The organism is Streptomyces sp. NBC_00316, assembly GCF_036158715.1.
In the GTDB taxonomy this organism is placed as follows: domain Bacteria; phylum Actinomycetota; class Actinomycetes; order Streptomycetales; family Streptomycetaceae; genus Streptomyces.
The window spans coordinates 3218773-3273374 of the sequence record NZ_CP108023.1; the positions used below are offsets into that span (position 1 = coordinate 3218773).

Annotated in this window: 58 protein-coding genes and 1 riboswitch (2 of these 59 only partly in view); of the genes, 27 read left to right on the forward strand and 31 right to left on the reverse strand. The window is 70.5% G+C overall.

What is annotated here, in order from left to right; genetic code table 11:
* Both OG878_RS14075 and OG878_RS14080 read right to left on the reverse strand, forming a co-directional pair.
* On the reverse strand, positions 1-419 hold the beginning of the coding sequence (locus OG878_RS14075; RefSeq protein WP_328887121.1) for a VMAP-C domain-containing protein. 1603 nt of this gene lie to the left of the window's left edge; only the first 419 of its 2022 coding nucleotides appear in the window; the start codon lies at positions 417-419; its stop codon lies beyond the left edge, outside the window.
* A gap of 56 nt (positions 420-475) precedes the next feature.
* Positions 476-1090 carry a CU044_2847 family protein gene (locus tag OG878_RS14080; RefSeq protein ID WP_328887122.1) on the reverse strand — a complete coding sequence of 205 codons (615 nt, stop codon included), beginning with the start codon at positions 1088-1090 and terminating at the stop codon, positions 476-478.
* 186 nt (positions 1091-1276) lie between these two features.
* Between OG878_RS14080 and OG878_RS14085 the strand changes: the two genes are divergently transcribed.
* Positions 1277-1462, forward strand: a complete 186-nt coding sequence (locus OG878_RS14085) for a DUF6104 family protein (protein WP_007266501.1) — start codon at positions 1277-1279, stop codon at positions 1460-1462.
* A gap of 9 nt (positions 1463-1471) precedes the next feature.
* On the opposite strand, the gene OG878_RS14090 is transcribed toward OG878_RS14085, so the two are convergent.
* On the reverse strand, positions 1472-2326 hold the full coding sequence (locus tag OG878_RS14090) for a hypothetical protein (RefSeq protein WP_328887123.1): 855 nt from the start codon (positions 2324-2326) through the stop codon (positions 1472-1474).
* Between the two features lie 154 nt (positions 2327-2480).
* On the opposite strand from OG878_RS14090, the gene OG878_RS14095 reads away from it, so the two are divergent.
* Complete coding sequence (locus OG878_RS14095) at positions 2481-3338, forward strand: DUF4097 family beta strand repeat-containing protein (protein WP_328887124.1); 858 nt, start codon at positions 2481-2483, stop codon at positions 3336-3338.
* 1 nt (position 3339) lies between these two features.
* On the forward strand, positions 3340-4356 hold the full coding sequence (locus OG878_RS14100) for a PadR family transcriptional regulator (RefSeq protein ID WP_328887125.1): 1017 nt from the start codon (positions 3340-3342) through the stop codon (positions 4354-4356).
* A gap of 63 nt (positions 4357-4419) precedes the next feature.
* Here the strand turns inward: OG878_RS14100 and OG878_RS14105 are convergent, their stop codons facing one another.
* The 4 genes from OG878_RS14105 to OG878_RS14120 all read right to left on the reverse strand — a co-directional run bounded on the left by OG878_RS14105 (position 4420) and on the right by OG878_RS14120 (position 7834).
* Positions 4420-4992, reverse strand: a complete 573-nt coding sequence (locus OG878_RS14105; RefSeq protein WP_328887126.1) for a Clp protease N-terminal domain-containing protein — start codon at positions 4990-4992, stop codon at positions 4420-4422.
* Complete coding sequence (locus OG878_RS14110; protein WP_030915748.1) at positions 4992-5201, reverse strand: sigma factor-like helix-turn-helix DNA-binding protein; 210 nt, start codon at positions 5199-5201, stop codon at positions 4992-4994. The genes OG878_RS14105 and OG878_RS14110 overlap by 1 nt, the downstream gene beginning before the upstream one ends.
* Before the next feature lie 195 nt (positions 5202-5396).
* Positions 5397-6362 (reverse strand): zinc-binding dehydrogenase, encoded by a 966-nt coding sequence (locus OG878_RS14115; protein ID WP_328887127.1) that lies wholly within the window; start codon positions 6360-6362, stop codon positions 5397-5399.
* A gap of 248 nt (positions 6363-6610) precedes the next feature.
* A complete protein-coding gene (locus OG878_RS14120) occupies positions 6611-7834 on the reverse strand; it encodes an NAD(P)-dependent malic enzyme (RefSeq protein WP_328887128.1) in 1224 nt (407 codons plus the stop codon).
* A gap of 523 nt (positions 7835-8357) precedes the next feature.
* Here OG878_RS14120 and OG878_RS14125 point away from each other — a divergent pair.
* The 3 genes from OG878_RS14125 to OG878_RS14135 are packed head-to-tail and all read left to right on the forward strand — an operon-like array spanning position 8358 to position 11083.
* Positions 8358-9323, forward strand: coding sequence for an ABC transporter substrate-binding protein (locus tag OG878_RS14125; protein ID WP_328887129.1), 966 nt, complete (start codon positions 8358-8360; stop codon positions 9321-9323).
* Positions 9324-9371: 48 nt separating this feature from the next.
* Positions 9372-10319 carry an amino acid ABC transporter permease gene (locus OG878_RS14130; RefSeq protein ID WP_328887130.1) on the forward strand — a complete coding sequence of 316 codons (948 nt, stop codon included), beginning with the start codon at positions 9372-9374 and terminating at the stop codon, positions 10317-10319.
* Positions 10316-11083 carry an amino acid ABC transporter ATP-binding protein gene (locus OG878_RS14135; protein WP_328887131.1) on the forward strand — a complete coding sequence of 256 codons (768 nt, stop codon included), beginning with the start codon at positions 10316-10318 and terminating at the stop codon, positions 11081-11083. The genes OG878_RS14130 and OG878_RS14135 overlap by 4 nt, the downstream gene beginning before the upstream one ends.
* Positions 11084-11152: 69 nt before the next feature.
* On the opposite strand, the gene OG878_RS14140 is transcribed toward OG878_RS14135, so the two are convergent.
* The 3 genes from OG878_RS14140 to OG878_RS14150 all read right to left on the reverse strand — a co-directional run bounded on the left by OG878_RS14140 (position 11153) and on the right by OG878_RS14150 (position 13338).
* Positions 11153-11938: a hypothetical protein gene (locus OG878_RS14140; protein WP_328887132.1), complete on the reverse strand. Its 786-nt coding sequence runs from the start codon at positions 11936-11938 to the stop codon at positions 11153-11155.
* Entirely contained in the window at positions 11935-12423 is a 489-nt protein-coding gene (locus OG878_RS14145; RefSeq protein WP_328887133.1) for a SigE family RNA polymerase sigma factor, read from the reverse strand. The genes OG878_RS14140 and OG878_RS14145 overlap by 4 nt, the downstream gene beginning before the upstream one ends.
* Positions 12424-12570: 147 nt before the next feature.
* On the reverse strand, positions 12571-13338 hold the full coding sequence (locus OG878_RS14150) for a class I SAM-dependent methyltransferase (protein WP_443049254.1): 768 nt from the start codon (positions 13336-13338) through the stop codon (positions 12571-12573).
* Between the two features lie 87 nt (positions 13339-13425).
* Here OG878_RS14150 and OG878_RS14155 point away from each other — a divergent pair, with 87 nt between their 5' ends.
* Positions 13426-14055 (forward strand): CGNR zinc finger domain-containing protein, encoded by a 630-nt coding sequence (locus tag OG878_RS14155; RefSeq protein WP_328887135.1) that lies wholly within the window; start codon positions 13426-13428, stop codon positions 14053-14055.
* On the opposite strand, the gene sodX is transcribed toward OG878_RS14155, so the two are convergent.
* Positions 13959-14405, reverse strand: coding sequence for a nickel-type superoxide dismutase maturation protease (sodX, locus tag OG878_RS14160; protein ID WP_328887136.1), 447 nt, complete (start codon positions 14403-14405; stop codon positions 13959-13961). The genes OG878_RS14155 and sodX overlap by 97 nt on opposite strands.
* A gap of 177 nt (positions 14406-14582) precedes the next feature.
* On the opposite strand from sodX, the gene sodN reads away from it, so the two are divergent.
* The gene (gene sodN, locus OG878_RS14165) at positions 14583-14978 is read left to right on the forward strand and encodes a superoxide dismutase, Ni (RefSeq protein WP_267001973.1); all 396 of its coding nucleotides are present in this window, start codon (positions 14583-14585) and stop codon (positions 14976-14978) included.
* 432 nt (positions 14979-15410) lie between these two features.
* On the opposite strand, the gene OG878_RS14170 is transcribed toward sodN, so the two are convergent.
* From OG878_RS14170 to OG878_RS14185, 4 genes are all read right to left on the reverse strand, one after another.
* Positions 15411-16028 (reverse strand): nucleotidyltransferase domain-containing protein, encoded by a 618-nt coding sequence (locus OG878_RS14170; protein ID WP_328887137.1) that lies wholly within the window; start codon positions 16026-16028, stop codon positions 15411-15413.
* Between the two features lie 74 nt (positions 16029-16102).
* The gene (locus tag OG878_RS14175) at positions 16103-17038 is read right to left on the reverse strand and encodes an NAD(P)H-binding protein (protein WP_328887138.1); all 936 of its coding nucleotides are present in this window, start codon (positions 17036-17038) and stop codon (positions 16103-16105) included.
* The gene (locus OG878_RS14180; RefSeq protein ID WP_328887139.1) at positions 17035-17400 is read right to left on the reverse strand and encodes a DUF952 domain-containing protein; all 366 of its coding nucleotides are present in this window, start codon (positions 17398-17400) and stop codon (positions 17035-17037) included. Before OG878_RS14180 ends, OG878_RS14175 begins: the two co-directional genes overlap by 4 nt.
* 10 nt (positions 17401-17410) lie before the next feature.
* Positions 17411-17803, reverse strand: coding sequence for a hypothetical protein (locus tag OG878_RS14185; RefSeq protein WP_328887140.1), 393 nt, complete (start codon positions 17801-17803; stop codon positions 17411-17413).
* 305 nt (positions 17804-18108) lie between these two features.
* Here OG878_RS14185 and OG878_RS14190 point away from each other — a divergent pair, with 305 nt between their 5' ends.
* A complete protein-coding gene (locus OG878_RS14190) occupies positions 18109-18564 on the forward strand; it encodes a group II truncated hemoglobin (protein ID WP_328887141.1) in 456 nt (151 codons plus the stop codon).
* A 266-nt stretch (positions 18565-18830) separates the two neighbouring features.
* On the opposite strand, the gene OG878_RS14195 is transcribed toward OG878_RS14190, so the two are convergent.
* From OG878_RS14195 to OG878_RS14210, 4 genes are all read right to left on the reverse strand, one after another.
* Complete coding sequence (locus OG878_RS14195) at positions 18831-19502, reverse strand: DUF6304 family protein (RefSeq protein WP_328887142.1); 672 nt, start codon at positions 19500-19502, stop codon at positions 18831-18833.
* A 74-nt stretch (positions 19503-19576) separates the two neighbouring features.
* Positions 19577-20173 carry a GNAT family N-acetyltransferase gene (locus OG878_RS14200; protein ID WP_328887143.1) on the reverse strand — a complete coding sequence of 199 codons (597 nt, stop codon included), beginning with the start codon at positions 20171-20173 and terminating at the stop codon, positions 19577-19579.
* Positions 20174-20284: 111 nt separating this feature from the next.
* Positions 20285-21334 carry a family 2 encapsulin nanocompartment cargo protein polyprenyl transferase gene (locus tag OG878_RS14205; RefSeq protein WP_328887144.1) on the reverse strand — a complete coding sequence of 350 codons (1050 nt, stop codon included), beginning with the start codon at positions 21332-21334 and terminating at the stop codon, positions 20285-20287.
* Positions 21335-21576: 242 nt separating this feature from the next.
* Positions 21577-22983 (reverse strand): family 2B encapsulin nanocompartment shell protein, encoded by a 1407-nt coding sequence (locus tag OG878_RS14210; RefSeq protein WP_328887145.1) that lies wholly within the window; start codon positions 22981-22983, stop codon positions 21577-21579.
* 178 nt (positions 22984-23161) lie between these two features.
* Between OG878_RS14210 and OG878_RS14215 the strand changes: the two genes are divergently transcribed.
* The 4 genes from OG878_RS14215 to OG878_RS14230 all read left to right on the forward strand — a co-directional run bounded on the left by OG878_RS14215 (position 23162) and on the right by OG878_RS14230 (position 26632).
* On the forward strand, positions 23162-23611 hold the full coding sequence (locus OG878_RS14215; RefSeq protein WP_328887146.1) for an RrF2 family transcriptional regulator: 450 nt from the start codon (positions 23162-23164) through the stop codon (positions 23609-23611).
* A gap of 94 nt (positions 23612-23705) precedes the next feature.
* Positions 23706-24902 (forward strand): globin domain-containing protein, encoded by a 1197-nt coding sequence (locus OG878_RS14220; RefSeq protein WP_328887147.1) that lies wholly within the window; start codon positions 23706-23708, stop codon positions 24900-24902.
* A 137-nt stretch (positions 24903-25039) separates the two neighbouring features.
* Complete coding sequence (locus OG878_RS14225) at positions 25040-25630, forward strand: N-acetylmuramoyl-L-alanine amidase (RefSeq protein ID WP_328887148.1); 591 nt, start codon at positions 25040-25042, stop codon at positions 25628-25630.
* An 84-nt stretch (positions 25631-25714) separates the two neighbouring features.
* Positions 25715-26632 carry a 1-aminocyclopropane-1-carboxylate deaminase/D-cysteine desulfhydrase gene (locus tag OG878_RS14230; RefSeq protein WP_328887149.1) on the forward strand — a complete coding sequence of 306 codons (918 nt, stop codon included), beginning with the start codon at positions 25715-25717 and terminating at the stop codon, positions 26630-26632.
* On the opposite strand, the gene OG878_RS14235 is transcribed toward OG878_RS14230, so the two are convergent.
* Positions 26599-28209 (reverse strand): Na+/H+ antiporter, encoded by a 1611-nt coding sequence (locus tag OG878_RS14235; RefSeq protein ID WP_328887150.1) that lies wholly within the window; start codon positions 28207-28209, stop codon positions 26599-26601. The genes OG878_RS14230 and OG878_RS14235 overlap by 34 nt on opposite strands.
* A gap of 35 nt (positions 28210-28244) precedes the next feature.
* Between OG878_RS14235 and OG878_RS14240 the strand changes: the two genes are divergently transcribed.
* The 3 genes from OG878_RS14240 to OG878_RS14250 all read left to right on the forward strand — a co-directional run bounded on the left by OG878_RS14240 (position 28245) and on the right by OG878_RS14250 (position 30095).
* A complete protein-coding gene (locus OG878_RS14240; RefSeq protein ID WP_328887151.1) occupies positions 28245-28505 on the forward strand; it encodes a UBP-type zinc finger domain-containing protein in 261 nt (86 codons plus the stop codon).
* A gap of 232 nt (positions 28506-28737) precedes the next feature.
* A complete protein-coding gene (locus OG878_RS14245) occupies positions 28738-29151 on the forward strand; it encodes an anti-sigma regulatory factor (RefSeq protein WP_030915678.1) in 414 nt (137 codons plus the stop codon).
* A 50-nt stretch (positions 29152-29201) separates the two neighbouring features.
* A complete protein-coding gene (locus OG878_RS14250; RefSeq protein ID WP_443049107.1) occupies positions 29202-30095 on the forward strand; it encodes an RNA polymerase sigma factor SigF in 894 nt (297 codons plus the stop codon).
* A gap of 117 nt (positions 30096-30212) precedes the next feature.
* Here the strand turns inward: OG878_RS14250 and OG878_RS14255 are convergent, their stop codons facing one another.
* Entirely contained in the window at positions 30213-30590 is a 378-nt protein-coding gene (locus tag OG878_RS14255) for a hypothetical protein (RefSeq protein WP_328891235.1), read from the reverse strand.
* Between the two features lie 225 nt (positions 30591-30815).
* Here OG878_RS14255 and OG878_RS14260 point away from each other — a divergent pair, with 225 nt between their 5' ends.
* Both OG878_RS14260 and OG878_RS14265 read left to right on the forward strand, forming a co-directional pair.
* Positions 30816-31784: a diacylglycerol/lipid kinase family protein gene (locus OG878_RS14260; RefSeq protein WP_328887152.1), complete on the forward strand. Its 969-nt coding sequence runs from the start codon at positions 30816-30818 to the stop codon at positions 31782-31784.
* 319 nt (positions 31785-32103) lie between these two features.
* On the forward strand, positions 32104-32361 hold the full coding sequence (locus OG878_RS14265; RefSeq protein ID WP_003953983.1) for a WhiB family transcriptional regulator: 258 nt from the start codon (positions 32104-32106) through the stop codon (positions 32359-32361).
* 170 nt (positions 32362-32531) lie between these two features.
* Here OG878_RS14265 and OG878_RS14270 read toward each other — a convergent pair whose 3' ends face one another.
* Both OG878_RS14270 and OG878_RS14275 read right to left on the reverse strand, forming a co-directional pair.
* A complete protein-coding gene (locus OG878_RS14270) occupies positions 32532-33998 on the reverse strand; it encodes a histidine kinase N-terminal domain-containing protein (RefSeq protein ID WP_328891236.1) in 1467 nt (488 codons plus the stop codon).
* 335 nt (positions 33999-34333) lie between these two features.
* Positions 34334-35404 (reverse strand): SIS domain-containing protein, encoded by a 1071-nt coding sequence (locus OG878_RS14275; protein ID WP_328887153.1) that lies wholly within the window; start codon positions 35402-35404, stop codon positions 34334-34336.
* A gap of 208 nt (positions 35405-35612) precedes the next feature.
* Between OG878_RS14275 and nagB the strand changes: the two genes are divergently transcribed.
* Entirely contained in the window at positions 35613-36398 is a 786-nt protein-coding gene (gene nagB / locus OG878_RS14280) for a glucosamine-6-phosphate deaminase (protein ID WP_328891237.1), read from the forward strand.
* Between the two features lie 269 nt (positions 36399-36667).
* Here the strand turns inward: nagB and OG878_RS14285 are convergent, their stop codons facing one another.
* The 4 genes from OG878_RS14285 to OG878_RS14300 all read right to left on the reverse strand — a co-directional run bounded on the left by OG878_RS14285 (position 36668) and on the right by OG878_RS14300 (position 41401).
* Entirely contained in the window at positions 36668-38209 is a 1542-nt protein-coding gene (locus tag OG878_RS14285; RefSeq protein ID WP_328887154.1) for a glycoside hydrolase family 3 protein, read from the reverse strand.
* A gap of 9 nt (positions 38210-38218) precedes the next feature.
* Positions 38219-39049: a carbohydrate ABC transporter permease gene (locus OG878_RS14290; RefSeq protein WP_328887155.1), complete on the reverse strand. Its 831-nt coding sequence runs from the start codon at positions 39047-39049 to the stop codon at positions 38219-38221.
* Positions 39046-40032 carry a carbohydrate ABC transporter permease gene (locus OG878_RS14295; protein WP_328887156.1) on the reverse strand — a complete coding sequence of 329 codons (987 nt, stop codon included), beginning with the start codon at positions 40030-40032 and terminating at the stop codon, positions 39046-39048. Before OG878_RS14295 ends, OG878_RS14290 begins: the two co-directional genes overlap by 4 nt.
* 85 nt (positions 40033-40117) lie before the next feature.
* Positions 40118-41401 (reverse strand): extracellular solute-binding protein, encoded by a 1284-nt coding sequence (locus OG878_RS14300; protein ID WP_328887157.1) that lies wholly within the window; start codon positions 41399-41401, stop codon positions 40118-40120.
* 306 nt (positions 41402-41707) lie between these two features.
* Between OG878_RS14300 and OG878_RS14305 the strand changes: the two genes are divergently transcribed.
* The 6 genes from OG878_RS14305 (at position 41708) to OG878_RS14330 (ending at position 49020) form a co-directional block, all read left to right on the forward strand.
* Positions 41708-42478, forward strand: a complete 771-nt coding sequence (locus tag OG878_RS14305) for a GntR family transcriptional regulator (protein WP_328891238.1) — start codon at positions 41708-41710, stop codon at positions 42476-42478.
* 246 nt (positions 42479-42724) lie between these two features.
* Positions 42725-42979: a DUF3311 domain-containing protein gene (locus OG878_RS14310; RefSeq protein WP_389028974.1), complete on the forward strand. Its 255-nt coding sequence runs from the start codon at positions 42725-42727 to the stop codon at positions 42977-42979.
* On the forward strand, positions 42976-44631 hold the full coding sequence (gene mctP / locus OG878_RS14315) for a monocarboxylate uptake permease MctP (RefSeq protein ID WP_328887159.1): 1656 nt from the start codon (positions 42976-42978) through the stop codon (positions 44629-44631). Before OG878_RS14310 ends, mctP begins: the two co-directional genes overlap by 4 nt.
* Before the next feature lie 158 nt (positions 44632-44789).
* Complete coding sequence (locus OG878_RS14320) at positions 44790-45290, forward strand: GNAT family N-acetyltransferase (protein WP_328887160.1); 501 nt, start codon at positions 44790-44792, stop codon at positions 45288-45290.
* A gap of 65 nt (positions 45291-45355) precedes the next feature.
* A riboswitch (adenosylcobalamin-variant (AdoCbl-variant) riboswitch) is annotated at positions 45356-45455 on the forward strand.
* A 155-nt stretch (positions 45456-45610) separates the two neighbouring features.
* The gene (locus tag OG878_RS14325) at positions 45611-48007 is read left to right on the forward strand and encodes a ribonucleoside-diphosphate reductase subunit alpha (RefSeq protein ID WP_328887161.1); all 2397 of its coding nucleotides are present in this window, start codon (positions 45611-45613) and stop codon (positions 48005-48007) included.
* Complete coding sequence (locus tag OG878_RS14330) at positions 48007-49020, forward strand: ribonucleotide-diphosphate reductase subunit beta (protein WP_277328291.1); 1014 nt, start codon at positions 48007-48009, stop codon at positions 49018-49020. Before OG878_RS14325 ends, OG878_RS14330 begins: the two co-directional genes overlap by 1 nt.
* Here the strand turns inward: OG878_RS14330 and OG878_RS14335 are convergent.
* Positions 49017-49229, reverse strand: coding sequence for a hypothetical protein (locus OG878_RS14335; protein ID WP_328887162.1), 213 nt, complete (start codon positions 49227-49229; stop codon positions 49017-49019). The genes OG878_RS14330 and OG878_RS14335 overlap by 4 nt on opposite strands.
* A gap of 81 nt (positions 49230-49310) precedes the next feature.
* Between OG878_RS14335 and OG878_RS14340 the strand changes: the two genes are divergently transcribed.
* Together OG878_RS14340 and OG878_RS14345 are read left to right on the forward strand one after the other, a co-directional pair.
* The gene (locus OG878_RS14340) at positions 49311-50285 is read left to right on the forward strand and encodes a GlxA family transcriptional regulator (RefSeq protein ID WP_327126734.1); all 975 of its coding nucleotides are present in this window, start codon (positions 49311-49313) and stop codon (positions 50283-50285) included.
* A 97-nt stretch (positions 50286-50382) separates the two neighbouring features.
* Positions 50383-52296, forward strand: a complete 1914-nt coding sequence (locus OG878_RS14345; RefSeq protein ID WP_443049255.1) for a family 20 glycosylhydrolase — start codon at positions 50383-50385, stop codon at positions 52294-52296.
* A gap of 274 nt (positions 52297-52570) precedes the next feature.
* Here the strand turns inward: OG878_RS14345 and def are convergent, their stop codons facing one another.
* The 3 genes from def to OG878_RS14360 form a co-directional block, all read right to left on the reverse strand.
* Positions 52571-53209, reverse strand: a complete 639-nt coding sequence (gene def / locus OG878_RS14350) for a peptide deformylase (RefSeq protein WP_277328289.1) — start codon at positions 53207-53209, stop codon at positions 52571-52573.
* An 89-nt stretch (positions 53210-53298) separates the two neighbouring features.
* Positions 53299-54291, reverse strand: a complete 993-nt coding sequence (locus tag OG878_RS14355; protein WP_328887164.1) for a tetratricopeptide repeat protein — start codon at positions 54289-54291, stop codon at positions 53299-53301.
* 92 nt (positions 54292-54383) lie between these two features.
* On the reverse strand, positions 54384-54602 hold the final stretch of the coding sequence (locus tag OG878_RS14360; protein WP_328887165.1) for an HD-GYP domain-containing protein. The gene runs 1047 nt beyond the window's last position; the window shows 219 of its 1266 coding nt (coding positions 1048-1266); its start codon lies off the right edge, out of view; its stop codon occupies positions 54384-54386.

The window sequence follows — 54602 nt, forward strand, 5'->3', positions numbered from 1 at the left end:
CTGAGCGTCGTCAGCCCGCCGCCCGGCGAGGTCGCCCAGCCCACACAGCGGACCTTGCGCCCGCGGAGCATGGCCTCCGAGCGCTCGGTGACGTACACACAGGTGTGTTCGACGGGCCGCCGGAGCTGGACGAGCGCCAGGTCGGGCGCGGGCCAGCCGGTCGCTCCGGGCGGCCGGCTGCCGGGCAGCGCGGCGAGCACCACGCCGGGGACCTCGGTCAGTTCGGTGCTGTACGGATCGGCCCTGAACAACACGGTCACCTCGCGCCCCTCCCCCCGCATGGCCACGTGCGCGCACGTGAGGACCCAGCCGGGGGCGATGAAGAAGCCGCTTCCCAGGAAGCCCCCGCCGGGCTCGTCAGTGGCATACCCGGCCCCCGGCCGATGGATGCGTACGGTGGCGTCCCGCACGAGGTCCATGAGCGCAGCCTCCGCCTGACCCGGACCCCCCTCCGCGCCCCCGCCGGTCCCGTGCGTCATGACCCGCTGCCGTCGGCGGCCCCGGCCGGGCCGGGAGGCGCCGGTGCGCCGGTGGGAGCCCCGGCGGACCGCGACGGGGGTGCGGGCTCCGGTTGCACGGCGTGCGGCGACGGGTTCGCCGGTGCCGGGGACGCAGGTGCTGCGGGTGAAGACGGTGCGGACGGCGTAGCCGGGGGTGTGGCCGGGACCGGTGGTACGGGCGGGATCGGTGGCGTGGCCGCCTGCGCGGGCACCTGCGGTGCGACCGGCGGTCCGCCACCGTGCCAGGTCAGCGTGACCTTGATCGCGCCCTTGGCCTCCCCGTCCGCGAGGAGCCCCACCACCTTGCCCGCCTTGGCCGTGAGCTCGATGCCGAATTCGACGCTGACCTCGTCCGGCCGCACGGCCCGCAACGGCTCGGCGAGCGACCGGGCGACACTGGTCACCACCCCGTGCAGGCTCTCCACCCGGGCCTGTACCTGGCCGGCGAAGTCCGGGAAGCCGGTGTCCGTGTAGGACAGACCGCTCCCGGGAGGCTTCCGCCCGAGTTCCCCGGCCCCGGAGATGCGCGCCCAGACGGGCGTACCGTCCGGCATCTCTATCCGCGCAATACGGGCCTCACTGTCGCTCATGACACCCCCCGTTCCCCCAACTCACGGAAGATTAACGGCAGTACGCGGCCGATGCGAGACACATGGCCCATGCCGCCGGTACCGGGTGCCGCGGTTCCCGGCCGCCTCCCGGCGCCCCGCGGACGGCCCCGCCCGTCCGCCTTCCGGGCCCTCTCGGGGCACCCACCAGGCATTAAACTGGCCGCCATGTACTTCACCGACCGTGGCATCGAGGAGCTGGAGAAGCGACGCGGCGAGGAGGAGGTCACCTTCGAGTGGCTCGCCGAGCAGCTGCGTACGTTCGTCGATCTCAACCCCGACTTCGAGGTGCCTGTCGAGCGCCTCGCCACCTGGCTGGCCCGGCTCGACGACGAGGACGAGGACGACGAGTAGGCGCAGGCCTCAAGGCCTGCCCCGCTTTCCGGCGTCGCCCCGGATCCGGTCGTACGCGAGCCCGGCCGCACCGTGCACGATCAGCAGCGCCCCCGCGAAGGCCCACCCTCCGCTGCGGCGACCCATCCCCCAGGCGGCGAGCGGGAGGCCCGCGGCCAGCTGGGCGACGGCGAGCGCGCGGGCCCTGGGGCCGCGTACCCACGGACCGAGGCCGCTGCTCTCGACGGCGTCGAGTTCCAGCCTCACGGCGTCGCGCCAGCCCGCCCACGCGATCCGTTCCGTCCCGGCCCGGCTGCCGGCCGTAGCATGCAGCCGGCCGGCGGGGTCGCCGGGTTCGAGACCCGGCGGGAGCTCCAGCCCGAGGCGGGTGAGGACGGCGAGCAGTCCGCGCAGCCGGGTGCGGGCGTCCGCTCCCGGGTCGGGGCGGGTCAGCACCTCCAGCTCCTGGACGTCATGGACGGGATCGAGACCGAGCCGCGCGGCGAACGTCCGCATCGCCTCGTCCTCCCCGGCGGGGGTGCCGTCCGCCAGCCAGACGTAACCGACGGGCCGGCGGAAGCCGGACGCGAGGGTGCAGCCGGCCCGGTCGCCGTCCCACCACAGCGCGACGACCGGCCAGGGGGCTCCGACCGCAAGTGCCGCGGCCCAGCCGCCCAGCACGCTGTCGACCGCCTGCTCCCCCGCCTCCTGGTCACCCCCGTCGCCGTTCTCCCGCCAGGGCGTGCCCTCCGGCACGAGGACACTCCACCCGTCACCGGCGGGGGCGAGCAGCATCCGCTCGCGCAGCAGATGGGCCACCGGCCGTACGGAGTCGGGCTCGGCCCGGCACAGCAGCAGCGCCCCCACGGATGATGTCGCGTTCATGCCCCACACCGTAGGGCAATTTGCCCATATCGAGCGCCATTTGATCCATCCCTGGCACCCCCCTCTCCCTTGACTTCCCACATCCGCGATATATCGTGTTCTGCAAGAGACGCGATATGTTGCGTCACGCTGTGTTCCCCGGGAGGTCAGATCCATGCCTGTGTCGACGTGGGCCATCGCCGAGCCTCGGAAACTGACCTTCGACGCACCGGTGTCGTCGCTCAATGTGCGCATCGCCAACGGCACGGTCAATGTCGTGGGTACCGACGAGCCGACCACCCGGCTGGAGATCTCCGGGATCGAGGGGCCGCCACTGATCGTGACCCAGCAGGACGGCAGCCTCTCGATCGGCTACGACGACCTGCCCTGGCACGGCTTCCTGAAGCTCTTCGACCGCAAGGGCTGGCACCGCAGCGCGGTCGTCTCGCTCGCCGTGCCGGCCGGATCGGCGGTGGAGGTCGGCGTGCTCGGCGCCGGAGCGTTCGTATCCGGCATCCGGGGGCGCACGGATGTGCGCGGCGTCAGCGGGGACACCGCACTGGTCGGCCTCGCCGGTACGGTCCGCGCGGACACGGTCTCCGGCAACGTGGAGGCCCAGGCCGTCACCGGCAGCCTCCGCTTCAAGTCGGTCTCCGGCGATCTGACGGTCGTCGAGGGCGCCGGGACCTCCGTACGGGCCGATTCGGTCAGCGGCAACATGGTGCTGGACCTGGACCCGACCGGTAAGCCCACGGACATCCGGCTGACCACGGTCTCCGGCGAGGTGGCCATCCGGCTGCCGCACCCGGCGGACGCGACGGTCGAGGCGAGCACGGCGAGCGGCCCCGTCTCCAACGGCTTCGAGGACCTTCGGGTCACCGGCCAGTGGGGGGCGAAGAAGATCACCGGCACCCTCGGTGCCGGCACGGGGACACTGAAGGCCACCACCGTCTCGGGCGCGATCGCCCTGCTCCGCCGTCCACCGGCCGAGGACGACGGATACGACGCCGAGCCGACCGGAAAGGTGCTCTGACATGCCTCCCGTATTCGCCCATGGGCGCCTGCGCCTCTATCTGCTCAAGCTGCTGGACGAGGCCCCTCGTCATGGCTACGAGGTGATCCGGCTCCTGGAGGAACGCTTCCAGGGGCTGTACGCGCCCTCGGCGGGCACCGTCTATCCGCGCCTGGCCAAGCTGGAGGCCGAAGGCCTGGTCACGCACACCACCGAGGGCGGTCGCAAGGTCTACTCGATCACCGACGCCGGCCGCGCCGAACTGGCCGGCCGCACCGGCGAACTCGCCGATCTGGAACTGGAGATCCGCGAATCGGTCTCCGAACTGGCCGCCGAGATGCGCGACGACGTGCGCGGCGCCGCGGGCAAGCTGCGCAGCGAGATGCGGGCGGCGGCCGGCGAGACGCGGCACACCGCCGGTGCCGGGGCCGGGGCGAAAGCCGACCGGGGGTCCCCGTTCGGCGACTTCGGCGACAACGAGGCATGGCGCACCGCCAAGGAGGAGCTGCGCAAGGCCAAGCAGGAGTGGAAGGAACAGGCCCGCCGGGCGAAGGACGAGTCGCGGCGTGCCCGCGAGGAGGCCCAGCAGGCCCGCCGCCAGGCCAAGGAGGCGCAGGACAGGGCGCGCGAGCAGATGCAGAACGCGGCCCGGCAGGTCCAGGAACACTTCGCCCGGGGCGACTGGCCCACCGGCGTACGTGAGGGGCTGGCCGAGATCACCGGCCGCCTGGGCGGGCTCGCATCGACGGGCAACTGGCCCCCGTACATCAAGCCGGACGCGGCGGACGCGGACCCCGAGTGGGGCAAGGACACGGTCGGCACGGGCGACCCGGCCCGCGACCTGGACCGCCTGCTCGACCGCTTCCGCGACGACATCCGCGACACGGCCCGGGACCAGGGCGTCACACAGGCCCAGCTGACGGAGGCCCGCCGCCATCTGTCGACGGCGGCGGCCCACATCGGCGCACTGCTGCGCAAGGACACCCATGCCGACGAGGGCGACGCCAAGGGCGACAAGGGCACCGACGGCGCACACTGAGCCGGCCGGGGGGCCTGCTGCACCGGGCAGGCTCCCCCGCCCGCCACCCGCCGGGGGATCCCGTCAGCCCGCCTTGGCCTGCCCCTCCGCGCCCCCGTACAGCGCACGGGTCACCGTCTCGTGCGTCGCCCCGTGCTCCGCCAGTACGTCGGCGACCACACCGGGGATGACGGTGAGCGCCACCAGGATGTGTTCCTCGCCGATGAACCGGTCGCCGCGCCCGAGCGCAACCCGCAGGGACCTCTCCAGGACGGTCTTCGCCCCACGGTTGAAGGGCGCCCGCCCTGACCGGCCCCGGCGGTCCTTCCGGTCCTCCGCCAGTGCGCCCTCGCCGTGGGCATCCTCGATCCGGGCGACGATCTCCGTCACGTCGATGCCGATTCCGGCGAGTGCGTCCGTATCGGCCTTGGTCAGGCCGCCGCGGCGGTCCGCGGCGGCGAGCGCCGCCTCCACCGAGGCGCGGCGGTCGGTGAGACCGAGCGCGGTGACGGCGAAGGAGGCCCGGTCGCCGCCCTGCTGATCCAGCAGGGCGAGCAGCATGTGCTGCTCGGTGACGGCGCGGGAGCCCGTCTTCCGGGCCCGGTCCACGGCGCCGGCCACCACGGCACGGGCACCGGCGCTGAATCGTTCGAACATCAATTCCTCCCGTACTTCTTGTGCACGGCCTGTCGGCTGACGCCCAGTTCGGCGGCGATCTCCTGCCAGGACCAGCCCTGGACGCGGGCACTTCTGACCTGTACGGCTTCGAGCTGCTCCAGCAGCCGCCGCAGCGCGACGACGGCCCGCAGCCCGACGCGCGGGTCGCGGTCGCCGGCACGCGCGGCAAGATCCGTTGCTTCCGTCATGATGTCAACTTACGTTGACATGGAGCTCATGTCAACCACAGTTGACACGGCGGATCCCCGGCCGGACGCACGACGGCGGCGGGGGCGAAGGCCCCCGCCGCCGGTACGGATGAAGTGACGACTGCCATGTGACGGATCTGCCCGTCGGCACGGGCGCAGATCTCATGGACCGGGCTGATGCACCGCCACGGTGCGTCAGGAAGCGGTGAGTACGATCTTTCCGAACTGGTCGCCCGAGGCAAGCCGTTCGAACCCTTCGCGGGCCCGGTCCAGCGGCAGCACCTCGTCGATGACGGGCCGCACCCCGGTCGTCGCGCAGAACGCCAGCAGGTCCTCCAGCTCGTCCTTGGACCCCATCGTCGAACCGACGACCTTCAGCTCCAGGAAGAAGATCCGGGTCAGCTCGGCGTGCGAGGGCCGGTCACCGCTGGTCGCGCCGGAGATGACCAGGGTGCCGCCGGGGCGCAGCGACTTCACCGAGTGCGACCAGGTCGCGGCGCCGACGGTCTCGATGACGGCGTCGACACGCTGCGGCAGCCGCGCGCCCGGCTCGTACGCCTCGATCGCACCGAGCTCGACGGCCCGCTTGCGCTTGGTCTCGTCCCGGCTGGTTGCGTAGATCCGCAGCCCGGCCGCCCGGCCGAGGACGATCGCGGCGGTCGCGACACCGCCACCCGCCCCCTGCACGAGGACCGAGTCGCCGGGCCGTACCCCGGCGTTGGTGAAGAGCATCCGGTACGCCGTGAGCCAGGCGGTCGGCAGACAGGCGGCCTGCTCGAAGGTGAGCTCCTTCGGCTTGCGCAGCACGTTCCAGCTGGGGACGGTGACCTGCTCGGCGAAGGTGCCCTGGTAGCGCTCGGTGAGGATGGAGCGTGGCTCGTTCGGACCGACGCCATGTCCGGTCTGGCCGATGACGGAGTGCAGGACGACCTCGTTGCCGTCCTCGTCGACACCGGCGGCGTCGCAGCCGAGGATCATCGGCAGCTTGTCCTCGGCGAGACCGACGCCACGGAGGGACCACAGGTCGTGGTGGTTCAGCGAGGCGGCCCGGACCTGGACCGTGGTCCAGCCGGGCCGCGCCTCGGGGGCCGGGCGTTCGCCCAGCTCAAGGCCGTTGAGGGGGTGGTCGCGGTCGATGCGGGATGCGTAGGCGGCGAACATGGCGCCGACATTAGGCGCGGCGCCGGTGCGACGGAACCGGCCGAGCGTGTGACGTAGCACGCGTGCGCAACCGGGCCCCGCGGCGATCGGGGCAGCCTTCCGGACCCCCGAGAGGGTCGCCCATTCTCTTGAGGCCGTGGGGAAATTCGAGGCGCGGGGTCCGGGGCGCAGCCCCGGGGCCCCGGAAGAGGGTGGGATGGGGACAGGGCCCGTCACAGGCCCTGCGCCCCCACTCCGCCCAGCCCGCCTCAGCGGCGCGCCACGCCCTCCGCACGGGCCGCCGCGGCCACCGCAGCGGTCACCGCCGGAGCGACCCGCTCGTCGAACGGCGACGGGATCACGTAGTCGGCAGCCAGCTCGTCCCCCACGACATCCGCCAGCGCGTTCGCCGCAGCGATCTTCATGCCCTCCGTGATCCGGGACGCACGGACCTGCAGCGCCCCCGCGAAGATCCCGGGGAAGGCGAGCACGTTGTTGATCTGGTTCGGGTAGTCGGACCGCCCCGTCGCCACGACCGCCGCGTACTTGTGCGCGATGTCGGGGTGGACCTCCGGGTCCGGGTTCGCCATGGCGAAGACGAACGCACCGGGCGCCATCGACGCGACCGCCGCCTCCGGCACCGTGCCGCCGGAGACGCCGATGAAGACGTCGGCGCCGACCAGCGCGGTCTCCAGGGACCCGGAGATACCGGCCCGGTTGGTGAGTTCCGCCAGCTCGCGCTTGACGTCCGTCAGGTCCTCGCGGTCCCGGCTGACGATGCCCCTGCGGTCGGCGACGGCGACGTCCCCGAGGCCCGCCTCCAGCAGGAACTTTGCGATGGCCACCCCGGCCGCGCCGGCGCCGGAGATGACACCGCGCAGGTCGCCGAGGGTCCGCCCGGACAGCTTCGCGGCGTTCCGCAGAGCGGCCAGCGTGACGACGGCGGTGCCGTGCTGGTCGTCGTGGAAGACCGGGATGTCCAGCCGCTCCTTGAGCTTGCGCTCGATCTCGAAGCAGCGCGGGGCCGAGATGTCCTCCAGGTTGACGCCTCCGAAGGACGGCGCGAGACGGACGACCGTCTCGACGATCTCGTCCGCGTCGGTGGTCGCAAGCGCGATCGGCACGGCGTCGACGCCGCCGAACTGCTTGAACAGGATCGCCTTGCCCTCCATCACGGGAAGGGACGCCTCCGGGCCGATGTCGCCCAGGCCGAGCACCGCGGTGCCGTCCGTCACGACGGCGACGACCTGCGACTTCCAGGTGTAGTCGTGGACCAGCTCGGGATTCTCGGCGATGGCGCTGCACACCTTGGCGACGCCGGGCGTGTAGGCGAGGGACAGGTCGTCCTTGTCACGGATCGGGACGGTGGACTGCACGGCCATCTTCCCGCCGCGGTGGAGCGCGAAGGCCGGATCGAACGGCTCCTCGACGGCGCCCTCGCTGCTGTTGTCGGTATTGCTGTCGCTGCGAGGATTGACGATCTCCGCTGCCATGGTGTTGACCCCTTAAGTCTTCAATGTTTGAGGGTGGCCACTCCTGATTGAGGAGGGGTGGGCGGGCACCACGTACGTGCCCTGCGCCGGGCGGTTGGCCCGCCCCGGCAGGGGGAGGTACGTACGCGCGGGCGCGCCGCACACGCGCCCTGGGCCCCGGATGAGGGGTGTAAACGTCTTTCTTACCGGACGGACCGCTTCACGGACGAGTCCATACCGGCGCGGTGACGTGCCTCATATTCGAAAATCTGGACAAGTCCACCAACACACGAAATATGCGCCAGCATGTGAGACACGCCGTAGATTCTCCGGCTGGAAGAAGGAAACCCCTTGGAAGGTCCGGCCTTCATGTACCGGCCTCTTGAGGTTCGGGGATCGCCCGTTACCCGATTTTGACATGACTGGCACCCTGAATGGGCTAGTCCGAATGGCAAGATGCCCCTAATCGCACGAGGCGGCGACATCCGACGATGTGTGCCAACCGCCTGGCAACTCCACCCTTACCTGCCGGAGGAACCCGATCATGACCGCACGCACCACCCGTCGCACGGCCGCAACGTCCAGGATTGCAGCGGTCTGCGCCATCGCGGTCGCCGGCACCATGCTGCTGACCGCCTGTGGCGACCAGACGAAGAGCGACGATACGAAGAAGAGCACGGACTCCTCCAAGTCCGCCGCACCGCTCGCCAACCTGCTGCCGGCCGACATCAAGGCCAAGGGCAAGATCATGGTCGGTTCCGACATCGCGTACGCGCCGGTCGAGTCCACGGACGCCTCGGGCAAGACGGTGGGCATCGACCCGGACATCGCCGAGGCCCTCGGCAAGCAGCTCGGGGTGACGTTCGAGTTCCAGAACGGCAAGTTCGCCGACCTCATCGCCGGTCTCGCGGCAAAGCGGTACGACATCGCCATGTCGGCCATGACGGACACCAAGGACCGTCAGAACGGCATCGACGGCGACACCAAGAAGAAGGTCGGCGCGGGCGTCGACTTCGTCGACTACTTCACCGCCGGTGTCTCGATCTACACCAACAAGGGCGCCGACAACGGCATCAAGACGTGGGACGACCTCTGCGGCAAGTCGATCGGCGTGCAGACCGCCACCTTCTCGCAGGACCTCGCCAAGGCCCAGGCCAAGAAGTGCACCGCGGCCGGCAAGAAGACCGTGAAGATCGAGGACTTCCCGACCAACCCCGAGGCCGAGACGCGGATGCGCTCCAAGGGCGTCGACGCGGTGTCCGCGGACTTCCCGATCGCCGCGTACTCGGTGAAGCACTCCGGCGACGGCAAGTACTTCGAGATCGTGGGCGACCAGGTCGAGGCGGGCCCGTACGGGATCGCGCTCGCCAAGGGCAACGACAAGCTGCGGGACGCCATCCAGGCCGCTCTGCAGGCGATCATCAAGAACGGTGAGTACGACAAGATCATCGCCAAGTGGGGCGTCGAGGCCGGCGCCAACCACGACGCGAAGATCAACGGTGGCTCCTGACCCGCGTTCCATACCGCTCCTCAACGGGGGAACTGAAAGGCACCATCGGTGACTGTTGACGTCAGCAAGACGGACGGCCCCGCCGACACTCCGCCGCCCGCTGCCGGACCGGAGGCCATCACGGCCGTCCCGGTCCGGCACCCGGGGCGCTATGTGTCCGCAGCCGTCGCGATCGCCCTCCTCGTGGGGATCGTGTACGCCTTCTCGCAGGGCAAGATCAACTGGGGCACCATCCCCGACTACTTCTTCAACGACCGGATCGTCACCGGCGTGTGGAAGACCCTCGAGCTGACCCTGCTCTCCATGGCCATCGGTATCGCGGGCGGTCTGCTGCTCGCCGTGATGCGGATGTCCAAGAACCCGGTGACCAGCTCCATCGCCTGGTTCTACATCTGGTTCTTCCGCGGCACGCCGGTCCTGGTCCAGCTCTTCGTCTGGTTCAACCTGGGCCTGGTCTTCGAGTACATCAACCTCGGACCGCTCTACAAGGACTACTGGGCCAGCTTCATGACGCCGCTGCTGACGGCGCTGCTGGGGCTCGGGCTCAACGAGGCCGCGTACATGGCCGAGATCTGCCGCGCCGGTCTGCTTGCGGTCGACGACGGCCAGACCGAGGCCGCCCACGCGCTCGGCATGAGCCACTCCAAGACCCTGCGCCGGATCGTGGTCCCGCAGGCGATGCGGGTGATCGTGCCGCCCACGGGCAACGAGGTCATCAACATGCTGAAGACGACCTCGCTCGTCTCGGCGGTGCAATTCCTCGATCTGTTCAAGGTGGCGCAGGACATCGGGCAGACATCGGGGTCCCCGGTGGAGATGTACTTCCTCGCCGCTGCCTGGTACTTGGTGCTGACCTCGATCTTCAGCATCGGCCAGTACTACCTGGAGCGGTATTACGCACGCGGCTCGACCCGCGCTCTGCCGCCCACCCCGCTCCAGCGACTGCGCGCCACGCTCGGCCGCCGCTCCGCCCGCTCCGAGGGAGGCATCGCATGAGCACCCACGCGATGGTGAAGGCCGAGGACGTCCACAAGTCCTACGGCAGCGTCGAGGTCCTCAAGGGCATCGACCTGGAGGTCGCCCCCCAGGAGGTCTTCTGCCTGGTCGGCCCGTCCGGCTCCGGCAAGTCGACGTTCCTGCGGTGCATCAACCACCTGGAGCAGATCAACGCCGGGCGGCTCTACGTCGACGGGCAGCTGGTGGGCTACCGCCAGAAGGGCGACAAGCTCTACGAGCTCAAGGACAGCGAGGTCGCTCTGAAGCGCCGGGACATCGGCATGGTCTTCCAGCGCTTCAACCTCTTCCCGCACATGACGGCCATCGAGAACGTCATGGAGGCACCCGTCCAGGTCAAGGGCGAGGCGAAGGCCGTCGCCCGGGCCCGCGCGGAGCAGCTCCTGGACCGGGTCGGCCTGGGCGACAAGGCGAAGAACTACCCGTCGCAGCTCTCCGGCGGCCAGCAGCAGCGGGTGGCCATCGCCCGTGCCCTGGCCATGGAGCCGAAGCTGATGCTCTTCGACGAGCCGACGTCGGCGCTCGACCCGGAGCTGGTCGGCGACGTCCTGGACGTCATGCGCGGTCTCGCGGAGGACGGTATGACGATGATCGTCGTGACCCACGAGATGGGCTTCGCCCGTGAGGTCGGCGACGCGCTGGTCTTCATGGACGACGGTGTGGTGGTCGAGTCGGGCCACCCGCGCGACGTACTGACCAACCCGCAGCACGACCGGACGAAGTCGTTCCTGTCGAAGGTGCTGTAGCGCCACGGGCATGACACGAGGGCGGTACGGACTCCGGTCCGTACCGCCCTCGCCCGTGTCCGGCGCCGGCTACTTGTGCAGCTGCAGCTCCGGGCTCAGCATCAGTGTGCGCAGCTGCGCACGGGTGAGCGGTGTGGTTGTCAGCGGCGGGCCCTGCCGCCGGCCGCTGACCAGACCGGCGCTGTCCCGGACGGCCATCATTGCGCCGTCGCCCAGGGTGAGCCGGGCCGTGAGCTCGGGTGCCCACATGGGTGTGCCGCCATCGGGGTCGGTGCGCGAGGTGCTCCAGATGGTCAGGATCCGGCCGTCCGGCAGCACCTCGCGCACACAGTCGGCCGGCGCCTTCTCGCCGTTGGTCGGGTGGCAGAGGTCGGCCTTGAGGTCCGTGCCGTCCATCTTCGCGGCGATGTACTTGCGGTCCATGGTGTGGAGGGTCAGATAGCCGACTCCCCCGTCCCTGCGGACGGAGTACTCCCCGTCCAGCGGCCCGACGGGCTTCTCCCCCTTGGCCTGCTCCGGGGTCGCGTGCTTGATGACGACGGCCAGCGAGACCTGCTCGACCAAGCCCACCCCCTCGGGCAGCAGCTTGACGAGCTTCTTGACCCGACCGCTGTCGCCGCTGTCGCCGGCCAGCCCGGGCGCGGCCGCGACCGAGGCCTGTTCCGGCTTCTCCTGCGAGGCCAGGCCCGGGACCGCGACCGCGCCGGCCGTGACCACGGCGAACGCGGCCGCCGCGACCGTGGCCCTGCGCCGCCGGCGCACCCTGGCGGCTCTGGCGTACACCACCTCGGTGCTGATGACCGGCTGCCCCGCGTGCTCGGCGGCCCGCCCCAGCAGCTCCCTGACGTCGTTCATACCAATTCCTCCGCCATCTCGGCGCGCAGCGCCGCCAACCCCCGAGCCGTGTGGCTCTTGACCGTGTTCTCCCGCATCCCGAGCAGTTCGGCCGTGGCCTCGACGCTCAGGTCGTCCCAGTAGCGCAGCACCAGAACGGCCCGCTGCTTGGCCGTGAGCCGGGCGAGGGCCGCCCGCACCGCAAGGCCGGTGTCCGTGTCGGGCTCATGGCCCACTCGGTCGGGCAGTTCGCCGTACGCCTGCTCGCGCCGCCAGAACCGGCGGCGGGCGGCGATGAAGGTGTTGACCAGGGTCTTGCGCGCATAGGCCTCGATGTTGTCGAGCCGCCCGTGATGCCGTCCGCCGAGGACGACCTTGACGAGGGTCGACTGGACCAGGTCCTCGGCCTCGTGGCGGTCGCCGCAGAGCAGATAGGCGCTGCGGAACAGTGCCGTACGTCTGCCCTCGACGAAGGCGTGCAGCACGGCATCGTCCTCGGTCCGCATCGTCGGCGCCCCCTTCCCGGGTCCGCGGGTGCGGACCGTCTCACCCTTCCAGTGCGCCGGGATGCCCGGCGGGTTGCAGCGGTTGCGAAGAAAAAACGGGGCGGTACGGACCGGAGTCCGTACCGCCCCGTCGAGCGCATGCCGCCGCTACTTCACGGCGAGCACCAGGGTGTCCGAGGGCGAGGCCCAGACGGCCCGGGCCTCGCCGAAGCCGGCGGCGCGCAGGGTGTCCGCGTGCCACTGGGCGGAGGGCATGTCGCCGTCCGCGTGCTCGCCGTAGATCTCGAACCGCTCGGCGGTCGGTCCGGCGAGGACCGGGTCCTTCGCGGCGAGCGCCCACCAGTCCGCCCAGTCCGGGACGCCCGCCTCCTTGGCGCGGTCCATGGCGGCATGGCGGTGAGCGCGCTCGGCCGCGTTGATACGGGGGGTGGTGGTGTCGATCATGCGGTCGGCGTTCATGAACACCCCGCCGTCCCTGACGAGACCACCGAGCTGCCCGTAGAGCGTGGTGAGCGGCTCGGTGTGCAGCCAGTGCAGGGCGGTGGCGGTGAGGACGGCGTCGTACGTGTCGTACGGCAGCCGCTCCACCCACTGCGGGTCCTTGAGGTCGGCCGCGACGAAGGTGACGCGCTCGTCGCCGGCGAAGGAACCGCGGGCGATGGCGAGCAGCGCGGGGTCGAGGTCGACACCGGTGCTGGTGGCTTTCGGGAACCGCTTGAGGAGCCGGTCCGTAATACTTCCCGTACCGCACGCGAGGTCGAGCACCCGTGGTTCGGGCCCCACCACGGCCTCCACCATGTCGATCATCACGCGGAACCGCTCCTCGCGGTCGGGCAGGTACCACTCCTGCTGCCGGTCCCAGCTCTGCTGCCAGGCCTGCCAGTCGGTGCCCGATGCTGTATCCGTCACAAGAATCCCTCCGATGTAATACCCTGATACCGCAACCGCCCATTACGTCGATCGCCGCACGACGACCCTAGACCGACACGGTAAGGACTACAAGTGGAACTGGCCTATTACTCGGACTATGCGGTGCGCCTGGTCAACACCGAGGAGCCGGCCCGCAACAAGGACGTCCTCACCTCCGTCGAGTCGGTCCGCGAACTGTTCGGCACCAATGCGCAGGCCGCCAGGCGCGCCACCGACGCGGATGTGACCCGTTTCCGGTCCGTACGGGCGCGGCTGCGTGCCGTCTTCGAAGCGGCCGACGGCGGCGACGAGACGCTCGCCGTCGACCTGCTGAACTCGCTGCTGCTGGAATTCCCGGTCAGCCCGCAGATCTCCGGCCACGACACCCGTGACGAGGACGGCAAGCCGGACTGGCACATGCACCTGGCGGACCACCCGTCGAACGTGACTGCCGGATACGCCGCCATCGCGGCGATGGGCCTCGCCTTCCACCTCACGTCCTACGGCGTGGACCGGCTCGGCCTGTGCGAGGCACCGCCGTGCCGCAACGCCTATCTCGACACCTCGACCAACCGGTCCCGCCGCTACTGCTCCGACCGCTGCGCGACCCGCGCCAACGTGGCTGCCTACCGGGCACGCAAACGCCTGGAGGCGGAGCGCACGGCCGACACCGTCCGCAGCGCGGTCGCCGCCCAGGCCGCCACACCGAGCACCGATCGCTGATCCTTCCTCAGCGGCCGGTAGCGGGCCCGTACCCTGGCCAGCACCAGGTCCTCGGGCACCGTCCCGTAGTCCGTACTGTCCCCGCCCGCGAACGCGTTGTCGCCCAGCACCCACCAGCCGCCCGCACGGCGCTCGGCAGCGCGCTTGACGACCAGCAGGTCCTGCTGGAAGGGATGACGCAGGATCACCACATCACCGGGACGCACCCGCGCCCCGTACTGCACGAGCAGCCAGTCCCCGTGGTAGAGCGTGGGCACCATCGAAGGCCCCGTCACCTCCACCACCTGAAAAGGCACTCGCGCCACCAGCCCGCGCGTGGGCTCCTGCGTCAGCTCCGGCCCCTCCGGCATCTCCGGCACCTCCCCGGTCCGTTCAGTACACCGTCCCGCATACCGTTCCGTACATTCGGCCACTGGTCCCATCCTCGCCCCGGACTTTTGGCCTAAGCCCCTGGGGCCCCCACAAAAACACGTCTCCCACGGAGTAATGTCCCACCTGAGAAGACGATCACGAGGAAGGACAGCTCAATGCTTTCCCGCCTGTTTGCCCCCAAGGTGAAGGTCAGCGCCCACTGCGACCTGCCCTGCGGCGTGTACGACCCGGCCCAGGCCCGCATCGAGGCGGAGTCCGTCAAGGCCGTCCAGGAGAAGTTCCAGGCCAACGAGGACCCGCACTTCCGGGCCCGCGCGGTGGTCATCAAGGAGCAGCGCGCCGAGCTGGCGAAGCACCACATCTCGGTGCTGTGGAGCGACTACTTCAAGCCCCCGCACTTCGAGAAGTACCCGGAGCTGCACCAGCTGGTCAACGACGCCCTGAAGGCGCTGTCGGCCGCGAAGGCCTCCACGGACCCGGCGACGGGCCAGAAGGCGCTGGACTACATCGCCGAGATCGACAAGATCTTCTGGGAGACCAAGAAGGCTTGATCACCGCTCGCGAGCGGTGCGGCCTGCACGGCAGGCCGGAGCGGCAGAAGGAAGGGTCCGACCGGTCTCGCCGGCCGGGCCCTTCCTTGCACGGACGTCGGGGAAGCCCCAGTGCGGTCGTCTCCGCAGGTCTTTACCGGGACGCCGGCGGCCGGGGCGGACGGCGGACCGTCCCCCGGCCGGCCGCTCAGCCCCCGCCGGATACCGCGTCACCCTGCACATGAACTCGGGGGTCAGGTGAGGTGACATCGGCTCGTTCCGGCCACAGCCGGGAGCGGGACGACGGGCGGGCCTCCATATCCGGCCGCGCTGCCATGGTCCAGCCAGGAGTCCTGCGGGAACACACGCCGGCGGAGGTCGTGACCGGTCCGGGGAAACGCGCACCCGTCGGCGAGGCGAGCGGCCCGGGGGCGGCCGAGGCGTGGGACGCCGTCACCGGTGTCTTCGCAGCCGCGCCGCCCAGGCGTGGCCGGCGCCGTACGCCAGGGTGATGGTCTCGGTCAGCCAGGCACGCTGGTCGGCGGTCAGGACCGGCAGCGCCGTCGTGAAGTCCTCCTCGTCCTTGGGGCGACGGGACTTCGCCTTGTACAACAGCTGCACCTGCAGGGCCAGATACGGGATGCCGTCCGCCGAGACCCGGCCCAGCCGGTCGAGCGGGAGGCGGATGCGGGTGTCGCGGCGGAAGGCCCAGTCCGCGCCGTCCGCCTCGTCGAGCATGACCTGGATGCGCCAGGGCTCGTCGCGGCCCGGCCGGCACCAGATGTCGTGGACCGTGGGCGGCAGGATCTCGCCGGGGAGCCAGGGGCGCAGGGTTCCGGGCGGGTCGGCGGCCCACCACTCCCAGCCGGCGAGCACCTGCTGGGCGGTGAGCTGGTCGCGGCGGAGCAGTGTGACGTCGATGTCGGAGTGGTTCCGGAAGGCGTGGCCGACGGCCAGTTCGACCGCGTACCCGCCCGCGATCCACCACGGGGTGCGCAGCGGGGCGAAGCGGTCGGCGACCTCGGCGAGCGGGGCCGGGGCCCAGGGACCCCAGGGTGTTTCGGTGCGCACGGCCGTCGCCGCATCCCTTCGGTTCGGGGGGCGGGCGGCCGGCCTGTTCGTCCGCCGGCCGCGCCGCCCGAAGGTCAGTCGGCCTTCAGCAGGTGCCGGTAGCTGTCCGGATTCTCGCTCAGGTAAGTGGCGAGGGTCTTTGCCGGACGGCCGGTGAGGCGCGTCACCGCGTCCGAGACCGTGGCCATCTCACCGGCGGCGATCGCCTCGTACGACGTGACCCAGCCGGCGACCTCCCACTCCTCGGCGCCGTACTGCGCCCGTGAGGCGTAGGCCTCCTCCCGGGTCTCCGGATGGTAGGTGACGGTGCGTCCGGTGGCGCGGCTCAGTTCCTCGGCCGCCTCGGCAAGGGTGAACGCCTGAGGTCCCGTGAGGTCGTACGTCACGCTGTCGTGGCGGGTGTCGCCCTCGGTGTCCGCCAGCAGGACGGTCGTCGCCGCGTCCGCGATGTCCTCGTGCGCCACCGCCGCCACCCGGCCGTCGCCGGCCGGGCCGCGCAGCACCCCGTCGGTCCCGGCCATCGCGGGGATACCGGCGAGGTAGAGGCTGTCCCGCAGGAAGGTGTGACGCACACCGGAGACACGGATGTGCGCCTCGGTGTGCCAGTGGTCGCGGGCGTACATGAACGTGGCGTCCGGCGCGGCGCCCAGGAACGACACGTACACGATGCGCTCGACATGGGCGGCGACCGCCGCGTCCACGGCGGTGGTGTGCTCGCGCACCCGGTCGGGGCCCTCGTGCGCCGAGACGAGGAGCAGCGTGTGCGCCCCGGCCAGGGCCAGGCGCATGGCTTCCGCGTCGCCGTACGCGGCGGGCGGCGCGGCGACCGTACCCGGCAGGTCCGGCAGCCGGGACGGGTCGCGGGCCAGGAGCCGTACGGGGACACCGGCGCGCGCGAGCCGCTGGGCGACACGGCCGCCGACCGCGCCGGTCGCGCCGGTGACCGCGATGATCGGGGCGTCCGTGACCGCGGTGGTGCCGCCGGTGCCGGTGGGGGGTGTGGCGTTCATGCGGGGTCGCCTTCCTTGCGCAGCCAGGGACGCACCTCCACGACCGCGTCCACCGGGACGGGGCCGTAGATGTGCGGGAATTCCTCGCCCCCGGGTACGAGGGCCTCGTACCGCACGGGTGCCGAGAGCCGTGCTGGGTCGATGACGAGGACCACCAGGTCCGCCGGGCCCTCGGCACCGGCCGTGGTCCCGGAGCCGTACAGCATCTCGGCCACGCCCGGGAGCTGGTGCGGCAGCGAGCAGTGGATGAAGCCCTCTTCCTGCAGGGTGCGGCCGCGGGTGGACATGTCGTACGTCCCGGTCCCGCGGGCCGCCTCCCACAGAGGGCCTTCGGTGATGTGCAGCAGCAGTGCTTCGGCCATGGGGCCCAAACTAGACCCCGCGAGCCCTGCTCGGCCCGAACGAAAGGCCCCGGGGGCACGGCAGTCGCCGTCCGGAGGCGATGGTCCGGTCGCCACCCGCCGTCGGGTGGGCGGTGCCGGTCTGCGGCGGGATGCGCGGTCCGCCGCCGGTGACACCGTCGTGGTGGATCCGCGAGACGCCCTCGAACTGGTTCATGTCGAACCGGCCGAGGGCGACGATCTCCCTCGTGGCCTCCGCGACGGCCTCCCTGGCCAGGGAGTCGCCACGGGCGATGATGTCGGTGCCGAGACCGTCGGGCAGCGCTACTGCGCGGGGCGCGAAGCCGCCCACGATGGCCGCCGCGGCCGTCAGCGTCACCGCCACCCTGATCCCTGTGCCATGCCGGTGCATATAAGTTCTCATAGCGCGCAATATGTAGCTTTACGTACGATCTCTCGGGCACGCCACGCCGGATGGGGCCGGACGGGATCGGAGACATGTCCCCGGCCGCCCGACGACCGGGCCCGGGACCACACGGGGAAGGACTCCTCGCGCGGGGCGGAATCGTGGCGCCGGGTACGGGTCACGAAGGACGACGCGTCGCGGGTGAACCCCCGCCCCCGCTTGATGCGCCGGCAGCGAACGGCCCCGGCCCGGCCGCTTCTTCGGCGGAAGCTGGGTCCAGCGGCCCGGGGTGAACCGGGTCCTCCCATGGAGGTGCGCGCACCATGAGCAAGCGTCCGGAAACGCTGTACCAGGCCATCGGCGGTGTCGACGTGCTCCGCCGGCTGAGCAACACCTTCTACGACGAGGCGCTGGCGGATCCGCTGCTCGCCCCCGTCTTCGCGGACTTCACGCCGACCCACATCGAGCATGTCGCCGTCTGGCTGGCCGAGATCTTCGACGGGCCCGCCGAGTACAGCAGGAGACTCGGCGGCCATCAGGCCCTGTTGCGCTCCCACCTCGGCCTGTCGATCACCGAGCCGCAGCGGCTGCGCTGGATGGAGTTGATGGGGGCCTCGGTCGGCAAGGAGCTGCCGGACGACGAGCTGCTGCGCCGCCGTGTCATGGAGTACTTCGACTGGGGCACCAGGATCGCGCTCGATGTCTCGGCGGCCCCGGCCGGCACGGACCTCGGCGACCCCGGTCCGACACCGCGCTGGGGGTGGGAGGGTCTGCGCTGAGGGCGGGCGGCCCACCGGCCGGTGGACGCCGAGGGGCCGACGCGGTTCGATCGGCCCCTCGTCACGGAGCTGTTGACAACGGCGGAGCACGGCGTGCACCCGGATGCACAACGCGTCGGCGAGGACCCGGGCGGCGCGCGGCCGCTCGCCCCGGGGCCATCGCCCCCGTCGGCGACGGCGCGGGGCACGGAAACCGCCGGACGGGGGCCACGCACCCTGCCGTCGTGGCCGTCAGGAGCGTCGCGTCCTCAAGACTGCCGGTGCGTTCAGGCCAGTTCGAGCGGGAAGGCGCCGCGGTGTCCGGTGCCCGCACCCTCCGCGGGGCGGGCCTCGAACTCGCGGCAGCTCCAGATCTCCTGGACGAACCCGGTCCGCCGGTCCCACAGATCCAGCACGTCGTCCTCGCCCGACGCCCCGCGGTAGGCATCCTTCGCACCCCGGAAGCAGGCGAGGCCGCCGGACAGCCCGCGGCCGGGCGTCGCCGGGAAGTAGTCCGAGAACGCGCAGGCGATGCAGGTCTGCAACCGGACTCCGGGCGGGAGGGTGCGCTGGATCGTGGCGAGCGCGGTGGCGAAGTCGGTCTCGGCCCGGCGCGAGCCGTAGACCGCGCCGCCGAAGTGCAGCTCCAGGTGGAGATCGGCCTCGGGGCGGCGCAGCGACAGCAGGCAGCCGAGCGTGGCCTGGTGGACCGCGCCGTCCACGACGACCGGGAGCGGCAGGTCCCACTCCAGTACGCAGTCGGTGAGCGCACCGTCCGCCAGGGCGACCATTCCGCTTTCCGGCGGCATGCCTGCCACCGGGGCGAGATCGTCGAAGCTTTCGCCCTCGAAGTCGATGCCCCTGATCCGGATGCGGAGCTGCTGTCCGTCGGTGGTGAGGATGACGGACTCGGAACCCTGCCGGTCCCGGTACCACCCTGCCCATGACTCGTCTGTCATGGGCACGGACTGTAGCCCCTTCCCGCAGCCGTCCCCCTGCCGCCCTCCACTTCGCTGCCGCGGGCGTGGTGGGCTCAGGCCGCCTGCGGCTCTCGCCACATGGGCCACATCGGCGGGCCGTCGGGGAGATCGACGGTGGTGCCCATGAAGGCGAAGCCGAGCCGTTCGTACAGCCGCCGGCTGCGGGCGCTGCTCGCCTCCAGGTAGGCGGGCACGCCGTCGCGGTCGCAGCGCTCCAGCACATCGGCGATCAGGGCCGCTCCGATCCCCTCCCCCTGGCGCTCCGGGGAGACCCCGATCATGAGCAGGTACTCATGCGCCCGGTGGTGCGGGTGGATCGCGCCCGTGAGCCTTCCGACCAGCTCGGCCCGCTCGTTGTCGGGGTCCGCGGTCGCCCGCATCAGCGCGGGGGTGGTGTCCTCCTCGACGGGTGCGCCGGCGGGCACGGGCAGCCACAGGGCCACGGCCGTGCCGTCCTCCAGCAGATCGATACGGCCTTCGGTGAGCGTGACGTCCACGAAGACGCCGAGGAACCTTCCGTGCACGGCACGGCGGTGCGTCGAGTCCGGGAAGACCCAGCTGCTGACCGGGTCGTCGTGGAACGCCTCGTCCAGCAGCCGCACGACCTGTTCCCGGTCTGCCGCATCCGCCTGCCGTATCCGTACGCCCATGCCCGGCTCCCGCTCTCGCTCGTACCACCTCAACCGACGTACAGGATCCTAGAGTTGACGGCGTACGGGTTGCGCGGGAGCCGGTCACTTCTGCTGTCCTCCTCCCTTCTCTCAGTGCGTCCGGCGGGTGACGAACTCCGCCAGGGCCAGCAGATCGCCCGCCGCGGAGAGATCGGGTACCGCCTGGGACAGATGGTGGACCGCGCGGGCCATCCGGTCGGCCGCGCAGACCTGCGCCCAGTCGCGGCCGCCGGCCCGGTCGACGGCGTCGGCGGCGCGGCTCACCTCGCCGGCTGTGCGCAGGGAACCCCGGTAGAGCGCATCGAGTTCGGTGGCTGCCGGGGTGCGGGAGGTGAGCGCGGCGACCACCGGAAGGGACTTCTTGTGGGCGGTCAGATCCGCCCCGACCGGCTTCCCGGTCTGCACCGGGTCCCCCCAGATGCCGATCAGATCGTCGATCAGCTGGAAGGCCAGACCCGCCTCCCGGCCGAAGCCGTCCATCGCGCCGACCGACCGCTCGTCCACGCCCGCGTACAGTGCGCCGAGCGCGCAGGCGCAGCCGAGGAGCGCGCCGGTCTTGGCGGTGGCCATGGCAAGGCACTCGTCGAGCGAGACCTCGTCCGGGCCGCGTTCCTCGAAGGAGCAGTCGGCCTGCTGACCCGCGCAGAGCTCGATGACGCAGTGCGCAAGCCGGGCGGAGGCGCGGGCCGACGCCTGTCGGGTGTCCTCGGCGAGCAGCCGGTGGGCCAGGGCGAGTATGGCGTCACCCGCGATGACGGCGGCCGGGACGCCGAACACGGTCCAGGCGGTGGGCCGGTGCCTGCGGGTCCGGTCCTCGTCGATGACGTCGTCGTGCAGGAGGCTGAAGTTGTGGACCAGTTCCACGGCCACGGCCGCACGCACCGCCTGCTCCGGGTCGCCGCCGACCGCCCGGGTCGCGGCGAGGACGAGCGCGGGCCTGATCGCCTTGCCGGCCTGCCCGGCGGTCGCGGTTCCGTCCGCCCGCTCCCAGCCGAAGTGGTACATCGCGACGCGCCGGATGGATCCGGGCAGCGACTCGACGGCGGCGCGCAGTTGGGGATCGACAAGGTTCCGGGTGCGCTCCAGGAGCGCGACGGCCTCGTGGCCTTCGGTGGCCGCGGTGTCCGTACTGGTCGTCATGGTCACAATCGCTCCCTCAGGTCGCCCGGGCCCGGCAGTGACCGGCCGGGTCCCCCGGTCCGGAGCACCCCCGGGCCGGGGGTGCGGGTGGTTCGGCGAGTGGACGCCTCCACGGGGGCGCCGCCCGGGCACCGGGGACCGGACGTCCCGGGCCGGAGGCATGGCCGGTGCGGGCGCCCGGTCCGAGGCGTCGGAGGGCGGTGGGCGCCGCTGCCGTGGCGGCGCCCACCTCTCCCGGGGGGTCAGCGCCAGCGGCTGACCTCGACGTTCTCCAGGACCCCCAGGGCGTCCGGTACCAGCACGGCCGCCGAGTAGTAGGCCGTCACCAGGTAGGAGATGATCGCCTGCTCGTCGATGCCCATGAAGCGGACCGACAGGCTGGGCTCGATCTCGTCGGGGATGCCGGTCTGCTGGAGTCCGACGACGCCCTGCTCGGCCTCGCCGGTTCGCATGCAGATGATCGACGTGGTGCGGGCTTCGGTGACCGGGATCTTGTTCGACGGGAAGATCGGCACGCCGCGCCAGGCCGGCACATGATGACCGCCGATCTCCACGCTCTGCGGCACCAGGCCGCGCTTGCTGCACTCGCGGCCGAAGGCGGCGATGGCCCGCGGGTGGGCGAGGAACAGCTTCGATCCGCGGCGGCGCGACAGCAGTTCGTCCATGTCGTCGGGGCCGGGCACGCCGTCGTGCGGCTGGAGGCGCTGCTCGTAGTCGCAGTTGTTGAGCAGACCGAACTCGCGATTGTTGATCAGTTCGTGCTCCTGGCGCTCGCGGAGCGCCTCCACCGTGAGCCGCAGCTGCTGCTCGGTCTGGTTCATCGGCTGGTTGTAGAGGTCGGCGACCCGGCTGTGGACCTTGAGCACGGTCTGGGCGACGCTCAACTCGTACTCGCGCGGCGCCGATTCGTAGTCGACGAAGGTGTGCGGGACGACGGCCTCGCCGACATGGCCGGCCGAGAGGTCGATCTCCGCCTCGCCGTACTTGTTGGTGCGCTGGTGCGGAATGCTGAGCAGTCCGGCGAGATGCGCGCGCAGCGAGTCCGCCCGCTCGGCGAGGTTGAGCACATCCGCCCGCCTCAGCGTCAGCACCGTGCACGCGGTGACGGCACGGGCCGTGTACTCCCAGACGGCGTCTCCCTCGATCAGGGAGTGATCACCGAAATAGGCCCCGTCGGCGTGCACCCCGAGCACCGTCTCGTCGCCGTAGGGGCCGGTGCCGACCTTCTCGACCTTGCCGTGGGCCAGCAGGAAGACCCGGTCCGCCGACTCCCCCGATGCGGCGATCACCTGCCCCGCGGCGATCTCGCGCTGCTCGCACCGCCTGGCGAGCTCGCCGAGCACTTCCTCGTCGCCGAAGTCCCGCAGGGCGGGCAGTTCGCCGAGCTCCGCGGGGATCACCGTGACCCGGTCGCCGGTCTGCACGAAGGTCACCCGGCCGTCTCCGACCGAGTAGCTCAGCCGGCGGTTCACCCGGTAGGTGCCGCCCTGCACCTGCACCCATGGAAGCATGCGCAGCAGCCACCGCGAGGTGATCTCCTGCATCTGCGGAGCGGACTTGGTGGTCGTCGCGAGGTTCCGCGCAGCCGCCGTGCCCAGACTCTGCTGCGGCGGTGTCTGCGTGTTCTGAACCTCTTCACCAACGGACATCTGACGCCCTCCCGATCATCGGCTGACCTGCGACAAGAAGCCTTTCAGCGCGGGGACACGGCACGCCATTACACGAAAGAGTGTGACTAATCGGGCTTTTCACTGGGCACGACGCCGGGCGACGTCCAGGCGGCCAGATAATTTGCATACTCGATGCAAGTTATCTACGGTGAGCGTCATGCGGCTGACGAGATTCACCGACGTGGCGCTGCGCGTACTGATGCGCCTGGCCGTCGTGACGGACGAGGATCCGCCGACCACCCGGGAGGTGGCGGCGACCATGCAGGTGCCGTACACCCACGCGGCGAAGGTGGTCGCCCGGCTCCAGCACCTCGGCCTGGTCGAGGCGCGCCGCGGCCGCGGCGGCGGGCTCACGCTCACCGGAACCGGCCGGTCCGCCTCGATCGGCGGACTCGTCCGCGAGCTCGAAGGGCCGGGCGACGTCGTCGAGTGCGAAGGCAGCACCCCCTGCCCGCTGCGCTCGGCCTGCCGGCTGCGCGGTGCGCTGCACCGGGCACAGGAGGCCTTCTACGCCTCGCTCGACCCGATCACCGTCGCCGACCTCGTCACCTCTCCCACCGGTCCGCTGCTGATCGGCATCAGCGGCGGGCGCCCTGCCACCGACTGATCCCCTCCCGGAACGGGACCACTCCCGCACCGGGGCCGCGCACCACCAAAAAATACGCATCTCAGATACCAATTCAATTCGAGGAGTCCGCCCGATGCTCTCCGAGCCGTCGACCGCCACCGTCCGTGCCACCCTCCCCGCCGTCGGCGCAGCCATCGGGGACATCGCCGACCTCTTCTACCGAAAGCTGTTCGCGGCCCATCCCGAGCTGCTGCGCGACCTGTTCAACCGTGGCAACCAGGCGTCCGGCGCCCAGCGCCAGGCCCTCGCCGGGTCGATCGCCGCCTTCGCGACCCAACTGGTCGAGCACCCGGACACCCGCCCCGACGTGATGCTGAGCCGGATCGCCCACAAGCACGCCTCGCTCGGTGTGACCGCCGCCCAGTACGACGTCGTGCACACCCACCTCTTCGCCGCCATCGCCGAGGTGCTCGGCGACGCGGTCACCCCGGAGGTCGCGGCCGCCTGGGACGAGGTCTACTGGCTGATGGCCAACGCCCTGATCTCCATCGAGGACCGGCTGTACGCACAGCAGGGCGTCGTCGCCGGTGACGTGTGGCGCGAGTGGGAGGTGAGCGCCCGGATCGAGGAGACCGCGGACGTGGCCACCTTCCAGCTCCGCCCGGCCGACGGCGCGCCCGCCCCCGCCTTCCGGCCCGGCCAGTACGTCTCCGTGCAGGTCGAACTCCCCGACGGGGCCCGCCAGATACGTCAGTACAGCCTCTCCTGCGCCCCCGGCTCGCCGCTGCGCTCGATCACCGTCAAGCGGGTGCGCGGCGGTGGCGCCCCCGACGGCGAGGTCTCGGCGCAGCTGCACGCCCGCACCCGGGCCGGCGACCGGCTGCGGGTCTCCGCCCCGTACGGCGATCTGGTACTCGACGCCACCGACGCCCCGCTGCTGCTCGCCTCCGCGGGCATCGGCTGCACCCCGATGCTGTCGATGCTGGAGCACCTGGCGGCCACCGGCCACAGCGCCCCGATCACCGTCGTGCACGGCGACCGCTCCCCCGCGGACCACGCGCTGCGCACCGACCACGCCCTGCTCACCGGCAAACTCCCCGACGCCGTCGCGCACTTCTGGTACGAGAACCCGGAGCCCGGCCACCGTGCCGACCGCACCGGCCTGGTCGACCTGAGCGGACTGACGGTCCCGTCCGGTACGCATGCGTACCTCTGCGGTCCGCTGCCCTTCATGCGGGCCGTGCGCACCCAGCTGCTGACCAAGGGCGTCGCGGCAGCCGACATCCACTACGAGGTGTTCGGCCCCGACCTGTGGCTCGCCCGGAGCTGAACCTCACGGGGGAAGAGCGGAATTGACCGGATCGGCTCGCACAACTCCCGAACAGCGCGGGCGGGGATGGCCCGGAGGCCGACGCTCCGGTACAAGCGGAGTACGGACTCTCCCCCCACGCCCCCAAGGAGTCGGCCATGTCCACCCCCATGTCCGCGAGCACCTTCCTGGCAGCCCTGAGGAACGAAGGGCTCACCGTCGTCCAGGTGGGCGACTGGCGTACGCACAACCGCAACCACAAGGGCCCCTGGGGCCCCGTGAACGGCGTGATGATCCACCACACGGTCACCAGCGGCACCGCCGCCACCGTCCGGATCTGCCGCGACGGCTACCCGGAGCTCCCCGGCCCGCTGTGTCACGGTGTGATCGCCAAGGACGGCCGGGTCCACCTGGTCGGCTACGGCCGCACCAACCACGCCGGACTCGGCGACGACGACGTCCTGCGCGCCGTCGTCGCCGAGAAGCGCCTGCCGTCCGACAACGAGGCCAACACCGACGGGAACAGGCACTTCTACGGTTTCGAGTGCGAGAACCTCGGCGACGGCAAGGACCCCTGGCCCGAGGCCCAGCTCGAAGCCATCGAGAGGGCGGCCGCCGCGGTCTGCCGCCACCACGGCTGGACGTCCCGCTCCGTCATCGGCCACAAGGAGTGGCAGCCCGGCAAGATCGATCCGCGCGGCTTCACGATGGACTCCATGCGGGCCCGGATCCACGACCGCCTGAAGTAGCCGCACGCCCGCACACGCACACAGGGCGGCGGACAACCGGGCAGCGGCCGTGGAGGCGGCGGCAGCACGGGCGACAATGGGCGCATGCCCCGCGACCCTCTCGGACTCTCCCGGCTGCAGCCGGTGCTCCCGTCACCCCTGCAGCCGACCGAGGACGAGCGCTTCGCCCGGCACGGCGTACGGCTGCTGCTCAAGCGCGACGATCTGATCCACCCGGATCTGCCGGGCAACAAATGGCGCAAACTCGCGCCCAATCTGGCGGCGGCCGCCGGGCGCACCGTGCTGACCTTCGGCGGCGCCTACTCCAACCATCTGCGCGCCACCGCCGCCGCCGGCCGGCTGCTCGGCTTCCCCACCGTCGGCGTCGTACGCGGCGACGAGCTGGCCGGCCGGCCGCTCAACCCGTCGCTGGCGCAGTGCGCGAAGGACGGCATGCGCCTGCACTTCGTGGACCGCGCGACGTACCGCGCGAAGACCGATCCGGCGGTCCTGGAGCGGCTGCTGAGCGGCTACGGGGAGTGCAGCGTCGTCCCGGAGGGTGGCAGCAACGCCCTGGCCGCACAGGGCTGTACAGCGCTCGGGCGGGAGCTGCACGGTGCGGCCGACGTGGTCGCGGTGGCCTGCGGCACCGGTGGCACCCTCGCCGGTCTCGCCGCGGGCCTCGCACCGGGGCAGCGGGCGCTCGGCATACCCGTGCTGCGCGGGGGCTTCCTGGGGGACGCGGTACGGGAGCTGCAGCGGGAGGCGTTCGGCGGGCCCGCCGGAGTGTGGTCCCTGGACGAACGCTTCGCCTTCGGCGGCTACGCCCGTACGACCGGGGAGCTGCACGCCTTCGCCGACGACTTCGAGGAGCGCCACGGACTGCCCGTCGAGCGGCTCTACGTCGCCAAGCTGCTGTACGGGCTGACCGTCCTGGCCCGGGAGGGCGCGTTCGCCCCGGGGACCAGGCTCGTCGCTGTCGTCACGGGTCAGCCCTGGGGGGCCTCCGACTCCTCGCGGTAGGCCGCCGCCTCCTCCAGGTCCAGCCGCCGCAGCAGGTTCCGGAGCATCTCGTCGTCGATCCGCCGCTCGTCCCGCAGCCGTACGAAGACCGTGCGCTCGGCGTCGATCATTTCGCGGGCGAGGCGCCGGTAGGTGTCGTCGGCCGACTCGCCGGTCAGCGGGTTGGCCGCGCCGAGCCGCTCCCACACGGAGTTCCGACGCCGCTCCAGAACCGTGCGCAGCCGGTCGGCGAGCGGTTCGGGCAGACGGTTGCGCGGGTCGGCGAGCAGCTCCTCCAGGCGCGCATCGGCGGCCGCTGACGCCTCGCTCTGGGCCTGCGCCTCGGCCAGGGTCTCGACCTTCGGGTCGCGGCCCGGGAGCTTCAGGATGCGCACCAGGAGGGGCAGGGTGAGCCCCTGGATGACCAGGGTGCCGATGACGGTGGTGAAGGTCAGGAAGAGCACCAGGTTCCGGGCCGGGAAGTCCTCGCCGGCCGTCGTCACCAGCGGGATGGAGAAGGCGATGGCGAGCGAGACGACGCCGCGCATCCCGGCCCAGCCGACGATCAGCGGCGAGGTCCAGGCGATCCCGGGCTCGCGCTCCCTGATCCTCTTCGACAGCAGAACCGGCAGGTAGGTGCTCGGGTACACCCAGATGAAGCGGACCACGACGACGGCGAGGAACACGGCCACCGCATACCAGAGCGCCTGCGCGACGGCGTACGCACCGAGGCCCTTCAGCACGAAGGGCAGCTGCAGTCCGATCAGCGCGAAGACCGCCGACTCCAGGATGAACGCGACCATCTTCCACACGGCCGCCTCCTGGAGCCGGGTCGCGAAGTCGACCTGCCAGGCGCGGTGCCCCAGGTAGAGCGCGACGACGACCACGGCGAGCACTCCGGAGGCGTGCACCCGTTCCGCCGCCGCGTACGCCACGAAGGGGATCAGCAGCGACAGGGTGTTCTGCAGCAGCGGCTCCTTGAGGTGTGTGCGGAGCCAGTGCAGCGGCACCATCAGCACCAGGCCGACCCCGACACCTCCGACCGCCGCGACCAGGAACTCCGTGATCCCGGCGCCCCAGCTGACGCCCTCACCGACGGCGGCGGCCAGCACCACCTTGTAGGCGGTGATCGCGGTCGCGTCGTTGACCAGGGACTCGCCCTGCAGGATGGTCGTGACCCGGGAGGGCAGCCCGACCCGGCGGGCGATGGCAGCCGCCGTGACGGCGTCCGGCGGCGCGATGACGGCGCCCAGCACCAGCGCGGCGGTCAACGGCAGGTCGGGCACCAGCCAGTACGCCAGCCAGCCGACGGCGAAGGTCGCGAAGAGGACGTAGCCGACGGAGAGCAGGGCGATCGGCCGGACGTTGGCCCGCAGGTCGAGGTACGAGCTGTCGACCGCGGCCGTGTAGAGCAGCGGCGGCAGCAGCAGGGGCAGCACGATGTGCGCGTCCAGCGTGTACGTCGGAATGCCGGGCAGGTAGGAGGCGAGCAGCCCCACGGCGACCAGCATCAGGGGGGCGGGCACCGGGGTGCGGCGGGCGGCCCCCGCGATCGCCGCACTGGCCGCGACCAGTGCCACCAGGGGCAATGCGTCCATCTCACCGTCCTCACATCCGTCGTAACCTGACAATCATGAGTGAGTGCCTGCACGTTCTCGAACTGCCGCGCGCCGAGCCCGTCCCGCTCAGCGCCACGTGTCCCGAATGTCTTGCTGCGGGCACCCACCCCGTACAACTGCGTCTCTGCCTGACCTGCGGGCACGTCGGCTGCTGCGATTCGTCACCCCTGCAGCACGCCACGGAACACTTCAAGGAAACCGGCCATCCGGTCATGCGGAGCTTCGAGGCCGGCGAGAACTGGCGCTGGTGCTTCGAGGACGGTTCGATCGTCTGACGTCTGGGTACGTCAAACCGGCGCCGGTTGTTCGCAATTGACCGCCGCAGACCTCTAGCCACTGTGTGTACTCATGGGCCTACCATGAGTGACAGTCGCGGGACGGGGTACGGGCGACACGGCATCATGGATCGCGATAGCGTCGCCGGACCAAGTACCGAAGACGTACCGCATGGCTCCGGGGCACCCTTCCCGGACCCTCGAAAGAGTTTGTGCCACCTTGGAGGTGAGGGTGTCCCAGATCGCAGGCGAGCCCGGGAATCAGGACTTCGTGGAAGTCCGGCTGCCCGCTGCGGGTGCCTACCTGTCCGTGCTGCGTACGGCCACGGCCGGTCTCGCAGCGCGCTTGGACTTCACTCTCGACGAGATCGAGGATCTCCGTATCGCGGTCGACGAGGCCTGCGCGATCCTGCTGCAGCAGGCCGTGCCGGGCTCCGTCCTCAGCTGCGTCTTCCGACTCGTCGACGACTCTCTCGAAGTGACGGTGGCGGCCCCGACGACGGACGGCAGGGCCCCGGAGCGCGACACCTTCGCCTGGACGGTGCTCTCCGCACTGGCCGGCAAGGTCGACTCCACGGTCGCCGATGACCGTACGGTCAGCATCAGCCTGTACAAACAGCGCGGCGCGGGACCCGGGCCGGCGTGAGCAACGGGAACGGGGACGGTCCTGTGCGGGACGAGACGATCCGACCAGGGGTGGTGCGACCGGCAGGCATCCCGGATCAGCAGGCGCTGCCCCATCCGGAGGACGGGGCGGACGAGCCGGTGGTCCGTACGGTCGCGGTGGAGCAGGCGGAGCGGGCAGGCCAGATGAGCGAGCACGGACACCACGATCCACATGACCGCAGCGGGGCCCGGGCGCTCTTCATCGAGCTGCGGAAACTCCCGGACGGCTCGCCGGAGAAGGCCGAGCTGCGCAACCGGCTGGTGCGGATGCATCTGCCGCTCGTGGAGCATCTGGCCCGCCGGTTCCGCAATCGCGGCGAGCCCTTGGACGATCTGACGCAGGTCGCCACGATCGGCCTGATCAAGTCGGTGGACCGGTTCGACCCGGACCGTGGCGTCGAGTTCTCCACGTACGCGACACCGACGGTCGTGGGCGAGATCAAGCGCCACTTCCGGGACAAGGGCTGGGCGGTGCGGGTGCCGCGCAGGCTGCAGGAGCTGCGCCTCTCGCTCACGACGGCCACCGCGGAGCTCTCTCAGCAGCACGGCCGGTCGCCCACGGTCCATGAGCTGGCGGAGCGGCTCGGCATCTCCGAGGAAGAGGTCCTGGAGGGCCTGGAATCGGCCAATGCCTACAGCACGCTCTCGCTGGACGTGCCGGACACCGACGACGAGTCCCCGGCGGTGGCGGACACCCTGGGCTCCGAGGACGAGGCGCTGGAGGGCGTCGAGTACCGGGAGTCGCTGAAGCCGCTGCTGGAGGATCTGCCGCCGCGGGAGAAACGCATCCTGCTGCTCCGGTTCTTCGGCAACATGACGCAGTCGCAGATCGCACAGGAGGTCGGCATCTCCCAGATGCATGTCTCGCGCCTGCTGGCCCGCACACTGGCCCAGCTGCGCGAACGGCTGCTCGTCGAGGAGTAGCGGGCGCAGGGCATCCGGCTTCGCGCGCGGGCACGTCGGGTTGCCGCGCGTTGCGCGTCCGCCGTCACCGGCCGGGTCGTCGCACGTCCGGTGTCACGCACGGAACGGCGTCGCGCGTCACACCCCTGGCGTCGCGCGCGGACCCTGGATGCCCAGCGCCTCCCTGGTCGCCGGCCTGACCAGCTGCACCAGCGCGGTCAGCGCCACCGCGGCCAGGACCATGCCCGCCGGGATGAGCACGCCGTGCGAGCGCAGCAGCGTCCAGGCCACCGGCAGCGCGATGATCTGCGTGATCAGCGCCGGGCCCCGGCTCCAGCTGCGCCGCCGCAGCAGCCCGCGGGCGGCGAACAGCGGGATCAGGCCGAGCACGATCAGCGTGAGCCCGCCCATCTCCGCCTGCTGCGGGCTGTCCGGCCGGCCGAGCAGGCCCATGACCAGCATGTACATCCCGCCGAGAGCGAGCGCCGCCCCTTCGAGGGCGTTGAGTCCTGCCACGAGGGCGATCCTGGCCGGCTTCGTCGGCTCGATCGCGGGCGACGGGGACGGCGTGTTCTGCTGAGTACTCACCCTTGCAGGTTGGCATCCCCGCGCTGCGAAAGCGAAGCCGGGGTCCGGATCGGAGCGCCGCCGCGCAGCCCATCGCGCGCGGGTCGTCACCGAGCGTGAAGGTGATGGGCCAGGGCTTCAGACCGATACCGCGCGGTAGGTAGTCTGGCGGTCATGCGCGCACTCCTTGTGGTCAATCCAGCTGCTACCACCACCAGTGCGCGGACCCGTGACGTGCTCATCCACGCGCTCGCCAGCGAGATGAAGCTGGAGGCCGTGACCACGGAGTACCGCGGGCACGCCCGTGACCTGGGGCGGCGTGCCGCCGACTCCGACGACATCGATCTGGTCGTCGCCCTCGGCGGCGACGGCACGGTCAACGAGGTCGTCAACGGGCTGCTCCACAACGGTCCCGATATCGACAGCCTGCCGCGCCTCGCCGTGGTGCCCGGCGGTTCCACCAATGTCTTCGCCCGCGCGCTGGGGCTGCCCAATGACGCGGTGGAGGCGACCGGCGCCATCCTGGACGCGCTCGCCAACCGGACCGAACGCACGGTCGGCCTGGGACTCGCGGCCGGCACGCCCGGCACCGAGGACGAGTCGGTTCCCGCACGCTGGTTCACGTTCTGTGCCGGTCTCGGATTCGACGCGGGCGTGGTCGGCCGGGTCGAACAGAAGCGCGAACGCGGCAAGCGGTCCACCCATGCCCTGTACGTACGCCAGGTGGTCCGGCAGTTCCTGGAGGAACCGCACCGGCGACACGGGGCGATCACGCTGCAGGTCCCGGGCGAGGACCCGGTCACCGACCTCGCGCTGTCCATAATCTCCAACACGGCACCCTGGACCTACCTGGGGAATCGCCCCATATACGCGTCCCCGAAGGCCTCGTTCGACACCGCCCTGGACGTCCTCGGACTGAAGCGCCTCTCCACCCCCGCGGTCGCCCGGTACGGCACCCAGCTGCTCACTTCCAGCCCCGACAAGGGCCCGCAGGGTAAGCACGCCGTTTCACTTCACGACCTCACGGACTTCACCTTGCATTCAAAGGTTCCACTGCCGTTCCAGATGGACGGCGACCACCTGGGCCTGCGTACCAGTGTGGCGTTCACAGGCGTACGCCGTGCACTGCGTGTGATTGTGTGAGCGGAAGCGCCGAAAGTCCTTTAACTCGAACGTTTGGACTGGCCTCCACCCCATGGAAGTACGGCTGTGACCTAGCCGACACCGAGGAATCAAAAAAAAGTTTCCAGAAGGGGTTGTATCCGCCGCCGAGGTTTGCGAATCTCTACATGGCGATCGGGACGGCCCGCAACAACGGCCTCCACTGAGAGCCAGAACCCCTCCTCACTGCACAGGACCACAACCAGTTCATCTGGGCGTCGGCCCGTCACCTGCGGGGGGATTCGTGAAAGCGTTCACATTCACAAGCAATCGTATGCAATACCAAGGAGAGGTAGCAGCCATGGACTGGCGTCACAACGCCGTTTGTCGTGAGGAAGACCCCGAGCTGTTCTTCCCCATCGGCAACACCGGTCCTGCGCTGCTGCAGATCGAGGAAGCCAAGGCCGTCTGCCGTCGCTGCCCCGTCATGGAGCAGTGCCTGCAGTGGGCGCTCGAGTCCGGCCAGGACTCCGGCGTCTGGGGTGGCCTCAGCGAGGACGAGCGCCGCGCGATGAAGCGCCGCGCCGCTCGCAACCGGGCGCGTAACGCCAGCGCCTGATCCGACGCCACCGCTACGAGCCTCTGCCAGGCGGCGCGTACAGAGCGTACGCACCACCCCGCCCCCCGAGTCGCAGCGCGCAGTACCCCGAAGCGCACGCTTGACCAGTGAGCCCGGACCGTCAACAGCGGTCCGGGCTCACTGCTGTTCCCGCGCGGAACAGCCCCCGGTCACTTCTCCGCGCTGACCGGAATGTCGAGGATCACCTGGGTGCCGCGCTCGGGGGCCGGGACCATGCCGAACGACCCGCTCAACTCGCCCTCCACCAGCGTCCTCACGATCTGCAGACCCAGATTGCCGGCGCGCTGCGGGTCGAACCCCTCGGGCAGTCCGCACCCGTCGTCCTGGACCGTGATCAGCAGTCGCGCCTCGGACGGCGAGCCGCCGCGTACGGCGGACACCTCGACCGTGCCGGTCTGGGCGACGGTGAACGCGTGCTCCAATGCGTTCTGCAGCACTTCGGTGAGCACCATGGCCAGCGGTGTGGCGACTTCCGCGTCGAGGATCCCGAAGCGGCCCGTCCGCCGGCAGGTGACCCTGCCCGGGGAGATCTCGGCGACCATCGCGATCACCCGGTCGGCGATCTCGTCGAACTCGACCCGCTCGTCCAGATTCTGGGACAGCGTCTCATGGACGATGGCGATCGAACCGACGCGCCGCACCGCCTCATTGAGGGCCTCGCGGCCCTGCTCGGAGTCCATCCGGCGGGCCTGCAGCCGCAACAGGGCGGCCACGGTCTGGAGGTTGTTCTTCACCCGGTGGTGGATCTCCCGGATGGTGGCGTCCTTCGTGATCAACTCACGTTCGCGGCGACGCAGTTCGGTGACGTCACGGAGCAGCACGAGGGAGCCGATGCGGACCCCCTTGGGCTTGAGCGGGATCGCCCGGAGCTGGATCACACCGCCCGCGCACTCGACCTCGAACTCACGGGGCGCGTAACCGCTGGCCAGTTTGACCATCGCCTCGTCCACCGGCCCGCGGGACGGGGCGAGTTCGGCGGTCGTCCCGCCGAGGTGGTGACCGACCAGGTCGGATGCGAGGCCCAGCCGGTGGTACGCGGAGAGGGCGTTGGGGCTGGCGTACTGGACGACGCCGTCGGCATCGAGCCTGATCAGCCCGTCGCCGACGCGCGGCGACGCGTCCATGTCGACCTGCTGGCCGGGGAACGGGAAGGCCCCGGCGGCGATCATCTGGGCCAGGTCGGAGGCCGACTGCAGGTAGGTGAGCTCCAGTCGGGACGGGGTACGGACGGTCAGGAGGTTGGTGTTCCGGGCGATGACGCCGAGGACCCGGCCCTCGCGGCGTACGGGGATGGACTCGACCCGTACGGGCACCTCCTCGCGCCACTCCGGGTCGCCCTCGCGCACGATCCGGCCCTCGTCGAGCGCCGCGTCCAGCAGCGGGCGGCGGCCGCGCGGCACCAGGTGGCCGACCATGTCGTCCTGGTAGGAGGTGGGGCCGGTGTTGGGCCGCATCTGGGCGACCGACACGTAGCGGGTCCCGTCGCGGGTGGGGACCCACAGGACCAGGTCGGCGAAGGACAGGTCGGAGAGCAGCTGCCACTCCGAGACCAGCAGATGCAGCCACTCGAGGTCGGTGTCGCTCAGGGCTGTGTGCTGGCGGACGAGGTCGTTCATGGAGGGCACGTGTGCGAGCGTACCTGTGGATCCGCAGTGGTTCCGAACCGAACGACCCGCCCGTACGTGCGGAAGGGAGGGGGCAGGAAATTGCCCGGCTCCGATGGATGGACAGGGCTTAATGGTCTAGTCCACAATGCTCAAGACAGAGCTTCCGCTCTCCCCGCACAGGAGGGCGGACCGAGGTACCCGCGCTCTCTGCCCTGACTGCGCCGGTGCCTCTCCCCGGCCGGGGGCACCGCACACCGCCGGCCGAGCAACTCCGGGCTGCGGTGCCGGTCGGGCTGAGGGTCCCGTCCTGGCGCCGCGGCCCGCGGGTGTTTCCAGGGGCCCGTTCAGCGGGTCTCGGTGACCTTGGCCAGCGCGCGGGGCGCGTCCGGGTCCTGGCCGCGGGCGATCGTCACCTCGTACGCCAGCATCTGCAGCGGCAGGATCTCCAGGATCGGCTGGACCTCCTCGGCAACCCCGGCCGTCGGCAGCACGAAGCCCGCGGACGCCGCCTCCACCTGGGCCTTCGGGCCGACCACGACAAGGTCCGCGCCACGGCCCCGCAACCGGTCCAGGACCGGCTGGAGGGCCTCGCCGCCCCGGCCGTCGGTGACCACGGCGATCACCGGGGAGATGTTGTCGACCATGGCGAGCGGGCCGTGCAGCAGATCGGCACCCGAGTAGGAGAGAGCGGGGATGTAGCTCGTCTCCATCAGCTTCAGGGCGGCTTCCTTCGCCGTGGGGTAGCCGTAGCCGCGCGAGGTGATGACCATGCGCTCGGCGAACCGGTAGCGCGAAGCCAGCCCTCTGACCTCGTCCTTGCGGGCCAGGATCGCGTCGGCCGGCCCGGGCAGGACCGCAGCGGCGGCGCCGTCACCGCCCCGCAGGCCCTCGACGAAGAGGTACAGGGAGAGCAGGGACGCGGTGTACGTCTTGGTGGCCGGGAGGGCCTTCTCGGGGCCCGCCAGGATGTCGATGTGGTACTCGGAGACGGCGGCGAGCGGCGAGTCCGGGTTGTTGGTGACGGCCAGGGTGATCGCGCCGGCCTCACGGGCCGCCCGGGTGGAGGCCACCAGGTCGGGTGAGCCGCCGGACTGGCTGACGGTGATGACGAGGACGTCGCGCAGGTCCGGCTCGGCGCCGTACGCCGTGGTGGTGGACATCGACGCCAGGCCGCAGGGCAGGCCGAGCCGGATCTCCAGCAGGTACTTGGCGTAGAGCGCGGCGTTGTCCGACGTGCCGCGCGCGGTGAGCAGGACGAAACGGGGGTTCCTGGCCGCGATCCCGGCGGCCACCGCGCGGATTCCAGGGGCTCCGCGGTCGAGGATGCGGCGCAGCACCTCGGGCTGCTCGGCCATCTCGGCGGACATGATGCGGCCCGGCTGCTCGCCCTCTCCGGCCGGATGTGCGACGGACATGTCGCTGTCCTCCCAGGGGTGCCCCGGTGCGTCCAGAGCACCGTCCGGCCAAGTCGACCACGGGGAGGGCGAGGACCGCCGGCGGGCCGCGGCCGGACAGCGCGCGAACGGCACCCGAAAGTCGCCGTCCGGCAGTCCGGCTCTGCTAAATTAGTTCTTGATTGGTCTATACCACATGTCATCATCTTCTCAGATCGGCAGGCCCCGCGTGGAAGTTGTCATCGTCCCGGACGCCAAGGCAGGCGGCGAGCTCATCGCGGGGGCCATCGGCGCCCTGCTCGGCCGCAAGCCCGACGCACTTCTCGGCGTTGCCACCGGCTCGACCCCGCTGCCCATCTACCAGGCCCTGGCCGCCAAGGTCCGCTCCGGCGAGGTGGACGCGTCGCGCGCCCGCATCTGCCAGCTCGACGAGTACGTCGGCCTGCCGGCCGGCCACCCCGAGTCGTACCGCTCGGTGGTGCTGCGCGAGGTCGTCGAACCGCTCGGCCTGTCCGAGGCGTCCTTCATGGGCCCCGACGGCACCGCCGAGGACGTCCAGGCGGCCTGCGAGGCGTACGACAAGGCACTTGCCGCGGCCGGCGGGGTGGACCTGCAGCTGCTCGGCATCGGCACCGACGGGCACATCGGCTTCAACGAGCCGTGCTCCTCGCTCGCGTCCCGCACCCGGATCAAGACGCTGACCCAGCAGACCCGGATCGACAACGCGCGCTTCTTCGACGACGACATCACCCAGGTGCCGCACCACGTGATCACGCAGGGCATCGGCACGATCCTGGAGTCGCGCCACCCGATCCTGCTGGCGACCGGTGAGGGCAAGGCCGAAGCAGTGGCGCAGACCGTGGAGGGGCCGGTGGCGGCGTTCGTACCGGCGTCGGCGCTGCAGCTGCATCCGCGGGCGACGGTGGTGGTGGACGAGGCGGCGGCGTCGAAGCTGAAGCTGGCGGACTACTTCCGGGCCACGTATGCGGCGAAGCCGCGCTGGCAGGGAATCTAGTGCTGTGACCGGAAGGGTTTGCCGGGAGGCTCGCGGCGTCCGGTGCGGTGCATCGCAAGGCGGAGCATCGCCCGCGTACGGGATGTACTCGGGTGATGCGGCAACGCGGCGAGGTGCCGTGCCGGGCGGCGCGTGCCGGTGAACCTTTCCGGTCACAGCACCAGGGCACCGGACACGGGAGGGCCGGGGCACCGTGTCGGTGCCCCGGCCCTCCCGTTCGCCACTGCGGCGACGGGACGCGCCGTCCTCGAACGCCGGACGGAACGGGGTCAGACAGTGGACGGGCCGGGGGACCCGGTGATGGCCTCTGCCGCTGCCCGGCCGCAGACTCGGGCCGCGCCGTGGGTCACCACGTACAGCGCTCCCCTCGGCTCCGCCTGAGGGACCCCCATCTCGACCACCACCGTGTCGGGACGTTCCGCGAGGAGGGCGTCCAGGGCCTGTGACATCCACGCGTGGCGGTGTGCGTCGCGTACGACCGCGACGATGCGCCGCTCCCCCGCCGCCCGCATCACCGCGGCCGCGGGTTCCCCGGTCTCGCCGCTGTAGGTGTCCGTCGCGGTGCCGGGCAGGATGCGGGCCAGTTCGGCCGCGACGCCCCACGGGGTCTCGTCACCGACCGCGATGTTCGCGACCGGGGTGAACGCGGCCACGTACGCCGGTTCCGTGAGCAGCTCGCCGGTGCCGGTCAGCCGCACCGCGCGACGGGCGGCGGCCAGGCCGATGTCGGCAGCGATACCGGTGCCGGGCGCGGTCCCCTCCTGCGTTGCCGCGCCCGGCTCCGGGTCAGCCCCCCGGGCCCGCTGCGTCCAGGACGCGAGGGCACGTACCCGTGCCGCCGCGTCGGCCAGCCGCTCCTCGGGCAGTTCGCCGGTCCGTACCGCCGTGACCAGCGCGTCGCGCAGCCGCAGCACAGTGGCCTCGTCCTCCAGGCCGCCGCCGACGCAGATCGCGTCGGCGCCCGCCGCGATCGCGAGGACGGAACCGCGCTCGATTCCGTAGGTCGAGGAGATGGCCTGCATCTCCATGCCGTCGGTGACGATCAGGCCGTCGTAGCCCAGCTCCTCGCGCAGCAGACCGGTGAGGATCTGCGGACTCAAGGTGGCCGGGCGGTCCGGGTCGAGCGCGGGCAGCAGGATATGCGCGCTCATCACCGATTTGGAACCCGCCGCGATCGCGGCCCGGAAAGGCACCAGCTCACGGGCGTGCAAGGTGTCGAGGTCCACATCGATGCGGGGCAGCGCATGGTGCGAGTCGACGGCGGTGTCGCCGTGCCCCGGGAAGTGCTTGGTGCAGGCGGCGACGCCGGCGGCCTGGAGGCCCTCGACGTACGCGGCGGTGTGCCGGGCGACGAGGTGCGGGTCGGCTCCGAAGGACCGTACGCCGATGACCGGATTGCCCGGGTTCGAGTTGACGTCGGCGGACGGCGCCCAGTTGAGGTTGACTCCGCACTCGGCGAGCCTGCGGCCGAGCTCCCGGGCGACCGCACGGGTCAGCTCCAGGTCGTCGACGGCGCCGAGCGCGTGGTTGCCGGGGAAGGACGAGCCGTGACGCACTTCGAGCCGGGTGACGTCACCGCCTTCCTCGTCGATCGCGACGAGCACGTCGTCCCGCTCGGCCCGGAGCTGGGCGGTGAGCGCCGCAAGCTGCTGCGGCGACGTGATGTTGCGGCCGAACAGGCCGACGGAGGAGAGGCCTTCGCCGACGCGGCGGAGCAGCCAGTCGGGGGCGGTGGTGCCGGTGAACCCGGGCTGCAGGACGGCGAGGGCGTCGCGCGTGACGGTGTCCGTGGTGGAGGTGAAGGTGGTCATGGGGCGGCGTTATCCCTTCACGGCGCCATCGGTAAGACCGCTCACGGCCTTGCGCTGCAGGTAGATGAAGAGGATCAGGATCGGCACGGCGAAGAGCGAGGACGCGGCCATCGTCGCTCCCCAGTCGTCGCCGAACGCCGTCTGGAACTGCGAGAGCCAGAGCGGCAGGGTCTGCGACTCGATGTCCTTGTTGATGATCAGGACGAGCGGGAATTCGTTCCAGGCAGTGACGAAGCCGAAGAGCGAGGTCGCCATCAGACCGGGTCCGAGCAGCGGCAGGATCACCTTCATGAAGGCCTGCGGGCGGGTGCAGCCGTCGACCATGGCGGACTCCTCCAGCTCCTTGGGCACCGCGGCAACATAGCCGCGCAGCGTCAGGACGGTGAAGGGCAGGACCATCATCATGTAGAAGATCGTCAGCGGGACCAGGCTGTTCAGCATGTCCGCGTCGCGGACCAGCATGTAGATCGCGATGACCATGACTTCCCACGGCGCCATCTGCGCGATCATGAAGGTCAGCAGGATGCCGCGGCGGCCCTTGAAGCGCATGCGCGCCATCGCGAAGGACGCCAGCAGCGCGATCACCAGCGAGGCAGCGACGGAGACGATCGTCACTGTGAACGAGTTGCCGACGAGGGTCCAGAAGTGGTCCGCCGCGACGGCCTTCTTGAAGTGCTCGAACGTGATGTCCGTCGGGAACCACACCGGGGTCTCGGTGACGATGTCGCCGGTCGGCTTGAAGGCCGTGCTGAACATCCAGTAGACGGGGAAGGCGAAGCCTATGAAGAGGACGACCGCAGTCGCGTTGGGCCAGATCCGGCCGAACAGTGAGCGCCTCACAGCTCGTCCTCCTCTTGCTTGAGTACGGTGCGCAGGTAGTAGCCGGTCAGGACCAGCAGGACGATGATCGTCAGGAACGAGATGGCGGCGCCCATGCCGAAGTGCTGATTGCCGACGCCTTCGACGAACGCGTAGACGGGCAGCGTCTCGGTGAGCCGGTCGGGACCGCCTTCGTTGATCGCGAAGAGCTGGGCGAAGGACTTGAAGACCCAGATGACCTCGAGGAAGGTCGTGGCCACCAGGAACGGCTTGAGGAACGGGAACGTCACCGAGGTGAAGCTCTTCCAGGTTCCGGCACCGTCGAGCGAGGCGGCTTCGTACAGCTCCTTGGGGATCGTCGTCGACGCGGCGTACAGGTTGATCGCCACGAACGGGATGGACTGCCAGACGATCACCAGGGTGACCAGCGAGAAGGTGGAGAACTGGCTGCTCAGCCAGTTGTAGTCGGCCATCGAGTGCCAGCCGAGGCTGTCGAGCACGTAGTTGACTACACCGAACCGCTGGGCGAACAGCCACTGGTAGACCGTGGTCGCTGCGATCATCGGCATGGCCCAGGCGAGCACGAGGCCCAGCATGAGCAGCAGGCGCATCTTCTTGCCCAGCCGCGCGAGCAGCAGGCCGACCAGCAGGCCGATCAGCATGATCAGGACGACGTTGGCGGCGGTGAAGACGATCGACCGCTCGACGACCTTCCAGAAGTCCGAACCGCTGAGGACTTCCTGGTAGTTGTCGAAGCCGTTCCACTCGGTCAGGTGGAGGATCAGCTGGCGCGGGTTGAGGTTCTGGAACGACAGCATGCCGTTCTTGACCAGCGGATACCCGAGGAGCACCGCTGTGGCGAGCAGTGCGGGCAGGAGGAGCAGGTACGGGGCCGAGCCACCGACCCGCTTCTTGCGCGATGCGGCCGGGCCGCCGGGAGGCGCGTCGTCCTTGCGGACACCGGCCGCCGGGACCGAGTCCACTTCTTCGGTCTGCACTGACATGCTCGCCATCTCTTCTTGGGCCGTACGGTCGAGTCACGCGGGAGCGCCGGGGGACGGTCGGTGTCCGCCCCCCGGCGCCTGCGGGTCAGCTCGTCTGCGAGAGACGCTTGTTGATCTCGGCCTCGACCGTCTTGGCGGCGTCGGCCGGGGACTTGCCGTTCAGAACCGCGGTCATGTAGCTCTTGATCGGGTTCGGCGCGTTCTCGACAGCGGCCCACTCGGGGATGAGCGGGGTGGTGCCGCCACCGGCGGCGGCCGGGGCCGCGGCCTCGGCGGCGCCGTTGCCGGTCAGGTTGGAGTTGAGCGACTCCTTGTTCGGGATGACGCCGTTCTCCTTGGCCAGCTGGCCCTCGAACTCGTCCGACAGGGCGAGCTTCAGGAACTCCTTGGCGAGGTCCTGCTTCTTGCTGCCCGCGGCGACCGCGAAGTTGGAGCCACCGAGGAAGACGCCCTCGGGCTTGTCGGCGGTCTCACCCGGGATGGTGAAGTAGCCGATGTCGCTCTCGATCTTCTTGTTGGCCGCGATGGCCGTGCCGGCCTCCCAGCCCATGCCGATGAAGGCACCGACGTTGCCCTTGGCGAAGACCTCGGCCTGCTGCGGGGTGGCCTCGTCCTTGTCCTTGGGGGCCTTGGAGTAGGCCTGGTACTTCTTGTAGAGCTCCATGGCCGCGGTGACCTTGGGGTCGGAGAGGTTGGAGACGTACTTGTCGCCTTCCTTCTTCACCAGGTCCGCGCCCTGACCGATGGTCAGACCGTCGAAGAAGTACCAGTTCTGGCCGGGCAGGTAGATCGGCTCGGCCTTGCCCTTCTTCTTGATGGCGTCGAGGTCCTTGAAGAACTCGTCGCGCGTCTTCGGGGTGTCCGTGATGCCGGCGTCGGCCCAGACCTTCTTGTTGTAGATGACGACGCGGTTGGCGAAGTACCACGGCGCGGCGTACTGCTTGCCGTCGAAGACCGAGGACTTGTTGAGGGCCTCGACCCAGTCGCCGCCGATCTCCTGCTTGAGGCCGCTCAGGTCGGCGAGGCCGCCGGTGGCCGCGTACGCCGGGGTCTGGGTGTTGCCGACCTCGATGACGTCCGGCGGGGTCGACTCGGAGAGAGCCGTCGTGATCTTCTGCTGAATGCCGTCCCACTTCTGGGTCTGGAACTTCAGCTTGGCGCCGGTCTTCTTCTCGAAGGCGGCGGTCAGGCCCTTGGTCCAGCCGGGAGGCGTGGAACCGTCCATGGCCCAGACGGTCAGCGTCTGGCCCTTGTAGCTGTCGGGGCCGGTCTTCTTGGCACTGTCGTCCTTGCCGTCGTCCGAACCGCACGCCGCGATCGAAACCAACATGCCCGCAACGCCGATCGCCGCGATGAGCTTGCGCTTCACGACACCCTCCTCAGGGATGCAAGAGAATTCCCCCCACCACCCGAGATCGCCGTCCGTCGCACAACCGCATACGACGGGTACTGCCCGTGGGGCTGGGACCTGGTCTTTAATGGTTTAGACCAGTACTCGGGAGCTTGGCCTAGACCTTTAGGGGTGTCAAGGGTGTATAAGAAGTGCACTCGCGTCCGTTATAGGACCGACACCTGAGGGAGGGCGACGAGCCGTGACCGGACCGTGCCACCATGTGAGCCGCTACAGACGGAGGAGCCGGTGACGGCAGCAGCACAGCAGTCGGGAAGGCGGGCCATGGGTGCCGGCGGGGGCAGTTCGGACAACGGGAGCGGCACGGGCGCGGCCACGCGTACGGCGCGGGTGCCCAAGTACTACCGCCTCAAGCGCCATCTTCTCGACATGACGGACACCATGCCGCCCGGTACCCCGGTACCGCCGGAGCGAACCCTGGCCGCCGAGTTCGACACCTCGCGCACGACCGTACGGCAGGCCCTCCAGGAGCTGGTCGTCGAAGGCCGGCTCGAACGCATCCAGGGCAAGGGCACGTTCGTCGCCAAGCCGAAGGTCTCACAGGCCCTGCAACTGACCTCGTACACCGAGGACATGCGCGCCCAGGGTCTGGAGCCGACCTCCCAACTGCTCGACATCGGCTACGTCACGGCCGACGACACCCTGGCCGGGCTGCTCGACATCACCACCGGCGGCCGGGTGCTGCGGATCGAGCGACTGCGTCTGGCCAGCGGCGAACCCATGGCCATCGAGACCACCCATCTCTCGGCCAAGCGCTTCCCGGCGCTGCGCCGTTCACTCGTGAAGTACACCTCGCTCTACACCGCACTGGCCGAGGTGTACGACGTACGGCTGGCCGAGGCCGAGGAGACCATCGAGACCTCCCTCGCCACCCCGCGCGAGGCCGGGCTGCTCGGTACGGACGTGGGCCTGCCGATGCTGATGCTCTCCCGTCATTCCCTGGACGGACACGGTGAACCGGTCGAGTGGGTGCGGTCGGTGTACCGCGGCGACCGTTACAAGTTCGTGGCGCGCCTGAAGCGGCCGACCGACTGACCCCGGGGCCCGGCTCCTGACCGGACATCGGCCGAACGATCCGCCGCCGAACGGCCGTTGCCGACGGGAAGCACGTCCGCACAGGGACGGACCGTCAGGAGTCGGACCACCGGACAGCATCCCCTCGCCGGTCCCGGCAGACCGTTGCCGGACCGAAATGCGGACGGGGGGTGACGCTGGCCGGATCTCTCCCCTAGATTTCCTGCGCATTACAACAGGTGGTCAGCGAGGGGACGGAGTCGCCATATGCCAGAAGAAACAGACACGAAACCACCAACGGTCACACCCATGAGGGTGGTCATCGCCCTCTGCCTCATCGCGCCGTTCGTGGCGATGCTCTGGGTGGGTTCGTACGCGAAGGTGGACCCGGCCTTCATCGGCATTCCGTTCTTCTACTGGTACCAGATGCTCTGGGTGCTGATCTCCACCGCGCTCACGATGGTCGCGTACAAGCTGTGGCAGCGTGACCAGCGCTCCCGCAAGGGGGGTGCTTCCGCATGAAGGACGGCGTGAACGGCGTCGCGCTCGGCGTCTTCATCTTCTTCTTCCTGGCCGTCACGGTCATCGGCTTCATGGCCGCGCGCTGGCGCAAGGCCGAGAACGAGGCCAGCCTCGACGAATGGGGTCTGGGCGGACGGTCGTTCGGCACCTGGGTCACCTGGTTCCTGCTCGGCGGCGACCTGTACACCGCGTACACCTTCGTCGCCGTCCCCGCCGCGATCTACGCGGCCGGCGCGGCCGGGTTCTTCGCGGTCCCGTACACCATCCTCGTGTACCCGCTGATCTTCACCTTCCTGCCGCGGCTCTGGTCGGTGTCGCACAAGCACGGGTACGTCACCACCTCGGACTTCGTCCGCGGCCGCTTCGGCTCGAAGGGGCTGTCGCTGGCCGTCGCCGTCACCGGCATCCTCGCCACGATGCCGTACATCGCGCTCCAGCTCGTCGGCATCCAGGCGGTGCTGGACGTAATGGGCGTCGGCGGCGGCGAGAACACCCACTGGTTCGTCAAGGACCTGCCGCTGCTGATCGCGTTCGCGGTGCTCGCCGCGTACACCTACTCCTCCGGGCTGCGGGCCCCCGCGCTGATCGCGTTCGTCAAGGACGGGCTGATCTACCTGGTCATCGCGGTGGCGATCATCTACATCCCGATCAAGCTGGGCGGCTTCGACGACATCTTCGCCAAGGCCGGCGAGGCGTTCTCGCAGACCAACCCCGCAACAGGCAAGCCGCGCGGCGCCCTCGCGCCGGCCGATCCGGGCCAATGGGGCTACGCCACCCTGGCCCTGGGTTCGGCGCTCGCGCTCTTCATGTACCCGCACTCCATCACGGCGACGCTCTCCAGCCGCAGCCGTGACGTGATCCGCCGCAACACCACGATCCTCCCGCTGTACTCGCTGATGCTGGGCCTGCTGGCGCTGCTCGGCTTCATGGCGATCGCCGCCGGGGTGAAGGTGCAGAACGGACAGCTGGCCATCCCGCAGCTGTTCGAGAACATGTTCCCGGACTGGTTCGCGGGCGTCGCGTTCGCCGCGATCGGTATCGGCGCGCTGGTACCCGCCGCGATCATGTCGATCGCCGCGGCGAACCTCTTCACCCGGAACATCTACAAGGACTTCATCAGGCCCGACGCGACCGCGGCGCAGGAGACGAAGGTCTCCAAGCTGGTGTCGCTGCTGGTGAAGGTCGGCGCGCTCGTCTTCGTCCTCACGATGGACAAGACGGTCGCGATCAACTTCCAGCTGCTCGGCGGTATCTGGATCCTGCAGACCTTCCCGGCGCTGGTCGGCGGTCTGTTCACCCGGTGGTTCCACCGCTGGGCGCTGCTCGCGGGCTGGGCGGTCGGCATGGCGTACGGGACGCTCGCCGCGTACGGAGTGGCGAGCCCGACCCAGGCGCACTTCGGCGGGTCATCGAAGGAGATCCCGGGGATCGGCGAGATCGGCTACATCGGTCTGACCGCGTTCGTGCTGAACGTCGTGGTGACGGTGGTGCTGACGTTCGTCCTGAACGCGGTGAAGGCACCGGCCGGAATCGACGAGACGTCGCCGTCGGACTACACGGCGGACGCGGGCGACCCGGGCGTGAAGGTCGAGCTCCCGTCGGCCAGGCCCGAGCCGGCCACCTCCCCCGACGCGAGCCCGTCCGCCAACTAGGGGCACGGAGCTGCCGGCATGCGGCCCGTCCGGCTCCCGCCGGGCGGGCCGCATGCTGCCGGGGAACCGGTCCGATCGGCACATCGAGGACGACGCGGCCCGGGCTCCGTCGGAAACCCGTTGCCCGCCCGCGCACCCCGTGCGGCACACTGCCGCCCATGGACATCTCCATCAGGGCCGTCACCCCCACCGAACACCGCCCCCTCGGTGAGATCACCGCACACGCGTACCTCGACGACGGCCTGCTCCACTTCGGCGCCGACGACCCGTATCTCGAACTGCTCCGGGACGTCCCCCGCCGCGCCGCCGAAGCCGAAGTGCTTGTCGCGGCCGGCGCCGACGGGCAGTTGCTGGGCGGCGTCACCTACGTATCGCCCGGCAACCCGTGGGCCGATATCGCCGGCCCCGACGAGGCCGAATTCCGGATGCTCGCCGTCGCTCGGGAGGCGCGCGGCCTCGGCACCGGCGAGGCGCTCGTACGGGCCTGTATCGACCGGGCACGCGGCACGGAGGGCATCGCGCGGCTCGTCCTGTCGACGACTCCGGACATGCACGGGGCGCACCGGATCTACCGCCGTCTCGGCTTCGTCAGGACTCCTGAGCGCGACTGGGAGGCTGTTCCGGGCCTTCCGCTGCTCACGTACAGCCTGAGCCTCTGAGCCCGCACGACACAACATGTGGGGGCCGCCTCATCGGGCGGCCCCCACATGTATGCTCGTGCTCGCTGTCGCCGCAGGGAAATCCGGTGCGAATCCGGAACTGTCCCGCAACGGTGTGTTCGGTGCACTTTTGCGCACCCTGAAAGTCCGAGGACCTGCCGACAGCGCGTCCGGCTCGACCGATCCGGACGCCCAGACGTCCGGGCCTCGCGGTTGGGCCGGTGGACGCCGCACAGAGCGCTGCCCTCCTTCTCCGGGCCACCCCTCTGTCCGGCTGCCCCGCCCCCGCCGGCCCCGAGCCGAGCGAGGGAGAGCACCACGTGACCATCGCGCCAGCCGATCCGGCTTCAGTCGCCGAGTCCGCGGGAACCACGAACGACGGACCCGGGACCGCACTGCTGCGGACCCTGACCGACCTCACCGTCGATCTGCCCGACACCGACCCCGGTCGCGTCGCCGCCGCCGCGCTGCGCGGCCGCAACGCCCGTTCGGACGAGGCGGAGTTGCGCTCGCTGGCCACCGAGGCCGCCGCGGGCCTGATCGCCGAGGACCCCGCGTACTCCCGGCTCGCCGCCCGCCTCCTGACCCGCACCATCGCGGACGAGGCGGCCGGTCAGGGCGCGGTGTCGTTCTCCGCCTCGGTCGCCGTCGGTCACCGCGAGGGTCTGATCGCGGACCGCACGGCCGCGTTCGTCGCGCTCCACGCGGCCCGGCTCGATGCGCTGGTCGGGCAGTCGCTCGCCGACGGCGCCGACGACCGGTTCGGCTACTTCGGGCTGCGCACGCTGCACAGCCGCTACCTGCTGCGCCACCCCCACACCCGCCAGGTCATCGAGACGCCGCAGCACTTCATGCTGCGGGTCGCGGCCGGCCTCGCCGAGGACGACTCCGAGCGTGCGCTGGACGAGGTCGCCTCGCTGTACGGCCTGATGAGCCGCCTCGACTACCTCCCCTCCTCCCCCACTCTCTTCAACTCCGGTACCCGGCACCCGCAGATGTCCTCGTGCTATCTGCTGGACTCGCCGCTGGACGAGCTCGACTCGATCTACGACCGCTACCGCCAGGTGGCCCGGCTCTCCAAGCACGCGGGCGGCATCGGTCTCTCGTACTCCCGGATCCGTGCCCGCGGTTCGCTGATCCGCGGCACCAACGGGCACTCCAACGGCATCGTGCCGTTCCTGAAGACGCTCGACGCCTCGGTCGCCGCCGTGAACCAGGGCGGCCGCCGCAAGGGCGCCGCCGCCGTCTACCTGGAGACGTGGCACGCGGACATCGAGGAGTTCCTGGAACTGCGCGACAACACGGGTGAGGACCAGCGGCGTACGCACAACCTCAACCTGGCGCACTGGATCCCGGACGAGTTCATGCGCCGGGTCGACGCGGACGGCGACTGGTCTCTGTTCTCCCCCGCCGACGTGCCGGAACTGGTCGACCTGTGGGGCGACGCGTTCGACGCCGCGTACCGGGCCGCCGAGGCCAAGGGCCTGGCCCGCAAGTCGATGCCCGCGCGTGAGCTGTACGGCCGGATGATGCGGACGCTCGCGCAGACCGGGCAGGGCTGGATGACGTTCAAGGACGCCTCCAACCGGACGGCCAACCAGACCGCCGAGCCGGGCCGCGTCGTCCACTCGTCGAATCTGTGCACCGAGATCCTCGAGGTCACCGACGACGGCGAGACGGCCGTCTGCAACCTCGGTTCGGTCAACCTCGGGGCTTTCGTGGCCGGCGGGGAGATCGACTGGGAGCGGCTCGACGCCACCGTCCGTACCGCCGTGACGTTCCTCGACCGGGTCGTCGACATCAACTTCTACCCGACCGAGCAGGCCGGCCGCTCCAACGCCCGCTGGCGTCCGGTGGGCCTGGGTGCGATGGGGCTCCAGGACGTCTTCTTCCAGCTGCGGCTGCCGTTCGACTCCCCCGAGGCCCGCGCGCTCTCCACGAAGATCTCCGAGCGGATCATGCTGGCCGCTTACGAGGCGTCCTGCGACCTCGCCGAGCGGTCCGGTCCGCTGCCCGCCTGGTCCGAGACGCGGGCCGCCCGCGGTGTGCTGCACCCCGACCACTACGCCACCGAGCTGACCTGGCCGGAGCGCTGGGACGCACTGCGCGCCCGGATCGCGAAGACCGGCATGCGCAACTCGCTGCTGCTGGCCATCGCTCCGACCGCCACGATCGCCTCGATCGCCGGGGTGTACGAGTGCATCGAGCCGCAGGTCTCCAACCTCTTCAAGCGCGAGACCCTGAGCGGCGAGTTCCTCCAGGTCAACGCCTATCTGGTGGACGAGCTGAAGAAGCTCGGCGTATGGGACGCGCGGACCCGTGAGGCGCTGCGCGAGGCAAGCGGCTCGGTGCAGGGGTTCGCCTGGATCCCCGAGGACGTACGGGCGCTGTACCGCACGGCGTGGGAGATCCCGCAGCGCGGACTGATCGACATGGCGGCGGCGCGTACGCCGTTCCTCGACCAGAGCCAGTCGCTGAACCTGTTCCTGGAGACGCCGACGATCGGCAAGCTCTCCTCAATGTACGCGTACGCCTGGAAGCAGGGGCTGAAGACGACGTACTACCTGCGCTCACGCCCGGCGACCCGGATCGCCCGCGCGGCATCCGGCCAGGCCGCGGCCGCCGTCCCCCTGCCCGTGCAGCAGGCGGCGGCTCCCGACGCGGACGCGATCGCCTGCTCCCTCGAAAACCCCGAGTCCTGCGAGGCCTGCCAGTAATGAGCAACACCGAGAAGAACCTGCTCGACCCGGGCTTCGAACTGACCCTGCGGCCCATGCGCTACCCGGACTTCTACGAGCGCTACCGCGACGCGATCAAGAACACCTGGACGGTCGAGGAGGTCGACCTCCACTCCGACGTGGCCGACCTCGCCAAGCTGTCCCCCGGCGAGCAGCACATGATCGGCCGGCTCGTCGCCTTCTTCGCGACCGGCGACTCGATCGTGTCGAACAACCTCGTGCTGACGCTGTACAAGCACATCAACTCCCCCGAGGCGCGGCTGTATCTGTCGCGGCAGCTCTTCGAGGAGGCCGTGCACGTCCAGTTCTATCTGACGCTGCTCGACACGTATCTGCCCGACCCGGACGATCGCGCGGCAGCGTTCGACGCGGTCGAGGAGATCCCGTCCATCCGCGAGAAGGCGCAGTTCTGCTTCAAGTGGATGGACTCGGTCGAGAAGATCGAGCGGCTGGAGACGAAGGCCGACCGCCGCCGCTTCCTGCTGAACCTGATCTGCTTCGCGGCGTGCATCGAGGGGCTGTTCTTCTACGGCGCGTTCGCGTACGTCTACTGGTTCCGCTCGCGCGGCCTGCTGCACGGTCTCGCCACGGGAACCAACTGGGTCTTCCGCGACGAAACGATGCACATGAACTTCGCGTTCGAGGTCGTGGACACCGTCCGCAAGGAGGAGCCCGACCTCTTCGACGACGAGCTCCGGCAGCAGGTCACCGACATGCTGAAGGAGGCCGTCGACGCGGAGCTGCAGTTCGGCCGCGACCTGTGCGGCGACGGTCTGCCGGGCATGAACACCGAGTCGATGCGCGAGTACCTGCAGTGCGTGGCCGACCAGCGGCTCGCCCGGCTCGGCTTTCCGGCGGTCTACGGCTCCGAGAACCCGTTCTCGTTCATGGAGTTGCAGGGCGTCCAGGAGCTGACGAACTTCTTCGAGCGCCGCCCGTCCGCCTACCAGGTGGCGGTGGAGGGCTCGGTCGCCTTCGACGACGACTTCTAGACGCCGGCCCCGACCCTGGGGTACAGGCGCCGCGCGGCCGTGACCGGCTGCGCGGCGCCTGCCGTTTCCCGGGGCTCCGCACGCCGTTCGTGCTCTGCGGCGCGCAGCTCACGGTCGGTCCGGCGCTCCCGTGCGAGCCCGATGAGCGCGGGCAGCAGGACGAGAGCGAAAAGTGCCGCTACGGCCAGGAAGTTCATGAATGTGTTCATGCCTCTACTGTCGTCCGTGCAGCCGAATTTCGGCAGTGGCAGGACTGCCACACAGCATCGAATTGCTGCCACACTGACGTCATGCTGAAGAATGTCGCCGCTCTCCTGCTCGACGAGGTCCACCCCTTCGAACTCGGCGTCCTGTGCGAGGTGTTCGGCCTCGACCGCAGCGACGAGGGTCTGCCGGTCCACGATTTCGCGGTGGTCTCCGCGGAAGGCCCGGTGCTGCAGACCCATGCCGGGTTCACCATCAGCACACCGCACGGACTCGACCGGCTGGAGGAGGCCGACCTCGTCGCCGTACCGGCCGGCAGCCATTTCATGGACCGGGAGTACCCCGAGGAGGTCCTGGCCGCCCTGCGCCGCGCGGTGGACCGGGGAGCGCGTGTGCTGAGCGTCTGCTCCGGTGCGTACGTCCTCGGCGCGGCCGGACTGCTGGACGGCCGCCGCTGCACCACCCACTGGCGCCACGCCGCCGAGCTGGCCCGCCGCTTCCCGCGGGCCGTCGTCGAGCCCGATGTGCTGTACGTGGACGATGGGTCGGTCATCACCTCGGCGGGCACCGCCGCCGGGATCGACGCCTGTCTGCATCTGGTCCGTCAGGCGCACGGCCCCGATGTCGCCAACGCCATCGCCCGCCGCATGGTCGTGCCGCCGCATCGGGACGGCGGCCAGGCGCAGTACATCAAACGTCCGCTGCCGCGCACCGCCTGCGACACGGTCGGCGGGACGCTCGCCTGGATGGAGCGCCACCTGGACCAGGAGATGACCGTCGAGCAGCTCGCCGCCCAGGCGCACATGTCCCCGCGCACCTTCGCGCGCCGCTTCCAGCAGGAGACAGGCACCACCCCGTACCGCTGGCTGCTACGACAACGAGTTCTGCTGGCACAGCACTTGCTGGAGACCTCCGATGAAACGATGGATGGGATCGCCGGCCGTACCGGTTTCGGAAACGCCGCCGCGTTGCGCCATCAGTTCGTCAAGTCCCTCGGGACCACGCCGAATTCCTACCGCCGCACGTTCCGTGGCCCGATGTCCGTCTCCGAAGCCGCCTGATCCACATCGGACCTGACCTCCGATCATTCGTCCAACCGTTTTCTGCATCAGTCCATGGACCACGGCCCCGCTTCCCGCAAGGGTCGGGCGCATGGACATGCGGATGGCAAGACGAAGGACCATCGGAGCCGTGGTGACGGCGCTCGCCGCCGCGCTGCTGCCCTGGCAGAGCGCGGCGGCCGAGGGCGGCTCGGCCGCCGCGGCCCCGCCCGAGGTGCTGCCCACGCTCCGTGAATGGCAAGGCGCTCAGGGCGAGTTCGCGCTCACCGATCGGGCCGGAATCGTGCTGGACGGGGTGCGGGACAGTCGTACGGCCGCCGACGCGGTCCGGTTCGCCGACGAACTGAACGGCAAGGCGTCGGTGTCGCGGGGCCGCGCGGCCCGCTCCGGGGACATCGTGCTGCGCCAGGACCCGTCCCAGAAGGGCGCGTTGGGCGCGGAGGGCTACCGGCTCACGGTCGGCGCCCGCATCACCGTCACCGCCGCGACCTCCACCGGCGTGTTCTACGGCACCCGGACCGTTCTCCAGCTGCTGAACGACGACGGCCGCGCCGCACGGGGTTCGGCGACCGATGTACCCGAGTACCGCGAGCGCGGAGTCGGGGTCTGCGCCTGCTACATCAACATATCGACACAGTGGTTCGAGCGGCTGATGAAGGACATGGCGTCGCAGAAGCTCAACCAGCTGTGGATCGAGGCCAAGGTCAAGAGCGACACCGACCCGGCGTCGGCGTTCTGGGGCTACTACACCAAGCCGCAGATCCGCACGCTGGTGGCGATGGCCAGGAAGTACCACATCGAGCTCGTGCCGGAGATCAACTCGCCCGGCCACATGGACACCTACCTGGAGAACCACCCGGAGCTCCAGCTCAAGGACAGGGACGGCGTCGCCTCCCCGCCCCGGCTCGACATCTCCCGGCCCGAGGCTCTGGCGTACTACACCTCGATGGTCGACGAGGCGCTGAAGGTCTGGGGCAGCCGCTACTGGCACATGGGCGCCGACGAGTACATGCTCGGCTCCTCCTACCCGAGCTACCCGCAACTGCAGGCCGCGGCGACCGCGAAGTTCGGTGCGTCGGCGACCCCCGACGATCTCTTCACCGACTTCATCAACCAGGTCAATGCGCATGTGAAGGCGGACGGCAGGTCGCTGCGGATCTGGAACGACGGGCTCGCCGGCAAGAACGCCGTCGTCCCGCTGGACCGTGACATCACCGTCGAGCACTGGCTGAGCGGCGGTTCCATCCAGCAGCCGTCCTCGCTGCTCGCCGAGGGCCGGCCGGTCATGAACTCCGCCTACTCGCTCTACCTGGTGCGCGGCGGCTTCACGATGCAGACGCAGAAGCTGTACGAGAGCGACTGGACGCCGTTGCGTTTCGAGGGCCAGACGCTGCCCCAGGAGGCGGCGAACCTCACCGGCGCGAAGATCAGCCTGTGGCCGGACAGCGCGGCGGCCGAGACGGAGAACGAGGTGGAGACGAAGGTCTTCATGCCGCTGCGTTTCGTGGCCCAGGCGACCTGGGGCGGCCCGAAGCCGAGCCCGACGTACGCCGGTTTCGAGGCGCTCGCCCGGAAGATCGGTCACGCGCCCGGCTGGGGGAACACCGACCGCACGCCGCTCGCCGACGGTTCGTACCGGCTGACCGCGGGCGCGAAGGCACTGGCCCCCGCAGCGGACGCGGGCGTGTCGCTGGCCAAGGGCAGTGCGGCTTCCTGGGCGCTGACGGCGACCGCCGACGGGTATTACACGGTGCGGTCCACGGAGACCGGTCAGTGCCTGGACGTGGTGCGCGGCAAGAAGTATCTGGGCGCACCGCTGGAGGTGGGGGCGGAGCTGTCGCTCGGGACCTGCTCGGCGACGGCGCGTACGCAGCGCTGGCAGCTGGACCCCGGGGCGGGTGCGCTGACGCTGCGCAACGCCATCTCGCAGCTGCATCTGACGGAGCGGGCGCCGGACGGCGCCGCGGTCCAGACGACGGGCGCGACCCGCCTGACGGCGCGCGCCGCCTGACACGACCCGGCTGAGGGCGCCACGCGTCCGAGGCGACCCGGCTGACGGCGCGATCCGCCCGACGCCGCACCGAACGGGGCCCCGCCCGCCGGATCACCTGACGACCGGCGCGCGGGGCCCTCACCACGACGAGGGCGCGGCGGCAGAGCCTGCCGGACCGGTCGGCACGCCTCGACCAGGCCTGGACGAAGGGCAGTTGGAGATCGACGAAGCCGCGGAGGAACGCGGACGGGCCCGGTCTCCCCGCGTGGGGAGACCGGGCCCGTCGAAGGTTCTAGTCGTTCGGCACGATCTCGTAGCGCGGGGTGTTCTCCGCCATCTGCCGCAGCGCGTCCTTGCGGTCCCGCTTCGAGAGCCGGTCGATGTACAGGTAGCCGTACAGGTGGTCCGTCTCGTGCTGGAGGCAGCGCGCGAAGTAACCGGTGCCGCGGACCTTGATCGGGTTGCCCTTGGCGTCCTGTCCGCGCACCACCGCGTAGTCCGGGCGGGCCAGCGGCGCGTACGCCGTCGGAACGGAGAGGCAGCCCTCGTTGGAGTCGTCGAGGACGCGCTCCTCGGGCGGCAGCTCGTCCAGCACCGGGTTGCAGACGACGCCCACGTGCCGCACACCGTCGTCGTCCGGGCAGTCGTAGACGAAGACCTTCAGGTCCACACCGATCTGGTTGGCGGCCAGGCCCACGCCCTCCGCCGTCTTCTGGCTGGCGAACATGTCGTCGATCAGCCGGCCCAGCTCGTCGCCGAACTCGGTGACGTCCTTGCACTCCTTGTGGAGCACCGGGTTGCCCACGACCGTGATCGGCCGGGAGGTCCCACGCTCGCGGTACGCCGCCTCACGCGCCTCGCAGTCCTCGGTGTCCACGACGAATCCTTCGTCGTCGACGCTGATCTGCTCGTCCGTCTCCTGCTGCGCCATGTCCGCCGTACGCCTTCCTCAAAACCCGAATCGATGCCCGTACAGCCTAGCGGCCGGGCCACGGACGCACGGCTCAGCGGACTTCTGGCTCAGCAGACTTCTTCGAGATCGCGCCACTCGCGGCTGTCCGGGCTGTCCGCCACCCAGCCGTCCAGCAGTCCGCGCACCAGTCCCGCGGGGGCGGCTATCCCGCACTCGCGCTCGGGTACCCACAGCTCACCGGCGGTCCGGTGGCCGAGCGGTCCCGGGTGGCCGGGCTCACTGTGGTCGTGCGGGTCGAGGTGCTCGCCGTCGCCCTCGTCGCTCTCCATCCGGCTCTCCGAGCAGGCCCGGCAGAGCAGCCGCACGGACGACGACCAGTCCTCGGCGGCGAATCCGGCATCGGACGCCAGCTGCTCCAGGGCGTCCCGGTCGGCCTCGGTGGCGGCCTCGAGGAGCACCACCCAGGTGGGTACGGGAGACGGCGCCCAGAGCTCGATCTCGTCGAACACGGGGTACGAGGGGCCGGCGGCCGTGACCCGCTCACCGTGCGGCACGCCGTCGTGCAGGACGACCTCGCCCCAGCGCCGCCCGGAGGACGGCAGCGGAATCGACAGCACTTCCATCCGGGCCGGATCGAGCCGGCGGCCCCAGACGACCTCCGCCTCGCCCTCGGGCGACAGCCGTACGGCCGCGCTGCCGAGCTCCATGCCGGACGGCTCGCTGTTCGCCGCCGAGGTGTGCTGGCCGCCACCGGGCACCTTCAGGCCGTACGCCTGCCAGGCGCGGCGGGCCAGCGGCCAGTCCTGCAGTGCGGTGGCGGCGATCCCGACGTTCCACCAGTCGGGAGCGCCGGACTCCTTGTCGAGCAGCGCCACGGCCCGCAGGCCGGCCGCCCTCGCCTGTTCCCAGTCATGCCGGAACTTGTGCAGCAGTGCCAGGTTGAACCACGACTCGGAGAGCCAGGGTTCCAGGTCCGCCGCGCGTGTCAGCAGTGCGCCCGCGTCCTCGTACCGGCCGTCGCCGATCAGCGTGAACGCGCGGTCCGTGGCCTGCCGCCAAGAGGCGGAGGGCCGATGCCGTACCTTCCCGAAGATCCTCACGATTCCCGCCTGTCCCGACTCGGACACCCTCGTTTTCCGGTCTTCTTCGCATCCAACCATGCCTGGCCGGACACCCGCTCATTACCCATGGGTTACCCAGGCAGGACGGGGGTCAGACCGCCCCGGGCCAGGACGCGCGCGAGCGATTCCACGACCTCCGGCTGATAGTCGTGGCCGGTCCCGAGCCTGAGCTGTTCCAGGGCGTCGAGCGGCCCGCTGAGACCTTCCCCGCACAGGTCGTCGTATGCGTTGACGGCCCGGACGATCCGGGCGGGCAAAGGCTGCTCCCGGTACGGGTCGGCCTGCCGCTC

What these genes read in the sequence shown, in the direction of transcription:
- OG878_RS14080 (WP_328887122.1), bottom strand. Translation starts at nt 1,090, where the DNA reads ATGAGCGACAGTGAGGCCCGTATTGCGCGGATAGAGATGCCGGACGGT.
- OG878_RS14085 (WP_007266501.1), top strand. Translation starts at nt 1,277, where the DNA reads ATGTACTTCACCGACCGTGGCATCGAGGAGCTGGAGAAGCGACGCGGC.
- OG878_RS14090 (WP_328887123.1), bottom strand. Translation starts at nt 2,326, where the DNA reads ATGAACGCGACATCATCCGTGGGGGCGCTGCTGCTGTGCCGGGCCGAG.
- OG878_RS14095 (WP_328887124.1), top strand. Translation starts at nt 2,481, where the DNA reads ATGCCTGTGTCGACGTGGGCCATCGCCGAGCCTCGGAAACTGACCTTC.
- OG878_RS14100 (WP_328887125.1), top strand. Translation starts at nt 3,340, where the DNA reads ATGCCTCCCGTATTCGCCCATGGGCGCCTGCGCCTCTATCTGCTCAAG.
- OG878_RS14105 (WP_328887126.1), bottom strand. Translation starts at nt 4,992, where the DNA reads ATGTTCGAACGATTCAGCGCCGGTGCCCGTGCCGTGGTGGCCGGCGCC.
- OG878_RS14110 (WP_030915748.1), bottom strand. Translation starts at nt 5,201, where the DNA reads ATGACGGAAGCAACGGATCTTGCCGCGCGTGCCGGCGACCGCGACCCG.
- OG878_RS14115 (WP_328887127.1), bottom strand. Translation starts at nt 6,362, where the DNA reads ATGTTCGCCGCCTACGCATCCCGCATCGACCGCGACCACCCCCTCAAC.
- OG878_RS14120 (WP_328887128.1), bottom strand. Translation starts at nt 7,834, where the DNA reads ATGGCAGCGGAGATCGTCAATCCTCGCAGCGACAGCAATACCGACAAC.
- OG878_RS14125 (WP_328887129.1), top strand. Translation starts at nt 8,358, where the DNA reads ATGACCGCACGCACCACCCGTCGCACGGCCGCAACGTCCAGGATTGCA.
- OG878_RS14135 (WP_328887131.1), top strand. Translation starts at nt 10,316, where the DNA reads ATGAGCACCCACGCGATGGTGAAGGCCGAGGACGTCCACAAGTCCTAC.
- OG878_RS14140 (WP_328887132.1), bottom strand. Translation starts at nt 11,938, where the DNA reads ATGAACGACGTCAGGGAGCTGCTGGGGCGGGCCGCCGAGCACGCGGGG.
- OG878_RS14145 (WP_328887133.1), bottom strand. Translation starts at nt 12,423, where the DNA reads ATGCGGACCGAGGACGATGCCGTGCTGCACGCCTTCGTCGAGGGCAGA.
- sodX (WP_328887136.1), bottom strand. Translation starts at nt 14,405, where the DNA reads ATGCCGGAGGGGCCGGAGCTGACGCAGGAGCCCACGCGCGGGCTGGTG.
- sodN (WP_267001973.1), top strand. Translation starts at nt 14,583, where the DNA reads ATGCTTTCCCGCCTGTTTGCCCCCAAGGTGAAGGTCAGCGCCCACTGC.
- OG878_RS14175 (WP_328887138.1), bottom strand. Translation starts at nt 17,038, where the DNA reads ATGAACGCCACACCCCCCACCGGCACCGGCGGCACCACCGCGGTCACG.
- OG878_RS14180 (WP_328887139.1), bottom strand. Translation starts at nt 17,400, where the DNA reads ATGGCCGAAGCACTGCTGCTGCACATCACCGAAGGCCCTCTGTGGGAG.
- OG878_RS14185 (WP_328887140.1), bottom strand. Translation starts at nt 17,803, where the DNA reads ATGAGAACTTATATGCACCGGCATGGCACAGGGATCAGGGTGGCGGTG.
- OG878_RS14190 (WP_328887141.1), top strand. Translation starts at nt 18,109, where the DNA reads ATGAGCAAGCGTCCGGAAACGCTGTACCAGGCCATCGGCGGTGTCGAC.
- OG878_RS14195 (WP_328887142.1), bottom strand. Translation starts at nt 19,502, where the DNA reads ATGACAGACGAGTCATGGGCAGGGTGGTACCGGGACCGGCAGGGTTCC.
- OG878_RS14200 (WP_328887143.1), bottom strand. Translation starts at nt 20,173, where the DNA reads ATGGGCGTACGGATACGGCAGGCGGATGCGGCAGACCGGGAACAGGTC.
- OG878_RS14205 (WP_328887144.1), bottom strand. Translation starts at nt 21,334, where the DNA reads ATGACGACCAGTACGGACACCGCGGCCACCGAAGGCCACGAGGCCGTC.
- OG878_RS14210 (WP_328887145.1), bottom strand. Translation starts at nt 22,983, where the DNA reads ATGTCCGTTGGTGAAGAGGTTCAGAACACGCAGACACCGCCGCAGCAG.
- OG878_RS14215 (WP_328887146.1), top strand. Translation starts at nt 23,162, where the DNA reads ATGCGGCTGACGAGATTCACCGACGTGGCGCTGCGCGTACTGATGCGC.
- OG878_RS14220 (WP_328887147.1), top strand. Translation starts at nt 23,706, where the DNA reads ATGCTCTCCGAGCCGTCGACCGCCACCGTCCGTGCCACCCTCCCCGCC.
- OG878_RS14225 (WP_328887148.1), top strand. Translation starts at nt 25,040, where the DNA reads ATGTCCACCCCCATGTCCGCGAGCACCTTCCTGGCAGCCCTGAGGAAC.
- OG878_RS14230 (WP_328887149.1), top strand. Translation starts at nt 25,715, where the DNA reads ATGCCCCGCGACCCTCTCGGACTCTCCCGGCTGCAGCCGGTGCTCCCG.
- OG878_RS14235 (WP_328887150.1), bottom strand. Translation starts at nt 28,209, where the DNA reads ATGGACGCATTGCCCCTGGTGGCACTGGTCGCGGCCAGTGCGGCGATC.
- OG878_RS14240 (WP_328887151.1), top strand. Translation starts at nt 28,245, where the DNA reads ATGAGTGAGTGCCTGCACGTTCTCGAACTGCCGCGCGCCGAGCCCGTC.
- OG878_RS14260 (WP_328887152.1), top strand. Translation starts at nt 30,816, where the DNA reads ATGCGCGCACTCCTTGTGGTCAATCCAGCTGCTACCACCACCAGTGCG.
- OG878_RS14265 (WP_003953983.1), top strand. Translation starts at nt 32,104, where the DNA reads ATGGACTGGCGTCACAACGCCGTTTGTCGTGAGGAAGACCCCGAGCTG.
- OG878_RS14270 (WP_328891236.1), bottom strand. Translation starts at nt 33,998, where the DNA reads ATGAACGACCTCGTCCGCCAGCACACAGCCCTGAGCGACACCGACCTC.
- OG878_RS14275 (WP_328887153.1), bottom strand. Translation starts at nt 35,404, where the DNA reads ATGTCCGTCGCACATCCGGCCGGAGAGGGCGAGCAGCCGGGCCGCATC.
- OG878_RS14285 (WP_328887154.1), bottom strand. Translation starts at nt 38,209, where the DNA reads ATGACCACCTTCACCTCCACCACGGACACCGTCACGCGCGACGCCCTC.
- OG878_RS14295 (WP_328887156.1), bottom strand. Translation starts at nt 40,032, where the DNA reads ATGTCAGTGCAGACCGAAGAAGTGGACTCGGTCCCGGCGGCCGGTGTC.
- OG878_RS14305 (WP_328891238.1), top strand. Translation starts at nt 41,708, where the DNA reads ATGGGTGCCGGCGGGGGCAGTTCGGACAACGGGAGCGGCACGGGCGCG.
- OG878_RS14310 (WP_389028974.1), top strand. Translation starts at nt 42,725, where the DNA reads ATGCCAGAAGAAACAGACACGAAACCACCAACGGTCACACCCATGAGG.
- mctP (WP_328887159.1), top strand. Translation starts at nt 42,976, where the DNA reads ATGAAGGACGGCGTGAACGGCGTCGCGCTCGGCGTCTTCATCTTCTTC.
- OG878_RS14320 (WP_328887160.1), top strand. Translation starts at nt 44,790, where the DNA reads ATGGACATCTCCATCAGGGCCGTCACCCCCACCGAACACCGCCCCCTC.
- OG878_RS14330 (WP_277328291.1), top strand. Translation starts at nt 48,007, where the DNA reads ATGAGCAACACCGAGAAGAACCTGCTCGACCCGGGCTTCGAACTGACC.
- OG878_RS14335 (WP_328887162.1), bottom strand. Translation starts at nt 49,229, where the DNA reads ATGAACACATTCATGAACTTCCTGGCCGTAGCGGCACTTTTCGCTCTC.
- OG878_RS14340 (WP_327126734.1), top strand. Translation starts at nt 49,311, where the DNA reads ATGCTGAAGAATGTCGCCGCTCTCCTGCTCGACGAGGTCCACCCCTTC.
- OG878_RS14345 (WP_443049255.1), top strand. Translation starts at nt 50,383, where the DNA reads ATGCGGATGGCAAGACGAAGGACCATCGGAGCCGTGGTGACGGCGCTC.
- def (WP_277328289.1), bottom strand. Translation starts at nt 53,209, where the DNA reads ATGGCGCAGCAGGAGACGGACGAGCAGATCAGCGTCGACGACGAAGGA.